34 protein-coding genes and 1 pseudogene are annotated in these 44,376 nt (G+C 69.0%); 12 read left to right on the plus strand and 23 right to left on the minus strand.

Annotated elements, in window-relative coordinates:
* Positions 1–103: 103 nt before the first annotated feature.
* Positions 104–1,129: a YlbL family protein gene (locus tag NV1_RS26805; RefSeq protein WP_218027215.1), complete on the minus strand. Its 1,026-nt coding sequence runs from the start codon at positions 1,127–1,129 to the stop codon at positions 104–106.
* Positions 1,130–1,179: 50 nt separating this feature from the next.
* Between NV1_RS26805 and NV1_RS26810 the strand changes: the two genes are divergently transcribed.
* A complete protein-coding gene (locus NV1_RS26810; protein ID WP_067897114.1) occupies positions 1,180–2,583 on the plus strand; it encodes a zinc-dependent metalloprotease in 1,404 nt (467 codons plus the stop codon).
* Between the two features lie 14 nt (positions 2,584–2,597).
* On the opposite strand, the gene NV1_RS26815 is transcribed toward NV1_RS26810, so the two are convergent.
* Positions 2,598–4,043, minus strand: coding sequence for a carboxylesterase/lipase family protein (locus NV1_RS26815; RefSeq protein ID WP_067897115.1), 1,446 nt, complete (start codon positions 4,041–4,043; stop codon positions 2,598–2,600).
* A gap of 628 nt (positions 4,044–4,671) precedes the next feature.
* On the opposite strand from NV1_RS26815, the gene NV1_RS45935 reads away from it, so the two are divergent.
* The gene (locus NV1_RS45935; protein WP_245713941.1) at positions 4,672–5,991 is read left to right on the plus strand and encodes a hypothetical protein; all 1,320 of its coding nucleotides are present in this window, start codon (positions 4,672–4,674) and stop codon (positions 5,989–5,991) included.
* Positions 5,992–6,514: 523 nt separating this feature from the next.
* Entirely contained in the window at positions 6,515–7,858 is a 1,344-nt protein-coding gene (locus NV1_RS26830; RefSeq protein ID WP_067897128.1) for an ABC1 kinase family protein, read from the plus strand.
* A gap of 87 nt (positions 7,859–7,945) precedes the next feature.
* Here NV1_RS26830 and NV1_RS26835 read toward each other — a convergent pair whose 3' ends face one another.
* The 3 genes from NV1_RS26835 to NV1_RS26845 form a co-directional block, all read right to left on the minus strand.
* Complete coding sequence (locus tag NV1_RS26835; RefSeq protein ID WP_084525809.1) at positions 7,946–8,212, minus strand: WhiB family transcriptional regulator; 267 nt, start codon at positions 8,210–8,212, stop codon at positions 7,946–7,948.
* A 194-nt stretch (positions 8,213–8,406) separates the two neighbouring features.
* Positions 8,407–8,727, minus strand: coding sequence for a hypothetical protein (locus NV1_RS26840; protein ID WP_067897132.1), 321 nt, complete (start codon positions 8,725–8,727; stop codon positions 8,407–8,409).
* 172 nt (positions 8,728–8,899) lie between these two features.
* A complete protein-coding gene (locus NV1_RS26845; protein WP_067897135.1) occupies positions 8,900–11,053 on the minus strand; it encodes an ATP-dependent DNA helicase UvrD2 in 2,154 nt (717 codons plus the stop codon).
* Between the two features lie 262 nt (positions 11,054–11,315).
* On the opposite strand from NV1_RS26845, the gene NV1_RS26850 reads away from it, so the two are divergent.
* Positions 11,316–12,299: a DUF4189 domain-containing protein gene (locus NV1_RS26850; protein WP_067897138.1), complete on the plus strand. Its 984-nt coding sequence runs from the start codon at positions 11,316–11,318 to the stop codon at positions 12,297–12,299.
* Between the two features lie 8 nt (positions 12,300–12,307).
* On the opposite strand, the gene NV1_RS26855 is transcribed toward NV1_RS26850, so the two are convergent.
* Together NV1_RS26855 and NV1_RS26860 are read right to left on the minus strand one after the other, a co-directional pair.
* Positions 12,308–12,760, minus strand: coding sequence for a MarR family winged helix-turn-helix transcriptional regulator (locus NV1_RS26855; protein ID WP_067897140.1), 453 nt, complete (start codon positions 12,758–12,760; stop codon positions 12,308–12,310).
* Positions 12,757–13,239, minus strand: coding sequence for an EVE domain-containing protein (locus tag NV1_RS26860; RefSeq protein WP_245713942.1), 483 nt, complete (start codon positions 13,237–13,239; stop codon positions 12,757–12,759). The genes NV1_RS26855 and NV1_RS26860 overlap by 4 nt, the downstream gene beginning before the upstream one ends.
* 79 nt (positions 13,240–13,318) lie before the next feature.
* On the opposite strand from NV1_RS26860, the gene NV1_RS26865 reads away from it, so the two are divergent.
* Positions 13,319–13,570 (plus strand): mycoredoxin, encoded by a 252-nt coding sequence (locus tag NV1_RS26865; RefSeq protein ID WP_067897144.1) that lies wholly within the window; start codon positions 13,319–13,321, stop codon positions 13,568–13,570.
* Between the two features lie 46 nt (positions 13,571–13,616).
* On the opposite strand, the gene nudC is transcribed toward NV1_RS26865, so the two are convergent.
* Positions 13,617–14,546: an NAD(+) diphosphatase gene (gene nudC / locus NV1_RS26870; protein ID WP_067897147.1), complete on the minus strand. Its 930-nt coding sequence runs from the start codon at positions 14,544–14,546 to the stop codon at positions 13,617–13,619.
* A 63-nt stretch (positions 14,547–14,609) separates the two neighbouring features.
* Positions 14,610–15,671: a potassium channel family protein gene (locus NV1_RS26875; protein ID WP_067897190.1), complete on the minus strand. Its 1,062-nt coding sequence runs from the start codon at positions 15,669–15,671 to the stop codon at positions 14,610–14,612.
* A gap of 97 nt (positions 15,672–15,768) precedes the next feature.
* On the opposite strand from NV1_RS26875, the gene NV1_RS26880 reads away from it, so the two are divergent.
* On the plus strand, positions 15,769–16,158 hold the full coding sequence (locus tag NV1_RS26880; RefSeq protein ID WP_067897149.1) for a DoxX family protein: 390 nt from the start codon (positions 15,769–15,771) through the stop codon (positions 16,156–16,158).
* 27 nt (positions 16,159–16,185) lie between these two features.
* On the opposite strand, the gene NV1_RS26885 is transcribed toward NV1_RS26880, so the two are convergent.
* Together NV1_RS26885 and NV1_RS26890 are read right to left on the minus strand one after the other, a co-directional pair.
* Entirely contained in the window at positions 16,186–19,971 is a 3,786-nt protein-coding gene (locus tag NV1_RS26885; protein ID WP_067897152.1) for an ATP-dependent helicase, read from the minus strand.
* On the minus strand, positions 19,968–23,675 hold the full coding sequence (locus tag NV1_RS26890) for an ATP-dependent helicase (protein WP_067897155.1): 3,708 nt from the start codon (positions 23,673–23,675) through the stop codon (positions 19,968–19,970). Before NV1_RS26890 ends, NV1_RS26885 begins: the two co-directional genes overlap by 4 nt.
* A 545-nt stretch (positions 23,676–24,220) precedes the next feature.
* Here NV1_RS26890 and NV1_RS26895 point away from each other — a divergent pair.
* From NV1_RS26895 to NV1_RS26915, 5 genes are all read left to right on the plus strand, one after another.
* Positions 24,221–24,520 (plus strand): MGMT family protein, encoded by a 300-nt coding sequence (locus NV1_RS26895; RefSeq protein ID WP_067897158.1) that lies wholly within the window; start codon positions 24,221–24,223, stop codon positions 24,518–24,520.
* Positions 24,521–24,593: 73 nt separating this feature from the next.
* Complete coding sequence (locus NV1_RS26900; RefSeq protein WP_067897160.1) at positions 24,594–25,328, plus strand: VOC family protein; 735 nt, start codon at positions 24,594–24,596, stop codon at positions 25,326–25,328.
* Between the two features lie 271 nt (positions 25,329–25,599).
* Positions 25,600–27,333: an NTP transferase domain-containing protein gene (locus NV1_RS26905; RefSeq protein ID WP_067897162.1), complete on the plus strand. Its 1,734-nt coding sequence runs from the start codon at positions 25,600–25,602 to the stop codon at positions 27,331–27,333.
* 123 nt (positions 27,334–27,456) lie between these two features.
* Positions 27,457–28,338: a TIGR03854 family LLM class F420-dependent oxidoreductase gene (locus tag NV1_RS26910; RefSeq protein WP_067897164.1), complete on the plus strand. Its 882-nt coding sequence runs from the start codon at positions 27,457–27,459 to the stop codon at positions 28,336–28,338.
* An 81-nt stretch (positions 28,339–28,419) separates the two neighbouring features.
* Complete coding sequence (locus tag NV1_RS26915) at positions 28,420–28,923, plus strand: anthrone oxygenase family protein (RefSeq protein ID WP_067897165.1); 504 nt, start codon at positions 28,420–28,422, stop codon at positions 28,921–28,923.
* Between the two features lies 1 nt (position 28,924).
* Here NV1_RS26915 and casG read toward each other — a convergent pair whose 3' ends face one another.
* The 9 genes and pseudogenes from casG to NV1_RS26960 all read right to left on the minus strand — a co-directional run bounded on the left by casG (position 28,925) and on the right by NV1_RS26960 (position 40,394).
* The gene (gene casG / locus NV1_RS26920; protein ID WP_067897168.1) at positions 28,925–30,574 is read right to left on the minus strand and encodes a steroid-24-oyl-CoA synthetase; all 1,650 of its coding nucleotides are present in this window, start codon (positions 30,572–30,574) and stop codon (positions 28,925–28,927) included.
* Between the two features lie 35 nt (positions 30,575–30,609).
* A pseudogene (locus tag NV1_RS26925) lies at positions 30,610–31,654 on the minus strand (NAD(P)-dependent alcohol dehydrogenase).
* A gap of 219 nt (positions 31,655–31,873) precedes the next feature.
* The gene (locus NV1_RS26930) at positions 31,874–32,209 is read right to left on the minus strand and encodes a TfoX/Sxy family protein (protein WP_067897171.1); all 336 of its coding nucleotides are present in this window, start codon (positions 32,207–32,209) and stop codon (positions 31,874–31,876) included.
* A 43-nt stretch (positions 32,210–32,252) separates the two neighbouring features.
* Complete coding sequence (locus tag NV1_RS26935; RefSeq protein WP_067897173.1) at positions 32,253–33,158, minus strand: 2-hydroxyacid dehydrogenase; 906 nt, start codon at positions 33,156–33,158, stop codon at positions 32,253–32,255.
* Positions 33,159–33,178: 20 nt separating this feature from the next.
* Positions 33,179–34,156: an alpha/beta hydrolase gene (locus tag NV1_RS26940; protein ID WP_067897193.1), complete on the minus strand. Its 978-nt coding sequence runs from the start codon at positions 34,154–34,156 to the stop codon at positions 33,179–33,181.
* Positions 34,157–34,195: 39 nt separating this feature from the next.
* Entirely contained in the window at positions 34,196–34,969 is a 774-nt protein-coding gene (locus tag NV1_RS26945) for a DUF6875 domain-containing protein (RefSeq protein WP_245713943.1), read from the minus strand.
* On the minus strand, positions 34,966–38,856 hold the full coding sequence (locus NV1_RS26950; protein ID WP_067897175.1) for a non-ribosomal peptide synthetase: 3,891 nt from the start codon (positions 38,854–38,856) through the stop codon (positions 34,966–34,968). The genes NV1_RS26945 and NV1_RS26950 overlap by 4 nt, the downstream gene beginning before the upstream one ends.
* 160 nt (positions 38,857–39,016) lie before the next feature.
* A complete protein-coding gene (locus NV1_RS26955) occupies positions 39,017–39,463 on the minus strand; it encodes a VOC family protein (protein ID WP_067897198.1) in 447 nt (148 codons plus the stop codon).
* Positions 39,464–39,560: 97 nt separating this feature from the next.
* The gene (locus NV1_RS26960; RefSeq protein ID WP_067897178.1) at positions 39,561–40,394 is read right to left on the minus strand and encodes a helix-turn-helix transcriptional regulator; all 834 of its coding nucleotides are present in this window, start codon (positions 40,392–40,394) and stop codon (positions 39,561–39,563) included.
* Between the two features lie 119 nt (positions 40,395–40,513).
* Here NV1_RS26960 and NV1_RS26965 point away from each other — a divergent pair, with 119 nt between their 5' ends.
* Positions 40,514–41,578, plus strand: coding sequence for an aldo/keto reductase (locus tag NV1_RS26965; RefSeq protein WP_067897181.1), 1,065 nt, complete (start codon positions 40,514–40,516; stop codon positions 41,576–41,578).
* A 226-nt stretch (positions 41,579–41,804) separates the two neighbouring features.
* Here NV1_RS26965 and NV1_RS26970 read toward each other — a convergent pair whose 3' ends face one another.
* Genes NV1_RS26970 through nirD form a run of 3 tightly spaced genes read right to left on the minus strand, consistent with a single transcriptional unit; the run spans position 41,805 to position 44,127 of the window.
* Positions 41,805–42,536 (minus strand): sirohydrochlorin chelatase, encoded by a 732-nt coding sequence (locus tag NV1_RS26970; RefSeq protein ID WP_067897201.1) that lies wholly within the window; start codon positions 42,534–42,536, stop codon positions 41,805–41,807.
* Positions 42,533–43,747, minus strand: a complete 1,215-nt coding sequence (locus tag NV1_RS26975) for a uroporphyrinogen-III synthase (RefSeq protein WP_067897184.1) — start codon at positions 43,745–43,747, stop codon at positions 42,533–42,535. The genes NV1_RS26970 and NV1_RS26975 overlap by 4 nt, the downstream gene beginning before the upstream one ends.
* On the minus strand, positions 43,744–44,127 hold the full coding sequence (nirD, locus tag NV1_RS26980) for a nitrite reductase small subunit NirD (RefSeq protein WP_067897187.1): 384 nt from the start codon (positions 44,125–44,127) through the stop codon (positions 43,744–43,746). Before nirD ends, NV1_RS26975 begins: the two co-directional genes overlap by 4 nt.
* Positions 44,128–44,376 lie beyond the last annotated feature (249 nt).

Genomic DNA, 44,376 nt, shown 5'->3' on the forward strand with positions numbered 1-44,376 from the left:
GCCGGAGCGGAGCGGAGGCCATAGACACAGCCGAGTCTCGAGGGCTGAACGACGAGCCTCACAGCGCCGAAAACCCCGCCGCAGCGAAGCGGAGGCCGAAAACTCAGCCGCAGCTGGGAGTGGGTTTCCCGGCGTTGAGGTCGTCGAGGGCGTGCACGGCCGTGGTGAGGGTGTCGACCTTGATCAGTTGCAGCCCCTTCGGGGTGCGCTGCCGGGCTTCGTTGCAGTTGTCGGCGGGGACCAGGAAGGTCTGCGCGCCCGCGTCGTGGGCGGCGATCATCTTGTACTGGATGCCGCCGATCGGGCCGACCTTGCCGTCCGGGTCGATGGTGCCGGTGCCCGCGACGAACTTGCCGCCGTTGAGTTTTCCGGTGCTGAGCTTGTCCACCAGGCCGAGGCTGAACATCAGCCCGGCCGACGGGCCGCCGATATCGGCCAGATTGAAGTCGACCTGAATCGGCCCCTGGGCGACCTCGGTGGGCGTCACGCCGAGATAGCCCTTGGCCGAATCGTCCGGACGCGCGGCGAGTTTCACCTCGACGGTCTGCTCGACACCGCCGCGCCGCACCGCGATCGGCACCACCGCGCCGGGCTTGGCGCCCTGGATCGCGCTGACCACATCCGCGGAGGTGGCGACCGGCTTACCGCTGATGCTGACGATCTGATCACCCTTGTTCAGCAGACCCTTGGCCGGGCCGTTGTCGGCGATACTGCCGACCTGCACCTCGGTCGGATACTTCAGGAAGCGCAGTGCGGCCAGTTCCGCGTTGTCCTCGGAATTCTTGAAGTCCTGCTGATTGGACTTGTCGACTTCATCACGCGGCACGCCCGGGGGATAGACCTCCGCACGGGGCACCAGACCGTAGTTTCCGTCGGCCCACAGCCCGAACGCCTCGAAGATATTCAGCCCGTCGCGAACGGACACGGTGGTCATGTTGAGATTGCCCGACGTCGGATTCACCGTCGCACCCCGCACGTCGACGACCTGTTTCCCGTCGACGACGCCCAGTGTATTGAACGTGGGACCAGGGCCGAGTGCGACGAAGGGCACCGTCACGGCACTGCCGACGATACCGAGCACCAGGACGGGTATCAGGGCGGCCAACAGGGTGAGGATCCGACGATTCACCCGGCCCACAGTAGCGGCTCCCGTTCCAGCATCCGCGTAGCCTTGGGGGCATGAGCGACGTGCCCTTCGGATTCTCGAACCGCGATGACGACGACGACCGCAAACGCGGCGACGAGCATGGCGGCGCCGGGGCGAACAACCCGTTCGAATTCGCCATGGGCGGTTCGGGCGCGGCCTTCGATCCGTCGCAGCTCGGGCAGATGCTGACCTCGCTCGGTCAGATGTTCTCCAGTATGGGACAGCCCGGCTCGCCGCAGGACGGCCCGGTGAACTACGACATCGCCAAACGCCTGGCCCGCCAGCAGCTCGGCGCGAGTGTGCCGCCGGTCTCCGCGGGCTCGCAGAGCGCCGTGAACGATGCCGCGCACCTGGCCGAACTGTGGCTCGACGCGGCGACCACGCTGCCGGCCGGTGCGACCCGGACCGTGGCCTGGACGGCCAACGACTGGATCGAGGAGACGCTGCCGACCTGGAAGCGGCTGTGCGATCCGGTGGCCGAGCAGGTTTCGGGCATGTGGACCACGACGATGCCGGAGGAGGCACGCGAGTTCGCCGGCCCGATGCTCGGCATGCTGGGGCAGATGGGCGGGCTGGCGTTCGGCTCGCAGCTCGGTCAGGCCCTCGGCCAGCTCGCCGGTGAGGTGCTGACCTCCACCGATATCGGCCTGCCGCTGGGCCCGAACGGCACCGCGGCGCTGCTGCCCGCCGCGATCACCGAGTTCAGTAAGGGGCTCGAGCGTCCCGAGAGCGAGATTCTGGTCTATCTGGCCGCTCGCGAGGCCGCTCACCAGCGGTTGTTCGCGCATGTGCCGTGGCTGCGCCAGCAGGTGCTCGGCGCGGTCGAGGACTACGCACGCGGTATCCGGATGGACTTCTCGGCCATCGAGGAGGCCGCGCAGGGCATCGATCCGATGATGCTGGCCGATCCGTCCAAACTCGAAGAGCTGCTCTCGCAGGGCACATTCGAGCCGCAGACCACGCCGGAGCAGAAGGCCGCGCTCGAGCGGCTGGAGACGATGCTCGCGCTGATCGAGGGTTGGGTTCAGGTCGTCGTCGCCGAGGCGGTCGGTGATCGGCTGCCCGGTGCGGGCGCGCTGGCCGAAACCCTGCGCCGCCGCCGCGCGACCGGCGGCCCGGCCGAACAGACCTTCGCCACCTTGGTCGGCCTGGAGCTGCGCCCGCGCAAGTTGCGCGAGGCGGCCGAACTGTGGCGCCGGTTGACCACCGACGCCGGGATGCAGGCCCGCGACGCGGTCTGGGCCCATCCGGACCTGCTGCCCAGCTCGACCGACCTGGACAATCCGGCAGGTTTCATCGACGGCGTGATCGGCGGTGGCACAGGCGAATTCGATGATCCGCTCGCCCAGCTCGCCGAGACCGAGGCGCGCGAACGTCAGGAGCGCGAGGGTAGGTCGGACCAGCCCGAGACAGGTGCGGACGGCACCGAGAAGTAGTCGGCTCGACGACCTCAGCGGATCCACGCCGGTCGTTGCGCGGCGAACGGGTCCGCTGCCACGTACGACGCGTCGTTCCAGATCTTCACCTGTCGGGTGGCAGGGGTGTAGCGCGGCCACTTCGGTCCCGGATCGCCGTCGCGCACGAATGCCACCCAGGCCGAATGCATTTCGGTGGCCAGGGCCTGCGGCGGATTGTCGCCCTCGACGGCCGTGACGCCCTTCGCGTGCAACAGGTCGAAGGCGAACGGAATGTCCAGGCAGTGCGCGGCCATTCCGTGATGGCCGCCGGAAGCCGCTGACATACGGTCGAATTCGTACAGCCAGGTCGCCCGTCCGCGGCGGGCGTGGTCCTCGGCGAGCCGGTAGGACGGGCCCCGGATGGCCAGATCGCTGACGATCTGGCCGACCAGTTGCGCGGCGGTGGAGCCGGGATAGGCTGCGCGATAAGCCTTCTCGGCGATCGCGTCGATGTTCATCCGCGCCAGTGCGGCAGGGGCGGTCGCATCGGTCACCTTCGCCGAGCCCATGGTGAACTCGTCCCGGGTGAATCCGATCAGCAGCGGAATATCGGCACTGCGTCCCGAAACCAACAGTTGCGCGGTGGATTCCGGGATGAGCGCGCCGTCCGCGATTGGAGCGAGTTGCAGCACAGCCGGATCGGCATTGCCCGGCCCCGGTTTGGGCACCATGTTCTGGAGCTTGTGCAGGTGTTCGGGGGATAGGTCCCGCAGTGCCGCAACGGTTGCGGGCACCCCGGTGTGTTCCGTGAACACCGCGGCGCCCGCCGCGGCGGCGGTCCGATCGTTCGGCTGGGCGACCACGCCGGACTGGCAGATTCCGGACCGGAACAGCGAGCGCGCGGACGGCGCGGCCATCAGCGCCCACACCGCGCCGCCGCCCGCGGATTGCCCGGCCACGGTCACCTTGGCCGGATCACCGCCGAAGGCCGCGATATTGTCCCGCACCCAGGTCAGCCCGGCGATCCAGTCGAGAACCGCGCGGTTGTCGGGTGCGCCCTCCACGTGCAGGAAGCCCTCGAGGCCCAGTCGATAGCCGAGCGAGACCAGCACCACGCCGTCGCGGTTGAACGCGGCGCCGTCGTACCACGGACTGGCCGGCGAGCCGCCGACGAAGCCGCCGCCGTGAATCCATACCAGCACAGGCAGTTTCGCGTCCGGCGACGGATCGGGCGTGAAGACGTTCAGGTTCAGATAGTCCGTGCCCGCGATACTCGGCTCCGGAATCGTGGTCACCGCCGCGACGGGGTGCAGCTGTGCCGTGGGCCCATACGCGGTGCAGTCGCGGACCTCGGTCCACCGCGCGGGCGGCGTCGGCGCGGCGAACCGCAGCTCCCCCACCGGCGGCTGGGCGTACGGAATCCCCAGGTAGGCGAATCCGGCCGGCCGGCGGGCCCCGCGCACCGGCCCGAGTGCGGTGCGAACGGTATCGTGCGGCATCGACCCAGAATGCCCGGTCGAACAAGCCCCCGCCAGCGTCAGGGCTCCGGCCCCGAAGATCAGTGATCGGCGAGTGAGTCGGTCCGCAGGCACGGCGATCGAGCCTAGCGCGAACATTGCCCGAAATTTCCCACCGGAACCGGCTCGGCGATCAATCGCACCCAGCGACTCGGCTGTGACGTGTTTCACTCACTCGACTGTGCGGGATCGAGGCAACCGTAAGTCCAGAGCACGGAGCCATGCCGACGCGCGGCCGTCGGCCCCGCAGCGCGACTGCGTGATGTGAGTGCGACTGCCGGTATGGAGTGCGACGGACGCGACGTGCGTCTGCTCGGCGCGCAGTGCGAATGAGCTCCGGCGCGTGGCGCTTTCCGGATCGGTGACCGGATAGGCGCGGGGAGCGAAACGAATCGGTCGAAAGCGTCATTTTCGGGGTTCGCAACGGGCTGGTGAAAAACTTTGGGTTCCTGGGGATATCGCATGGGATCGAGGCGGAGTAGGACAGTGGTGAGCGGGGTGGGGACAAGGGGTCGTCCTGGGTGAATGTCCTGTGGATCAGTGCTCGATTCTGTGGATAACCAGGAGTTTCGGCGATCGTGGCCGGGGCCGTGCCACGACACTGGTGCGCATGAACGTCTTTCGCCCACGTGGGCCGATGTTGCATCCGCGGGTGCCGGTGCTGCGCCGTCCGTCGGGGACGGTGCAGTTGGGGTGGGACCCGGAGCATGCCGTGATGCTCGAGCCGCCGGACGTCGCCGCCGATACCGTCGCGGAGTTCTTGCGGCTGCTGGACGGGCTGCGCAGTCATCCGCACATCGTCTGGCAGGCCGACGGTTTGGGGATCGGCGTCGAGGAAACCCTGCGGATGCTGGCCGAACTCGATGCCGCCGGGCTGCTCGTCCACCCGCGATCGCGGCCCGCGCGGGTGCACCGGATCCATGTGCACGGCCGCGGGCCGCTGTCCGAGGCCGTCGCCACCGGCGTGCGCCGCCTGGGCCTGCGCCCCACCCGTTCGCGCGAATATCCCACGGCCACCGCGGCATCGAACTGGCCCGCCGACGTGGTGGTGCTGGCCGATACTCTCGTCCCCGATCCGATCCTGGTGAACGACCTTGTGCTGTACCGGATTCCGCATCTACAGGTGCGCATGCGCGACGGTCGCGGGATCGTCGGCCCGCTGGTGCTGCCCGGCGGCACCAGCTGTCTGCGTTGCGCGGACCTGACTCGGCGCGATATCGACCCGGAATGGCCGCACCTGGCAGCCCAACTGCTGGGCCGGATCGGCCACGGTTCGGCCGCCGCCATCACCGCGACCACCGCACTGGTGCTACGCGATCTGGAGACGGTGGTCGAGTGCGCGGCCGAACGCCCACCCCGAACTCTCGACACCACACTGGAATTGGACCCCGACACCCACCACATCGCCCGACGTCACTGGCCGATCCACCCGGCCTGCGGCTGCCGCCTGCTACGCCCGCCGCGCACCTCCCATGCCCCAGCCACGAATCCGCCTCTCCCCCACGGCCCCAACTCCGGTCGCAGCACCGACTCCGGCGCTGGTCCGGCCTTCGGCCACTGTCCCACCGGCACCGGCCGTAACCCCAGCTCCAGCGCTACCCCGAACTCTCGCCGCCGACCCCGTTCCAGCACTGGCCCGGACTCCGGCCGAAGTCCCCGCTCCAGCGCCGGCCCACGTACTGACCGCAGCACCGGCGGCGCTGGTTCTGGTCCTGGCTCCGGTCCCAACCCCGGCTGTGGATCCGGCTCGGGTCCGCTTCCCGCCCAGGGCACCAGCTCTGGCGCCGCCCGCTTCAACTCCGACTGCGAGGGCGACGCAGACGACCGCACTCCCACCGACCGGACACTCGACAATCGCCATACCACGGCGCGTTCGCCGCGCACTGCCGCCTGTTCGCGGGTCCGCAACGACCGATTCGGCGCACCATGAGCCCACCGTATTCAGCGCACGGCACGCCACCGCCGGCTCAGCCGGTCGTCGACCGACCTCGTCCAGCGGCGCGCGATCGAGCGCAGCCGGCACACCACCGACCATGTCGATCAGCAAGTCCGAATCGTCTGCTGCCATCCGACCCGGCCGGTCCATCCGTGATCCGGTGCAGCGTTGCCCAGCGACCCGATCGGCGCGACATGAGCGCATCGGATCGAGCGCACGGCCCCGCACTACGATCTCGGCCGGCGGCGACCGGCCGCATGATCCCGCGATGTGTGATCGAGCACAGCCGGTACCGCGACCATGCCGTCGACGAGATATCGACCGTCGCGTCGACGCGACTACGGCACCGGGCTCGATCCTGCCCGTCGGCGGCGGATTCGCCGCCGACGGGGCGCCGATACGCCGAATGTGGTGCGGCCGCCGCACCGGTTGCCGAAGTACTGTGACACATGCCACGCACAGGTCTTTTACTCAATTCTCATGGCACGGCGCGTGGTGAGTCGGGAATGATGGGATTGTGTCTGAGATTGTGAGCCGCCGCTCGTCCCGTAATGCCAAGCTGGCCAAGATTCCGCTGGGTATCGCGGGCCGGGCGGCCGTGGGGTTCGGTCGCAAGCTCGCCGGGGGCGACAAACAGGAGATCAACGCGGAGCTGAATCAGAAGGCCGCCGAGCAGCTTTTCTCCGTCCTGGGTGAACTCAAGGGCGGGGCAATGAAATTCGGGCAGGCGCTGTCGGTGATGGAGGCCGCGGTCCCGGAGGAGTTCGGCGAACACTACCGCGACGCGCTCACCCGGCTGCAGGCCGCCGCGCCCCCGATGCCCGCCAATGCCGTGCACCGCATGCTCGACCAGCAGCTCGGCACCGCGTGGCGGCAGCGTTTCAAGGAATTCGACGACACTCCATCCGCTTCGGCGAGTATCGGCCAGGTCCACAAGGCGGTGTGGTCCGACGGCCGGGTCGTCGCGGTCAAGGTGCAGTATCCCGGCGCCGACGAGGCCCTGCGCGCGGATCTGAAAACGCTCAACCGGATGGCCGGAATGATGGGTTCGGTCATCCCCGGCGCGGATGTCAAACCGATCCTCGCCGAGATCACCGAACGCACCGAGGAAGAACTCGACTACCGGCACGAGGCCGCGAACCAACGCCAGTTCGCCAAGGCCTTCGACGGCCACCCGCGGTTCGTGGTGCCCAAGGTGGTGGCGAGCGCGCCGAAGGTGATCGTCACCGAATGGCTCGATGCCACGCCGGTTTCCGCGATCATCAAGCGCGGCGCCCAGGATCCGGAGGGCACCGTCGCGGAGCGCAACGCCGTGGGCGCGCTGATGGGCGAATTCCACTTCTCCTCCCCCGCGATCGTCGGCCTGCTGCACGCCGATCCGCATCCGGGCAATTTCATGATGCTGCCGGACGGCCGGCTGTCCGTGATCGACTACGGCGCGTGCGCACCGCTACCCAACGGCTTCCCGCCGCTGCTGGGGCAGATGGTGGCCATGGCGGTAGACGAGCGCTTCGACGAGCTGACCGCGCTGATGTACGACAACGGCTGGGTCATTCCGAGCCGCACGGTGACTCATCGGGAAATCGCCGACTATCTGCGGCCGTTCACCGATCCGATCCAGGCCGAGTCCTTCCACTTCACTCGCAAGTGGATGCAGCGCGTCGCGGGCAAGGCCACCGACATCAACCGGCCGGAGATGAAAACCGGTATGGCCCTGCAACTTCCGGCCGAACATTTGATGGTGTTCCGAGTGCTGGCCGGATCCATCGGCATCTGCGCACAACTCGACGCCGAGATCCCGTTCATGAAGCTGATGCAGGACTGGGTGCCCGGTTACGTCGAACACCGTTCCGCCAGTTGATAATTCACTCAACAGACAGATAAGGGCGAGCCCCGCATCTCCGGTCGAGATGCGGGGCTCGGTGCCGTCCCCCGGGCGTCGTCCGGCTCACGCCAGAGCGACCTTGCGCGGGCGGCCACGGGGCCGCTTGCGGGCGATCACGACACCCTGGTCGAAGATCTCGCCGCCCCAGACCCCCCAGGGCTCACCGCGATCCAGGGCAGCGCTCAGGCAGCCCTTGCGGATCGGGCAGGAAGCGCACAGCGCCTTCGCCTCCTCCAGTTGCGCCGGGCTCTCGGCGAACCAGAGGTCGGGGTTGCCGACTCGGCAGGGCAGGCTCAGCGTGACTCCCCGGGTGCGGGAAGCCGGGGCCACGGGTGTACGGCATGTCACGCGAAATGCGGTCGCGGTGGACACGTCTTGCTCCTTCAGCTCGTGCAGCGGTCATATGTGGTGGAAGCAACTGCGTTGTCTTCCGCGAAACCGGGGCCGATGGCTGAGGGCCGGTAAAACAATGGCCACGGTTTCGCTCGGTGCGATCCGTGGCCAGGAGGCTGGGGAGAGTTTCCCTACCTGAGTCGACTTCGGTGTCGACTCCTGATCACGGTCGCTGGATGGGCCTGGCGGAGGTGGAATGCCTGCAGCAGATAGGCCGCCACGGGTGCGGCATCGACTGCGTGGGCACCGGCATCGGTGAATGCCGGGCGCCAGCTCCGCTCGAGCTTGTCCGTTTCGATTTCACGCTGCGGCGCTTGCAATTCGGCACCGAAAACGCTTGCAACGGAATGCCCGGTCCCCTGCATGGCGAGGACCCCCCGGGAGACGGACGCACCGGGAATCATCGACACGGCAATGCCGATCGGGGCGAAGTCGTTCGCGATTCCGTTCATTTCGTCTGCCTCCCTCCATAATTCGTTGTCCGTCGATGTACTGTGCGCGCGGGAAGTATCCTCCCGTTGCGTAGAACCCACCCTACGGGCGCGTTACATACCCGCACAACCCATTTTTCACCTGCAGTTTCAGGGGCTTGCCGCCGTGCGCGGGACGTGGTTTCGTTGGCGGTTACCGCGCTGCCATCCGTGCGCGCACGATCGCCAGCAACTCCGTGCCGAACTGCTCCCGACGCTGCTGTCCCATACCGGGTACCGCGGCCAGAGCATCGTCGGTCGTCGGCCACTGTTCCGCGATCGCGGTCAGGATGTTGACGCTGAGCACCGCGAACGGTTTGATCTCCAGCTCGTGGGCCTTGTCCCGGCGCCAATCCTGCAGCGCGGCCAGCAGCACCGGATCCACCTCCCCCGGACAGCCCGCACATCGTCCGAGCAGCGTGTCGCGGGAGGCGAGCAGGGAGCGGCCGCATACTCGGCAGACCGGCAGCCGCTTGGTGCGCTCGGTGCGAGGATCCGCGCGGCGAGCCACCAGGGAGGCCGGGGAGTCCTCGGGGACCAGGCCGTTCAGGAAGCGGCTGCGCCGCCGCGAGCCGCGCCCGCCCTCGCTGCGGGCCAGTGCCCAGGTCAACCGCAGATGTTCGCGGGCTCGGGTGACGCCCACGTAGAGCAACCGGCGCTCCTCCTCGAGCGCCGCCTCGTCGGCGACCGCGCCGCCCTCACCCAGCACGTGCGAGATCGGCAACGTGCCGTCGGCCAGGCCGACCAGGAAAACCGCATCCCATTCCAACCCCTTGGCCGCATGCAGCGAGGCCAGGGTGACGCCCTGCACGGTCGGTGGATGGCGAGCCTCGGCGCGAGCGGCGAGTTCGCGCAGCAGGCCCGGCAGGGCCAGGTCCGGATCGGCCGCGGTGAGCTCCTCGGTGAGTCGGACCAGCGCGTTCAGCGAGGCCCAGCGTTCGCGGGCCTGCGCACCGCTGGGCTCGACGGCGGTCAGGCCGAGACGGGACAGGGCCGCGCGCACGAGAGTGACCAGTTCCGGCCCGCGCGCGTCGGGCAGATCCTCACGAGATGCGTTCTGGCGCAACGCTTGTACGGCTTGGCGGACCTCCGTGCGCTGGAAGAAACCCGCACCCCCGCGCACCTGATACGGAATGCCTGCCTCGGTCAGCGCCTGCTCGTAGGCCTCGGACTGCGCGTTGATCCGGTACAGCACGGCGATCTCCGCGGCCGGGACGCCCTTGCCCAGCAGCCGGGCGATGGCCTTGGCGACGCCGAGCGCCTCCGCGGGCTCGTGCTCGTATTCGCCGAAGGTCGGTTCCGGGCCGTCGGGCCGCCGGCCGATCAGCTGTAGCCGGGTGCCCGCGATCCGGCCGCGGGCCGCACCGATCACCCGGTTCGCCAGCGCCACCACCTGCGGGGTCGACCGGTAATCGCGTTCGAGGCGGACCACCGTCGCGTCCGGGAAGCGGCGGGAGAAATCCAGCAGATACGCAGGACTGGCGCCGGTGAAGGAATAGATGGTCTGATTCGCGTCGCCGACGACGGTCAGATCGTCGCGACCGCCCAGCCAGGCGTCCAGCACACGCTGCTGCAGCGGCGTGACGTCCTGATACTCGTCGACGACGAAACACCGGTAGCGTCCGCGGAACTCCTCGGCCACGGCCGCGTAGTCCTCGAGTGCGGCCGCGGTGTGCAGCAGCAGATCGTCGAAGTCCAGCAGCATGCCCTCGGGTGTGGTCTTGAGCGATTCGTAGCCGGTGTAGACCTCGGCGACCCGCTGCGGGTCGTACGGCGTCTCGCGCCGGTGCCGTGCCGCCGCGTCGGCATAGTCCTCGGGAGCGATCAAAGATGCCTTGGCCCACTCGATTTCGCCGAGTAGATCGCGCACGCTCTCGGTCGCGGTGGACAGTCCCACCCGGTTCGCCGCCTGCGCGACGATCGGGAACTTGCCCTCCACCAGCCGCCACGGCACCTCGCCGACGACCTGCGGCCAGAAGTACCGCAGCTGACGCAGGGCCGCGGCGTGAAAGGTGCGAGCCTGCACGGTATTCGACGCACCGCCCAGGCCCAGCGACCGCAATCGCCCGCGCAGTTCACCGGCCGCGCGCGCGGTGAACGTGACGGCGAGCACCTGATCGGCCCGCACATGACCGGCCGAGACCAGATGGGCGATGCGATGGGTGATGGTGCGGGTCTTCCCGGTGCCCGCACCCGCCAGCACACAGACCGGCCCCCGGGGCGCCCGGACGGCAGCGGCCTGCTCGGGGTCGAGTCCGTCGAGCGGGCTTCCGGGCGGGGCGGGCGAAGCGGGCACGCGCTCCATCATGACAGCGCGGTCCGACAGATTCTCCGGGCGCCGACGGTCCGGGCACCGAAGTCGCCACTGACCTCATCGTGCGGCGGAAAATGTGATGACATGCCGATTTCGCTGGTGTCACACTGAATCCATCGAGCGGACGACCATCGGCTCGGCGTGCGCTACAGTGACGAGCCGATGCGGCTCGAGAGTTCAGACGGGGGTTTCCGACGGTGACTCCGAATGCAGCACGGCACCTTTCGTCCATGAATGACACCAAGGCGGTCGACCGGTGAGTTACCCTCCGCAATCACCTCAGCCGGACGGCGAGGCGGCCAAGCCGACCATCCATTATTCGGGACCGCCGGATCAGGCGCCGGGCGGGTCGTACCCGCCTCCCGGGCAGTCCGCACCGGACAACCCGACCCAGCAACTCGGCCAGTCCGCACCGGGCATCCCGTATCCCGCCGACCAGGCCACGCAGATGTTCGCCGGTCAGCAACAGCCGCCCTACACCGCGCCGCCGCAGCCCTACACCCCGGAACAGCCGTACGCCGCGCCCGCTCAGCCCTATGCGGGTGATCAGGGGTATCCGCAGGCTCAGTATCCGGGTGGACAGGGATATCCGCCGGGCCAGTACCCGAGCGGGCAAGGGTATCCGCAGTACACCCCCGAACAGCAGTACCCGCCGACCCAGGGCTATCCGCCGGGGCAGATCCCGCCCGGGCAGATTCCGCCCTACGGGACCGGCGGTGGGCCCGGATCGGGCGGCGGCGGGGGCACGAATATTCCGCTGGTGATCGCGGCGGTGGTGATCGCGTTGATCGTCGTCGGGGTCGGCGGGTATTTCCTGCTGCGCCCGCATCACAGCGAGAACAACGTCGCGACCGGGACCTCCACCACCGAGGAGTCGTCGACGACGACCGAGACGACCACCACCGCGCCCGAGACCACGACGACCGTCCCCGCACCGGCCGACGAGTGGATCGCCGCGACCTACAACGCCGACACCCATCAGGTCTCGTGGGCCAAGAGCTCGATCGGCTCCGACGATGCCAGCTCGCGCGCCAACTCCCAGTGCGGAACCAACTGCCAACCGGCGACCTGGGCGAAGAACGGCTGTGTCGCGATCGCCGTCGGCGAGCGCGACGGCTGGGCCGGGTCCTGGGGCGCCACGGCATCGGAGGCCGAATCCAAGGCCATCTCCTCGGCACAGACGAACTTCAAGGTCAGCGGGCCGTTCCACACCTGGTCCAAGTGCGCGAGCGATAGCTGACCGAGCGGCTAGCGATCGCGTAAGCGCCGCAGGTCGCGGGCGAAACCGCCGGCGTCGGCTCCGAGCGGGCCGAAGAAGTCCCGGTCACATGCTTCCACGGCGGCAATGGCCCGGTTCACCAGCGTCACGCCCGCCTCGGCGGGGATCAGCGCCTTGGCGCGGCGATCGCTGGGATGATCACGGCGCTCGAGCAGTTTCTTGTGCTCGAGGGTGCGCAGGACCTGGGAGGTCATCATCGGATCGGTGGCCGCGTGATCGGCCAGGTCCCGCTGGGTGACCGGCTCGCCGGCGGCGGCATCGGCGAGCCAGGTGACCGCCGCCAGCAGTACGAACTGCACATGGGTGAGACCGAAGGGGGCCAGCGCCGCGCGCTGGGCGGCCTGCCAGCGATTGGTCACCTGCCACAGCAGCAGACCGGGGCTGTCGTCGGCGCGGGCGAATTCGGTGTGCAGCGCGTTCACGCGGCGGCCATCGCCCGCGAGATCAGCTCGAAGTCGTGCGCGCTGAGCTGGACGAGCCCACGCCGGAGCACCACACCCCAGTTGGGGACGCTGGTCAGCTCGAGTTCCCCGCGCAACATATCGATCGGCACCTCCCGGGCGCCGGTGTCGTAACTCACCGCGCGACGCCACGGCCGGAAGCAACCGCCCTGATCCTCGGCCTGCCAGACCGGGCGATCGTCGATCACGCCGAGCGCGGTGAACGCCTTGACCACCGCGCCCTCGCGCATCCCGGTGCGCGGCGAGTAGTAGACCAGGCCGTCACCGGGCCGCATCCGTTCGACCGGTGCGCGCTTACCGTGATTGGCCTGTGCCACACCGAATTCCACGGCGCGGCGGACGTGGTCGCGAGAGACCACCGCCAGCCAGTATCTGGTCGTTTCCACCGGATCGGGCATGAGCTGTCGCTGTGTCCGGTCTGTTCGGGTCGATCGCGTCATGAAAATAGTATGCGCGCTTACTACATTCCTCCGCAACCCCGCCGGGAACACCTCCGACCCGCACGATGTTGAATGAGCCGTGACTGGAACCGATCTGACCATGTACTCCACGACCTGGTGCGGCTACTGCCGCCGGCTCGAGAAGCAGCTCGACGAGGCGGGCATCACCTACACCAAGGTCGATATCGAGCAGGACCCCGCGGCGGCCGAATTCGTCGGCAGCGTCAACAACGGCAACCACGTGGTGCCGACCGTCAAGTACCGCGACGGATCCACCGCTACCAACCCCAGCCTGGTCCAGGTCAAGCAGGCCCTGGCGGCAATCGTCTGATCACTCCGCGCGACCGGCCGATGCACCGGCCGGTCGAATTCTCGAATCAGACTGCGGCAGCCCAGGATTCGACGATGGTACGGGCGATGGAGATCGAACCGGGCAGCAGCAGGCGGTGCCGGCCCGCATCGTCGGCGGTCGTCCCGGTGACCGATCCCCAGGCCCCCGCGGCCAGGGCAGCACGCACCTCGTCGCGGGTGAACCAGTGCGCCTCGGTGATCTCGCCGTCGGAGAAGACCAGCGGCTGCTCCGGATCGCCGATCGCGGCGAAACCGAGCATCAGCGAACGCGGCAGCGGCCACGGCTGGCTGCCCAGATAACGGATATCGCGGACGTCGAGGCCGACCTCCTCGTGCAACTCGCGCTGCACACACCGTTCCAGCGATTCCCCCGCCTCCACGAATCCGGCCAGGATCGAGAACATCCGCTCCGGCCAGGTGTGCTGCCGAGCCAGCAGCACCCGGTCGCCGCCGTCGTGCACGAGACAGATCACGGCCGGATCGATCCGCGGGAACTCCTCGTGCCCGGCCTCGTTGAAGCGCGACCAGCCGCCCTTGGCGGGTGTGGTCGCGGTGCCGTCGACGGCGCTGAACCCGGCGCGATCGTGCCAGTTCAACAGCGCCAGGGCACTGGTCAGCACACCGAGGGTGGCGTCGTCGAGTATCACCGGCCCCATACCGACAGCACGCAGATCCATCAGCTGCCCGTCGATGTCGTTATCGCGCACCGCCCAGATGTGATCGCCGTCGACGCCCAGGAAGACCGCCTCCGGGACCGGCTCGGCCGCCAGGGCGGTCGCCGCTTCCAGCACCACCGCGGCCCCGTCGATGCGAACCTGTCCGCGCCGGTTCATGCGCAGCAGACGTGCGGTGGCCCAACCCTGTTTCAACGCCTGCTCGTCCGAACGCAACTCCTCGGCGCGGTCGAGCCCGGAACGGGACAGCAGCGGAACTTCATTCAATTCGAAACCAGCCACCTGTCGAGACTATCCGCCGCAGGCGACGAGCTCGGAGGCGGCAGCGAACAGCCTGGCCGACCGCTACTTGTGCGCGCGGTGGATGTACAGCAGTTTGTCGCCGGTCTCGAGTGCGTCCACCTCGGGCTCGTCCGCGCGGATGAGACGGCCTTCGCGCACCACACCCAGCACGGTGTCCCGCAGATGACGCGGTGAACCGCCGACCTCGTCCGTCTCGACCTCTCGTTCGGCGACCGTGAACCCCACCTCTGGGGTCAGCAGGTCCTCGATCATGTCGACCACGCTCGGGGTGATGGTGGCGACCCCGAGCAGACGACCCGCCGTCTCCGAGGAGACCACGACCGAATCCGCACCGGACTGCCGCAGCAGGTGCGCGTTCTCCGACTCGCGGATCGAGGCGATGATCTTGCCCGTCTTGTTGAGTTCGCGGGCGGTGAGCGTGACCAGGACCGAGGTATCGTCACGATTGGCGGCGACCACCACCGCGGACGCGTGCTGAACTCCGGCCAGCCGCAACACATCCGAGCGCGTGGCCGACCCGGCCACCGTCACCAGCCCCGCATTCGAGGCGGCCTCGAGCGCCACCGGATCGATATCGACGACCACGATCTGCCCGGCGGGTACGCCGTCTCCGAGGATCGCGTCCACCGCGGTGCGGCCCTTGGTCCCGTATCCGACGACCACGGTGTGATTGCGCACCCTGTGCCTCCATCGCTGAATCTTGAACGCCTGCCGGGATCGATCGGTCAGAACCTGCAGGGTGGTGCCGACCAGCACGATCAGAAAGAGGATGCGCAGCGGCGTGATGACGATCGTATTGATCAGCCGCGCGTGCGCGGTATAGGGCGTGATGTCGCCGTAGCCCGTGGTCGACAGCGACACCGTCGAGTAGTACGCCGCGTCCAGCAGGGACAGCCGGGTGCCGCGATTGTCGTGATAACCGTCACGACCGAGATAGACCACCGCGGTCGCGATCACCAGCAGTCCGAATGCCAGAAACACCCGGCGCACCAGCGCCGACCAGGGGCTGGACTGCAATTCCGGGATACGCAGAATACCTACGAGCTTGTAATCGGGCCGGTCGTTCAGCCGCGGCACCCCAGGCGAGGGCTGCTCACCGAACATCGAATTCACCGTCCCCTCGCGTGCGCCACACGCACCGCAGCGTACCGCCCGAGGAGCCGCTCGACGGGATCGGCGCACAGATGGAACAGTGGTTCACATGAACGAGCAACCCCCGGCGCGGCCCGGCCGCCTGTATTTGCTGACGGCTCTGCTGTTCGGTGTGGGCACACTGCATTTCGTCATACCCGGACCGTTCGACTCGATCGTGCCCGGCGCCCTGCCCGGCAGGGCCCGCACCTACACCTATCTGTCCGGTGTCGCCGAGCTCCTGGTCGGCCTGGCCCTGACCCTGCCGCGCACCCGCCGCCTGGGCGGGCTGCTCGCCGCGGCGCTGTTCGTCGCGGTGTTCCCGGCCAACGTCAAGTTCACCGCGGACTCGCTGGGCAATCCGAAGACGCCGACGCTGGTCAAGATCGTCTCGGTGCTCCGCCTGCCCATGCAGATACCGATGGTGACCACGGCCCTGAAGATCAGCCGTACCGCCTGAACCCGCAGGCACACCCGGGCGGGCGGTTCACCCGATCGGATCGTCCTCGTCGGCGGTTCCGGCGAGCGGGGTCGCGGTGATGAGGGCGGCGAGTTCGTCCGGGCCCGGCAGGTCCGGCGGAGCGATGGTTCGGCCCGTGCGGACGTAATGGAATGCGGCGCTGGTCCTTTCGAGCATCTCCGATTCGAGGGCGCCGGTGCGGGCGGCCATCAGGCGGGCCCAGGCCAGGCGGTAGACCGCCAGCTGCATCGCCACCGACTGCTCCTGAGCGCGAGCCGGCTCCGCGCCGGTCTTCCAGTCCACCACCAGCCAGCGACCGCCGGGTTCCGGGAAAACCGCGTCCATCCGGCCCCGGATGAGTGTTCCCGCAACGGAAGTCTCGAAGGCCACCTCGACCTCGACCGGATTGCGGTTGGCCCACGACGAGGACAGGAACGCCTCCTGTAGCCGAGTGAGTTCGGCATCGGCTTCGTCCGGATCCTCCGCACCGGACAGCACGTCCAGGTCCAGCAGCTGACCCGCCCCGAACCACCGCTGCAACCAGGCGTGGAACGCGGTGCCGCGGCGCGCGAACGGGCTGGGCGGATACGGCAGCGGACGACGCAGCCGCGCGGCCAGTTTCGCCGGATCGGCGCGCAACTCGACCAGCGATGTGGCGGGCAGCTGTGCGGGCAGTTCCACCTCGCTGATCGGATCGGCGGCGGCGAAATGCTCGGCGAGCAGGGCATCAACGTCGGCGGACCAGCCTTCGGGATCGTCGTCGGGATCATCCATGCTGGCGAAATCCGCATCGCCGGTGTCGAATTCAGGCGATTCCGGCTCCTCCGGAAGGTCGTCCGGATCAGCGAAGAGGGCCAATTGCCACGCTGGACCTCCGGATTCGGGGACACTGTCATCATCGGCCGCAACCGCTGCCGATCCGGCACCGAGTCCACCCGCACCGTCATCGACAGCGGCCGAATTCCGGATACGAACCGGCCCCTTCCCGTAATCCGCCTGTCCGCCGGGCGATCCGACAACGCCGCCCCTCCCGCCGGTAGCGGAGTTACGCGAGCCCGCACCCGCCGGCGCGGCGATATCCGCGACAGTCTCCGCGGTGAACTCACTTTCGGGTGGCAGGTCCGCGAGCGCGGCGCGCACGAGCGTCGCTCCCGACTCCAGGGCGCTGCGGCGCTTACCGAGGGGGTCGCGGGGCCAGGTCGCGCTGGGCGGGTCGTCGGTGAACGGGTTGGCCGCGTCGGGGGGCGGCGCCTGGTCCCAGCGGTCGATGCGGACGGCGGTGGCCAGATCGGTACCGGGAACCTCGGTGGCGTGTTTCAGCTCGAGCAGGAAATCCGAGGGCCCCTTCGGAGTGGAACCGGTCTCGGCCCAGTGGTGTGCCGAAACGAACAGGGCGCGTTCGGTTCTGGTGAGCGCGACGTAGAACAGCCGGCGTTCCTCGTCGGTCCGGCGACGAGCCAGCGCGTCCTTGTGCTCCTTGATGGCCCGTTCCAGTTCTGCCCGGTCGTAGAGGCCGGACAGGTCCAGGACCGGCACGCCGTCGCGGGCGTCCTCGCGCTGCCGGTCACCGCGCAGCGAGGTGGGCAGTTCGGCGAGCGCGCCGAGCCAGGTTCCGGCCGCGGCGCCCGAGGGGAAGACGGAACGCACGACGTGCGGAACGGCCACCACCTCCCATTCCAGTCCCTTGGCGGCGTGCACGGTCAGCACCTGCACACGATCGCGGGCGACCTCGACTTCGCCGGGCTCCAAACCGTTCTCGACCTCCTCGGCCGCGGCGAGAAAGGTCAGCAGGCCGGTCAGGCTCGCCCGGTGATCGCCGGCATACCCCGCGACGACCTCGGCGAAGGCATCCAGATGTTCGCGCCCCGCACCGCCACCCGCCGCCGCGCGACGCGCCTGGGTCTCCACACCGACCCCGATGGTGCGCTCCACGTCGGCGACCAGTTCGGGCAGCGATTGGCCACCGCGCTCGCGCAGGGCGGCCAATTCCTGCCCCAGTGCCTCGATCCGCCGGTATCCGGAATCCGAATAGTGCTCCGGCGCACCGGGATCGGCGATCGCATCGGCCAGCCCGGCGCGTTCGGCGGGTTCGGGTGCGACGGTGTGCAACGCCTCGGCGAGGGCCGCGGCATCGGTGATCGCGGCGGCCTGTTCCGGCGGGCGGGTGATGGACAGGTCCCGGGCGCGACGTGCCAGCGCGGCCAGATCGGTGACTCCGATCCGCCAGCGGGCCCCGGTCAGAATGCGCATGGCCGCGCTCCCGGCCGCGGGGTCGGCGATCAGGCGCAACGTCGCGACCACATCGGCGACCTCGGGCGTGGCCAGCAATCCGCCCAGGCCGACGATCTCCACCGGTAATCCCCGCTCGCGCAACGCTTCCGCCAGTCCGGGCGCGTCGGCGTTGCGCCGCACCAGCACCGCCGAGGTCGGCGGCGCGGCGCCGACGTCGGCATGGGCCTCCCACTGCGCGGCGATCCGCTCGGCGATCCATTCCCGTTCGTCCGCAACGGTTTCGGTGAGCGCGAGGGCCACCGCACCGGGAACCGCGCCGGGTCTGGGCCGCAGCGCGTCGACGCTCACCCCGCCCTCGGTGTGCCGCAGCGGTTCGGCAACCAGATTCGCCAGGTCCAGCGCCTCGGGCGGATTGCGCCAGCTGGTCAGCAGCGGCAGGATCGGCGCGGGAACACCCGGAGCACTGGGGAAATCGGTCGCGAACCGCGGCAGATTCGCCGCCGACGCGCCACGCCAGCCGTAGATGGACTGCATCGGATCGCCCACCGCGGTCACGGCCAGCCGTCGCGTTACTTCGGATTCAGCCGAAATATTCTCAGCACCAACCACATTCATTTCGGACCCGGTCGGGGCACCGGCCGCATCGGGATCTCCGAACAGCGCGGCGAGCAGAATGCGCTGCGCGTGACCGGTGTCCTGGTACTCGTCGAGCAGGACGACACCGAGCCGGCCGCGCTCGGCCGCGCCGACCTCCGGATGTTCGGCTGCCAGGCGGGCCGCCAGTGACATTTGGGAACCGAAATCCAGTGCGCCCCTGCGACGTAACTCCTCGGCCAGGCGTCGCACCAGTGGCAGCAGGGCCACGCGTTCGGTCTGCACGGCGATGATGTTCTGCAGTTCCTGACTCGGCCCGCCGCGCTGACGCGGCCCCTTCGGCAGGGTGTAGACCAGCTTCTCCAGTTCGGTGTGCGCCTGCACGAGTTGCTCGGGTTCCACCAGATGTTCGGCCAGTTGTCCGGCGAGCGCGAGCACGGCCTCGGTGACCGAGACGGGGGTGCGCTGGGTTTCCAGATCGCCATCCCAGGTGGTGACCACCCGATGAGCAAGCTGCCACAGCTGCGTCTCGGTCAGCAATGTCGCGGACGGCTCCACCGGAAGCAGCAGTCCGTACTCGCCGAGCAGGCGTCCCGCATACGAGTGATAGGTGCTGATCTCCGGTTCCGACCCGGTCAGCAGGCCGCGCAGCCGCCCGGTCGGATCGATCTCGCGCAGCAGCGGTGATCCGGCCAGCCGCGCGAGCCGGGTGCGGATGCGCGTGGTCAACTGCTGCGCGGCCTTGCGGGTGAAGGTAAGGCCGAGAACAGCATCGGGGACCACCAGACCGTTGGCGACCATCCACACCACGCGAGCGGCCATGGTCTCGGTCTTACCGGCGCCCGCGCCCGCGACCACCAACGTCGGGCCGGGCGGCGCGGCGATCACCGCGGCCTGCTCGTCGGTCGGCGGCGGCAGCCCGAGCGCGTCGGCCAGCTGCCACGGCGTGATGCCGCGACGACCGGTCGGATCGCCGGGCCCGCTCACTCCTCGGTCACCTGGCGCCCCGAATCCTGAACCGGGCAGCTGCCCGCGACCGTACAGTGGCGGCAGCCGTCATTGCGGACGGCCAGATAGCCCGGACCGCGGGTGGCCGCGGCAGCATCGTGAATGGTGTTGCGCCACTGCTGAATCGACTCGTCGTCCAGTGCGGTCTGCAGTCGCTGTGCGGCCCCCTCCTTGGCACTGGGTTTGGCGACGTAGACCAGGCGCGCGCCGCCGGGCTGCGGATCCGCGCCGGTGTCGTCCAGTGCGCCCGCCGCGGCCGCCACCTGATAGGTCGCCAGCTGGGCATGGTCCTGGGCGGCCTGTTTGGAGATGGGCGTCTTCCCGGTCTTGACGTCGACGATCACGAAGCGCCCCAACGTATCCCGCTCCACCCGATCCACCCGGCCGCGGATGCGCACCGGATATTCGTCGGCGGTGCGAGCGGGCAGCACACAGTCCACGGGCACCTCCACCCCCAGCTGGGTCAGTTCGGCGCGGGTGTTGCGCAACCACTCCAGGAAGGTGTCCAGCATGCTCTCGGTACGGCGCAGATCCAGGCGGGAATGCCAGCTGTGCGGGCCGTCCTCGTCCGAACCGGGATCCACCGCCTTCCACGCGCGCACCAGTGCCGCCTTGACCTCGGCCTCGGTGACCTGCCCGGCCAGCGCCTGCACCAGGGTGTGCACCAGACTCCCCTTCACCGCATAGGGATTCTCCCCGTCGTTGCCGCCGTGCCGTTCCAGCGCCCAGCGCAGCGGGCAGGTCTTCAGCAGTTCCACCGTGGACGGGGACAATGCGACCGGGCCCTCGTCCTGACCCCACAGCGGCAGTTGGGAGCTGAGTTCGGCGGTGCCGTACCAGTCGTCGGGGTGCGCGCCGCGAACCCGTGCGCGGGCCAGCCGGGCGAGCTGACGCGCCGCACGGTCGCGACGTAGCGAGGTTTCTTCGGGATCGCATGCCACCGTGCGCAATTCGGCGATCAACGCCTGCATGACCAGGGCCCGTCCAGGATCCACCGGTGGCGGGATGCGGCCCGGCTCACCGGATGCGGCGTCGGCGTCGAGTTCGGCCAGGAAGCGCGACGGCACCAGATCGCGGTCGCCCGAGACGGATTCGACTGCCGTCACCAGCAGCGAGCGCCGCGCCCGGCTGCACGCGAGCAGCAGCAGCCGCCGCTCCTCGGCCAGAATGGGCGCGGACCGGCTGAGCTGCTCCCCCGGAAAGCCCACTCCGGCAAGCAGGTCCACCAGATCCTCGACGCCCAGCAGGGTTCCGCGTGGACGCAGATTCGGCCAGATCCCCTCCTGCACACCGGCGACGGCGACCACATCCCATTCCCGGCCCGCCGCGGTGTGCGCGCTGACGATCGCGACCGCGCCGCCGGGATCGGTGAGCGGCGCCGAATCCTGTGGAATCTCCTGCTGCTCCAGATATTCGACGAACCCCTCGACGGTCGCGCGGGGCAGTCGATCCACATAGCCCGCGGCGGCGTCGAACAATCCCACCGCGGCATCCAGATCGCGATCGGCCTGCAGCGCACCCGCACCGCCGCGCTCGGACTGCGCGACCCAGCGTCGCTCCAGACGCGAGGCCGTCCACAGCGCCCACAGCACATCCTCGAGCCCCGCGCCCCGCCGCAACGCCTTGTCCGCCCGCCGCACCGCGGCCAGCACCCGCCGCAGCGGCGCGGATTCCACCTCGGTCAGCCGTTCCGGTATCGACGCGTCGCCGGTCCCGACGATCAGATCACGCAGCACCTGCGCCGAGGACCGATCCAGCTCCGCGAACCGATCGGAATCCATGGTGGCGTCGTCTGACCGGCCGGATGCCTTTGCCGCGGAGGCGGATTCGGCGTCACCACCCGACTCGGCCGCCGTGCGCGCATGTTGTCCGGCCGCGTCGCCGGCTGTTGCTACGGCGGCAGAATTCGATTCACCCGGGATTTCGGAATCCGCCGGCTCGAGCGGCGGCCGATCGGCGGCCCACGGATCGGACGGGTCCTCGCGACGGGCGCGCTCGAGGATGGTGCGGCGCACACCGCGGCGCAGGCGGCGCAGGCTGATCTGATCGGCTCCGCCCAGGGGGCCGGTGAGCAGATCGAGGGCGTCGTCCTCGGTGAACAGGTCGGGGCGGTCCCGGGTCGCGGCGAGCAGGGCCCGCAAGGCCAGCAGCATCCAGCCGGCACCGCGTCGACGTGCCAGTGGCACATCCGGTTTCGGTTGCAGCACAGGGACTCCCGCGGCCAGCAGAGCACGCCGCAGCGGAGCGAGCGACAACGGCACCGACCGCACCACGACCGCCATCCGCGACCAGGGCACCCCGCCGGTCAGATGTGCGCGCCGCAGATGGTCGGCGATCAGCGCAGCCTCCTTCGCCGGAGTCGTCAGCACCCGCACCGCGAAATTCGCCTCCGCGTACTCAGCGGCCGTGAGGCCGGGCTGCGCGGTGCCGACCCCGGAACCCGTGGCGCCGGCGTGCCCGGCCTCCGAATCCTCGAAACCAGCCGCCTTCCCGGCACCGGCCCGCTGCCCGAATTCCGCGGTACCGAACGGCGTCTCGGAATCCGGTGCTCGTGCGGGCGCATCGGGGCGGCGGGCGGCCCGGCCCGGCATGCGGCTGCGGATGCGGGCTACCGCCTCATCGATAACCGGGGCGGCCCTGTGGTTGTCCTGCAACAGGATTCGACGCTCGTGCCGGGTCTCCAGATCGGTGAGGAACTGCGGATCCGCACCGCGGAACGTGTAGACGGCCTGGTCGGGATCTCCCGCGACGACGGTGGTCGCGCCGCCGCCTCCGATGACGCGAATCAATTGCGCCGCAAGCGGATCCAAATGCTGCGCGTCGTCCACGAGCAGGTGGTGGATGCGGCTGCGTTCGGCGTCGAGCAGGCGTGGTTCCATCGCGAGCGCGTCCAGGGCCGCGCCGACCAGCTCCGCGGCGTCGAGAGCGGGCGCACTCGCCTCCGGGGCCTCGATGCCGACCGACCAGCGCAGCAGCATGGCCTGCTCATATCGTTCGGCGAAACGTCCGGCGGCCTCCCATTCGGGCCGATCGTGCATGCGGCCCAGGTCGATCAGGTCCTCGGGGCCCAGGCCGCGTTCGGTGGCGCGCAACATCAGATCGCGCAGCTGCTCGGCGAAACCGAGGGTTCCCAGCGCCGGATGCAGACGCTGTGGCCACAGATCCATCGCACCGCCGTACGGGCCGCCGGGCCCGGCCTGGATGTCCTCCAGTTCGCCGCGCAGCATCTCGCGCAGGACGACGTCCTGTTCGGCGCCGGTCAGCAGCCGGGGCGGCGGATTGCCGTTCGCCTCGGCCTGCATGCGCACGATCGCGAAGGCGTAGGAGTGCACCGTGCGCACCAGCGGCTCGCGCGTCGCACCCGGCACACCGCCGACGATATCGTCGGCGCCGGCCGAAACCTGCCGGGTGACGGCGTTGCGCACCCGCAGCGCGGCCTGTTTCGAATGGGTCAGCAGCAGGATCGATTCCGGATCCGCACCCGCGGCGATCCGGTCGGCGGCGATATCGATCAGCAGCGAGGTCTTACCCGTGCCCGGCCCGCCCAGCACCTGCCAGGGCCGCCAGCCCGGATCCGCGCTCGTACCGCGCGCGAACAGCATCCGGACATCGGCGCCCCATTCCCGCGGGCGGGGGGCCGTCTCGCCACGGCGCACCAATCGCACCGGGCTATCCGATCGCATCACGACCGCTATTTCAACAGACGAGGCCGACAGGAATTATTTCGCCACAGCAAATCGCCAGGTCCAGGGCATGCGTATCCGTCCTGTGATCGACCTCCCGAGTTCCCGCGGACCCGTCCGCGACCCGAATTCGCCCAACCACCGCGCCCGCCGCTCGAGCCCCGGAAGAGCAGCGCGTATCCCGTCTCGCATACATTGCGCGCAGCCCACATTCCGGTATTCGAGAAGCCGACGACCGATCGCATCCCATGTTCGGCAATGCCGTCGAACCGTGATTCGCGCCGACCCCGGGAGCAATCATCCGGCGCGCCTCGGTCCCCGGTGAACCGAATCCGCGCCGAGGACGGCGCGAGATCGGGGCATCTCACCGCCCAAGTCGCCGCGGCGACCTTCGCGAGCGCGCTGGTCGAGCGTCGCACTTGTCGGTGCTACCGGACACAATGGGGCTGTGCTCATGCCGCAGATTCATCGCATCGGTATCGGCCGGCCGATACCCGTCCCGGTCGAGTCGGTGCTCGCGGTACCCGGGCCGGGGTGTTGTTGACGTGCCGACCACAGACGCACAGATCGAGCGGGTACGTGAGCTGGTCGCGACGATTCCGCCTGGTCGGGTGAGTACCTACGGCGATATCGCGGCCGCGGCCGGATTGTCCACGCCGCGCACGGTCGGGTGGATCATGCGCACCGACTCCGCCGACCTGCCCTGGCACCGGGTGCTGCGGGCCGACGGGTCACCCGCACCGCATCTGGCGCATCGGCAACTGGCCCGGCTCGCCCTGGAAGGCTGCCCGATCCGCGGAGACCGGGTGGATTTGACGTCCGCGCGACATCGATTCGAGGACTGAACGCCGCGCCCGAACACCGCGCGAACCGGACGAATCCACCCGTGAGACGAGGTGCGGAGGTTACCGTGGATTCATGTCCACCCGTTTGGCGTGCGTGGTGTTCGACGCGGCGCGACCGCGTCGGGTGGCCCGGTTCTGGGCCGAGTTGCTCGGGTGGGAGATAACCCTCGACCGGCCCGACCAAGTCGACGTGGCCGCATCCGATCCGGACGCTCCCGATATCGCGCTGAGCTTCCTGCCCGCGCGGACGCTCGGGGCCGGGAAGAACCGCATCCATCTCGACCTGGCCAGCCGGTCGCTGGATCATCAAGGCGTACAGGTGGACCGGGCCTTGTCCCTGGGCGCGCGGCGGGTCGATATCGGGCAGGGCGCGGTGCCCTGGGCGGTCCTGGCCGACCCCGAGGACAACGAATTCTGTGTGCTGGAACCGCGCGAGGAGTACGTCGACACCGGCGCGATCGCCGCCATCGTCGTCGACACCAGGGATCCGTCGCGGCTGGCCGCATTCTGGTCGACCGCCTCCGGTTGGCCGATCACCCACGAGCACAACCGCTACACGGGTATCCGCTCGGCCACCGCACAGGGCCCCTGGCTGGAGTTCCTGCGCGCACAAGATGATCCGAAGGATCCGGGCCACCTGCACCTCGACCTGGTCCCCTTCCCCGCCGACGACCCGGCCCGCGAGATCGAGCGATTGTGCGCCGCCGGTGCGCGCACCTCCCGCCCCGCCGACTCCCCCACCGCGCCGATCACCCTGGCCGATCCGGAAACCTACGAGTTCCGCCTCCTGCGTCCGCACCGGGACTGAACAACCACCACCAGCACGCACACCCTTCGGAACGCACACACCGCCAACCCCACACCCCACGGCACTCCCTGGCCGACCCGGAAACCCACGAGATCCGCCTCCTGCGTCCCCACCGGGACTGAACAACCACCACCAGCACGCACCCCCTTCCGAACACACGCACCGGCCGCCCGCGGCCCCTCTTCTCGACGGGTGAGGCCTCGCTGTGACGTAGCCGTGTCGGCCGGACGAACTACGATCGGCGCATGAACTACCGCGCGGGTGAACGATCGTGACCACTGTGGACGCGATCGTGCTGGCCGGGGGCCGGGCCAGTCGGTTGGGCGGGGTGGACAAGCCGGCGATCGTCGTCGGCGGGCAGTCCATGCTGGAGGCCGCCATCGGTGCGGTGGCCGCATGTGTGCGCACGGTGGTGGTAGGGCCGCATCGCCCCGATCTGGGGCCGGGTATCCGGCAGGTGCAGGAGGTACCGGCCGGATCAGGTCCGGTTGCCGCCATATCGACAGGGCTGAAAGCGTTGGCGGACTGCGACTTTCCCGCCGATCTGGTGGTGGTGCTGGCCGCGGATATGCCGTTCCTGACCGCCGCGGCCATCGATGCGCTGATATCCCGCGCCGTCGAATCCGGGGCCGATGCGGTATTCGCCGCGGACGAGTCCGGACGTCCGCAATATCTGATCGGGATGTGGCGGCGCATCGCGCTGCAAGCCGCAATCGAGCGGCTCGACGCACCGGTCAATCAGCCGATGAAGGCATTGATTCCCGAACACGCCGTGCTGGTACCGCTGCCGGACGTCGCCGACTGCGACACCCCGGACGATATCGCCCGAGCCCGCGCGCTGGCCGCACCACTCTCACTCGATCAGGCACGAAGTATCGTGCGCCACAAGCTGTCCCAGCTTCCGACTCGACGCGTAACGCTGCGCAGGGCCGCGGGCGCGGTGCTGGCCGAACCGCTGACCGCGGCCGAGGCGCTGCCGCGATTCGATGTCTCGGCGATGGACGGCTACGCCGTGTGCGGACCCGGGCCGTGGCGGGTGCGGCGCGATATCGGATTCGCCGGAGGGGAACGTCCCGCGGGACTGCGCGCCGGGGAGGCTGTCCGTATCGCCACCGGCGCACATATCCCCGAGGGCACCGAGGCAGTGGTGCGCGACGAATTCGCCCGGTCCGATACCGACGGATTACATCGCTTGCCGGACACGCCGATTCGCGACGACATCCGCCGACGCGGCGAGGATTGGCAGCCCGGCGACATACTCGCTCCCGCGGGCACGCCGGTATCGGCGGCACTGCTGTCGGTCGCCGCGGCGGCCGAGGTGCCCGAGGGGCTGGTACACGGACCCGTGCACGCGCGAATCGTCATGACGGGCGACGAGATTCGCAGCGAGGGTCCGCTGCACACCGGGCAGACCCGCGACTCGATCGGCCCCGTCCTGCCGGAACTGTTGTCCTGGTGCGGAATTCAGCCGCTGGACCGAGTGCACCTGCGCGATACCGCGAACGGTTTCGACGAGGTCCTGGCTCAGGCCGTCGACTGCGAACTACTGGTGATCGTCGGCGCCACCGGCGGCGGCGCGGCCGATCAGTTGCGCGCCGCTCTGGATCGCACCGGAGCCCAGCTGCCCGTGCACCGATTGCGACTACGGCCGGGCGGATCCACGGTCGTGGCCGAAACACCCAGCGGGACAGCGGTTCTGGGGCTCCCTGGCAATCCGTTCGCGGCAGTCGCGACGCTGCTCGCGCTGGCCCCCGCGATCATCGAGGGTCTCACCGGACGCCCGGCCCGTCGCGCGATCACCGGACCGCTGCGCAACGCCGCCGATATCTCCGGCCCCGTCCCGCGCATCGTGCCCGCCCGCGCCGCGCCCGAGGGCGGCTGGATCGGCGATCCGGGCATCCGCACCGCCCACCTGGCGGGCCTGCTCGATCGCGACGGCCTGGTGATCGTCCCTGTCCACGCCGAGAACGGCACTCCGGTCGAATTCCTCCCCCTACCGATATGAGAGTGATCATTTCGACATAGCCCTGCTACCTCGAGAACCATCACCCGGATCCGAGCACTGCGGTGGGGAATGGGCGGGGGCCGGTTTCGGGTTGGCATCGAGTGAACTCGTCAGGAGGCGCGAATGAAGGTCCGGTTCGGGGTGGCCGCGGGTGTGGGGAGCGATCCAGTGCGGTTCGCGGGGTTCGTGGACCGGTTGGAGGAGGCCGGGGTGGACTCGCTGTGGCTGCCGGAACTCGTGTACTCGAAAGCCGTGGATCCGACGGTGGGGATGGCCTTCGCCCTCTCCCGGACGAGTCGGCTGAAGGTTGGGACCTCGGTGGCCATTCTGCCGGGGCGACATCCGGTTCTGGTGGCCAAACAGCTCGCCACGCTGGCAGCGCTCGCCCCCAAACGGGTGTTGCCGGTGTTCGGGCTGCGTCCGGCGCAACCTGCCGAACACGAGCTGTTTCCGGTGCCGCAGGGCAAGCGGGCGGCGGTATTCGACGAATCGCTGCGACTGCTGCGCGAGGTGCTGGACAAGGAGCGGGTGGACTTCGCGGGCGAGTTCTTCACACTCGACGGCGCGGGGCTCGAGACGCGCCCGGACCGGCCGCTGGACATCTGGCTCGGCGGTTCGGCCCCCGCGGGTTTGCGCCGTGTTGGCCGCCTGGCCGACGGCTGGCTCGGCAGCTTCCTGACCCCGGCCGAGGCCGGACGCGCCCGAGAGACCATCCGAACCGCCGCCGCACAGGCCGGGCGCGAGATCGAGGACGACCACTACGGCATCACCCTGTTTCTCGCCGAGGACGGCATCGCCCCCGAACGGGCCGCGCTGATCCGCAGCCGCCGCCCGGATATCGACCCGAGCGAGCTCATCGCGAACGGCTGGCCTGGTCTACACCGCCTGATCGACGGGTATCTGACGGCGGGGCTGAGCAAATTCGTCATCAGCACGACCGGCGATCGTCCCTACGAGGAGTTCATCGATCGATTCGTGGCCGAGTTGCTGCCGCGGCAGAACTGACCGTCCCCGCGTGGACGCTCGCATATGTTTGTGCGTGTCCGGACCATGTGCATGCGCGCCGCAGGCCGCTGTACTGGATACATGACGACGACAGCACCTGCCACCTCATCGACCTTCGGCGCGATTTCCCTTGCGGCAGCGACGATTACGACCGGCCTGCTGGCCGGAGTGTTCTACGCCTACGCGTGCTCGGTGATGCTCGCGCTGCACCAGCTCGACGACCGGACCTTCGTGGATGTGATGAACCGGATCAACACCGTCATCGTCAATCCGGTGTTCATGCTGAGCTTCCTCGGCTCGGTGGCCTGCACGGCCCTGGCGGCGATCCTGCATCTGCGCGGCGACCAGCGCACCGTGCTGTGGTGGATTCTGGGCGCGGTGGTGTTGAACGTGCTGAGCTTCCTGATCACCTCCGGCGGCAACATACCGCTGAACAACCGTCTGGCCGACGTACACACCGGCGACTTCGCCACGCTGCGAGCGCAATTCGAGACTCCGTGGGTGCGCTTGAACATCCTGCGCGCCCTCGCCAACACCGGCGCGCTGGGCGCACTGGCCTGGGCGATGCAGCTGCGGCGGGGCTGAGTCAGAGATGGATCTCGCGGCGGACGACCTTTCCGGTCGCGTTGCGCGGCAACAGTTCCGCCGTGATCACCCAGCGGGACGGCACCTTGAAGTAGGCCAGGCGCTCGGCGGCGAAGGCACGCAGCTGCTCGTGCGTCACCGCATCGGTCTCGGCGACGACCACCACCGCGGCCACCTCCTGTCCGAGGTCCTCGTGCGGAACGCCGAGCACCGCCGACTCCACCACTGCCGGATGTTCGTCCAGGACGTTCTCGATCTCGATGGGGTACACGTTCTCACCGCCGCGCAGGATGAGATCGCTGCGGCGACCCGACAGATGCAGGCGCCCCTCGGCGAGGGTGCCGAAATCTCCTGTACGCAACCATCGTTCAGCATCGATAGCCGCGGCGGTGGCGGTCTCGTCGTGCCAATAGCCGAGCATCACATACGGGCTGCGCACGCAGATCTCGCCTTCCTCGCCGTCGGGAACGGCCCTGCCCGCGGGATCGCGAATCTCCACCTCGACGCCGAGGATCGGCCGCCCCACCGTCTCCGGATACGCGGCCAGCTCGGCCGGCGTGGCAACCGTTGCGGCCGTTCCACTTTCGGTGAGTCCGTAACTGGTCGTCAAAGCGACCTCCGCGACCGGGAGGCGTTCGCGCAGCCGCTGATGGAACGCCGGCGAGGAGGGTGCGGCGTTGAGCGAGAACGCCGCGAGCGAGGACAGATCGAAACCGCTCAGATCGTGTTCGAGGATGCGCGCGGCCATGGTCGGCACCGCACCCCAGTTGCTGACCCGTTCACGTTCGATCAACCGCAGCACCCGATCCACCTCGAACGAGCCCTGATGCATCACCACGGCAGCGCCGGTCATCAGTCGCGGGACGACCAGATTGTGCAGGCTGGCGATATGGAACAGCGGCGAGGTGAGCAGGAAGCGTTTATCGCTGGGCTCGGTGAACTCCCGTCCGCGCATCGCGGCCACCATGGCATCGGTGAATCGGTGATAATCACTCACCGCCAGCAGGTTTCGATGCGAATGCACAACTCCCTTGGGCCGTCCGCTGGTACCGCTGGTGTAGAGCACGACCGCCGGATCGTCCTCGGCGACCGGTGTGCGGGGATTGTCCCCCATATGCTCCGCGATCAGGTCGGGCACGTCGCGCTCCATGCTCAGCACCGGCCCGTCGAACCCCGAATCACTCAGCAGGGCGACTCTTTTCGCATCCGCCACGACGACCTTCGGCGCGGTGTGCTCGAGTCCGTACGCGATCTCGCGCGGCGCCCACCAGGCGTTGTAGCCGACCGCGATCGCACCCAGGCACTGCGCCGCCCAGAACGTCACGACCCATTCGGGGGTATTCGCGGCCAGGATCGCGACCCGATCGCCCTTGCCCACGCCGTACCGCCGCGCCAGCGCACCGGCCAGAGCGCCCGCGGCAGCGGCGTGTTCGGCGAAGGACAGCCGCCGGTCCGCGGTCACCAGATAGTCGCGAGCACCCCACGCCGCCGAGGCGTCGAGCAGTTCGGACAGTGCGCCGCGGCGATTCCGCAGCACCGTCAGGGGCGCTCCGAGCACCTCTTCGACGGTCGTCTCGAACGCACCGCCCGGCCCGGTGAGGGCGGCGGTGATCTGCGCGGCGGCGGCGCGGGGGTCGGCGGATGCGGTCATGGGCTCCCTGTCTTTCACGGAATCGGCACGGCCTGTCACGGAATCAGCACTGCACGGCCGCGGATCTCGCCGCGATCGAGACGTTCGAACGCGGTGCGGCCCTCCTCCAGCGCGAAGCGCTCCACCTCGACCCGTACCCTGCCCTGTTGCGCCAGCGCGACCGAGGCATACAGGTCACTCCTGGTGCCCGCGTAGGATTTTCGCACCGTCGCACCCCAGGGCAGACCCGGGCCTCCGGCGGGCCCGGCATCGATGCCGGGCACTCCGCCGCCCAGACCCACCATCCGGTACGCGCCGTCCGGGGCCACCACCTGCACGGCCAGCGCCGCCGTCGCATCGGTTGCCGACGAAGTCGAACACCGCCTCGGCGCCGCGTCCCGCGGTGCGTTCGAGAATCTGCGCGGCGGCGTCTTCGCCGGCCAGAATGCCGAGCGCGGCACCGCAATCCGCGGCCAGATCCAGTTTCTCCGGGGCGATGTCGACGGCGATGACGCGGGCCGCGGTGATCGCCGTGAGAATCTGCACGGCCACATGCCCGAGCCCGCCGATACCGATGGCCACGGCGGTGGCCCCCGGCTGCAATTGATCCATCGCACCGCGGATCGCGTGATAGGGGGTCAGGGCGGCGTCGGCCAGCGGTGCGGCTTCGGCGAAATCCAGCTCGTCACCGATGGGGACGAACGAATTCGCCGGTATCGCAACATATTCCGCCATTCCACCGGCCGGGCCCAGACCCGGGCAGGGCGGCATCGCGGTGCGGCCCGCGGCCAGGCAGACATTCTCCCTACCCCGCGCACACTCCCGGCACACCCCGCACGACCAGCACAGGTAGACGATTCCCCGGTCGCCGACGGCTGGCCCGTCGACCTCGGAACCGACCGCCTCGATGGTGCCCGCGATCTCGTGCCCCATGGTCAGCGGATCCTCGCGCAGCGCGAACGGCAGGCTGAGCACATACGAATCCGAATGGCAGATACCGGCCGCGCCGACTCGCAGCAGCACCTCGCCCGGACCGATCTCGGGAACCGGGATCTCCCGCAGTTCCAGCGTGCCCGGTCCGGTCAGTTGCAGCGCACGCATCATCCGGCTCCGTTCACCGCCAAGGGCAGTTCATCGTGTCCAACTCGTCCTCCCGCTCGGCCACGCGTGAGTGAGGCACACGCTAACACTCACCGGCGTCGCCACCGCCCGACCCGCGGTCGCGTTCCCGCTGAGCGGGACGGTTCGGCGAACAGACCACTGGCACGGCGAGCGAATCGCACAGCACGTCACAGGACCCCGGCAGCGGGTATCCCAGCGCTATTTCGCCGGAAGGGTGCGCGCGTATTCGACGCCGCGATCGATCCATCGCTGCAGGTCGGCGTCGTCGTGGACGATATTCGTCTCCACCCGCAGCCAGTTCTTCATCTCCCGGCCGCCCATGATCATCGGCGCCACGCCCGCACCGTCGATGAGCGAAGCCGCCTGATCGGGATCGACCCGCACCATCAGCCCGCCCCGGCCACTGGCCACCACCGCCATATTGCCGCCGATCAAGAAGGCCAGACCGCCGAACATCTTCTTCTCGGCCGCCTCCGGCAGCGCGGGGCCGAGCAGATCCCGAATCCGGTCGGCCAACTCCTCGTCGTACGCCATACCGCATTGTGGCACCGGCCACCGACAGATTCCGGGAAAGCGCTCAGGGCAGTGCGGCCCACTCCCGCAGGCGGGTGACCAGCGCTGCTTGCATGAGCGCGCGGGACTGGTCGGTCAGGTAGACCAGGGGTGGGTCGACGAAGCCCGGACAGCCCTCGAAATCGGCGATCGTGCCGGGGAGGGCGTGATTGAGAATCGCGCGAACATCGCCGGTCTCGGTGCGGGCGCGCAGGGCGGGAAGGTCGATCAGTTCCAGGGGTGCGGTGCAGACGAGCACGGTGCCGGGAGCGAGTGCGGCGATCCGGGCAGCATCGATAACGCCGCGCGTTCGGTCGGTCAGCGCCAGGTTGACGGAGACGAAATCGGCCTCGCACAGTAGAGCGTCGAGATCTTGGTATCGAAATCCACTGTCGTCCTTGCGGTGTCGTGACCAGTACCGAACCTCCGCACCGAGCCCCGCGGCCATCTCGGCCACCCGGCGGCCGATGGTGCCGAGCCCGACCACCGCGACTCGGCTGCCGCGAAACTGCTTGGCGGGGAACGCGAGTGGGAAGAAATTCCCCTCCCGCCGGAACGCGCGGCCCGCTGCCAGACCACTGGCCTGCTCGAGCAGCACCGCGAGGACGAACTGCGCCACCGGCTCGGTCATGTAGTCCGGCAGGGTGGCCACGGCGATACCGCGCTCACGGGCGTAGTCCACATCCACGGCATCGAATGCGGTCGAGGCGACCTGTAGATACCGCAACCTCGGCGCGGCATCGATGGCGATGCGGCCGAAGGGGATCGCGAACGCGAGGACGGCCGCGTCGGCATCGGCGAGTTCCGGGCCCGGATCGGTCCCGCGGGCGACGGTGACGAGGGTGTCGGCCAGTTCGTCCAGGATCGCGCGATGCGGCGGGTCCAGCACCGCTTCCACGCCACCGACGACCACCAGCTTGCGGAAGGTCACCGCCGCACTCTACCGAACGCTCAAACCCCCAGCGCGGCGGCGAACACCGGCCAGGAATGGTGCAGGTCGTCCTGCCAGTACGGCCAGGAGTGGGTCCCGGCGTGGAATACCTCCGTGGCCGGAATACCCAGCGCCGCAAGACGACCGGTGAGCGCGCGGGTACAGCCGTTCACGACGTTCTCCATCGCGCCCCCGATCGAGAGGCGGTTGGCGAGGGTGAGCGGATTGCCGCCGATGGACGGGTCGGCCAAGGTGTCGTGCACACCCGCACTGCCGTTGCCGGAGGAGATGTACAGCGCCACTCCTCGCAACCGGGCGGCATTCACCACCGGATCATGCGCCGACCAGGCGGCATTCGTCGGTCCGCCCCACATGTTCGCGGCATTGGCGCCGAACGTCGCCAGCTGCGAGTACACCAACGCTCGCGAGGCCGGATCGCTCGTGCTCGGGCATCCGCTGTAGACGCCGGCGGCCTGGTACATCCCGGGAGCCTCGATCGCCAGATCCAATGCCGAGGTCCCCGACATCGACACTCCCGCAACGGCATTGCGACCGGTGGCGTGGAAACGCGCGTTCAGCAGCGGCGGCAGTTCGCGGATCAGGAAGGTGGACCATTCGTTGCGGCCCAGCGCGGGATCGTCCGAGGTCCAATCGGTGTAGTAACTGGCCCGGCCACCGATCGGCACGACCACGTTGACCGGCTTGTCGGCGAAGAACCGCGCGGCATCGGTGCGCACGTTCCAGGGGCCGCCGTCCTCACCCCCGTCGACGGCATTGAGCAGGTACAGCGTGGGCGCCGGCCGATCGGGGTGCGACACCCACAGGGTGATCGGCCGCTTCATCGCCGCGGAGTACACGACCACCTGGTACTGCTGGCCGCCCAGCGGCCGTACGTCGAGAATTCCGGGCACCCTGCCGGTATCGGCCGCCGCGACGATCGGAACGAACGTGGCGATCACGGCAAACAGGACGAAAAGGCAACGCAGAAGCCGGTGCATCATTGGAGTATGCCTCGAGCGAGCGTCTCTTCGGGCATATCACCGGGTGTCTTCATCGTGAGAGTGCACCCGCAGCCCGGTGATGTCCGCCACCGCCGCGCCCTCGACCAGCATCCGGTCGGCTATCGCCCAGCGCAGCCGCCTGGGCAGATCAGGTGCGAAATGGGTGAAGTAGGCGTACAGCCACTCCGCGCGCCCGGCGAGGAAGGGGAAGTCGGTGCTCATCATCGGCCGCAGCACCAGCATCGGCACCGGGGCGTCCAGCGGGCGGAAGTCGCGATTCCACAGTCCGGGAACATCGCATCCGGGATAGAACTGGCCCAGCATGAAACCCTGCCGGACCGCATCGGATTTCCAGGCCAGATGCGCCGCGTCGATGCGCTCGTAGTGCGTCAGTCCCGGAAAGAGGGTGACCAGCGTGAGCTGCCGGGCCCGGTCCGGGTGTTCGGCGCACAGGTGGTGATACTGCTCGAGCGCATCGCCCACGATGCACCGCAGATCCGCCGTGCCCAGCCGGTCGCCGCCCGTGGCCAGACCCGCCCAGAGCAGATCGTGCACCACGCCCGCACGCACGAACGGGCAGACCGGACCCTCACGGCCGAGAGCGGGATGCGGTCGCATCAGATATCCGTCCACCCATCGGGTGAACGCGGCCGCGCCGGGGTCGGACCGGTCCCAATCCGCCCGGTCCCGATACACCTGTCGCCACTGCATGCCGGTGCGACTCCCGGTCCGCACCGCCCGGCCGGGACCGGCCTCCGGCACCTCCGGACGGGAATGCCGATGCGCCGCAGGCTCTTCGGCCGCACTCATGCGGGCGCCCCGGCCAGCTGCGCGGCCAGCAGCGGGCCGATGATCGGCACCACATCGGAATTGGTGAGCTGGGCGTGCACGGCCGGTACGGGGTGCTCGATCAGCGCACCGGTCACATACGGCCGCCACAGGTCCGCACCGAGCGATGCGGTCACCCCGCGGGTAGCCGAGAAGTACAGCAGATCACCGTCGTATACGCCCGGACGGTAGCCGTGCGACAGGCGCACGCATGCGACATAACCGCGATGCAGCCGGGTCAGTTGTGCCGCGGTCAGACCCGCGCCGAAACTAGGCCCGGCGGAAGCCAATTCGGCCGCTGCCTCGGCGGCGGTGAGATCGGCGAGCGCATCACCGTCCTCGGGCTCGTCACCGAGCAGATGGGTGAGCAGATCACGCATCCGGGGCGTCGGCGGAGGTGGCGAGCCCGCCGGAAAGACGATGCTGTCCAACATGGCCAGAACCGCTACGGCACAACCGCGTTCACGCAATCGCACGGCGACGGCATGGGCGATCTGACCACCGAGCGACCAACCCAGCAGATGGTACGGACCCTGCGGCTGAATCCGGAGTATGTGCGCCACGTAGCGCTCGGCGAGATCATCGATCGTGACGGCCGCATCCGGTTCGCCCTCCGGGGTGAGCCCCTGGAGGCCGAAGACCGGACGATCGGTGACGTATCGCGCCAGTCCGGCATAACACCAGGCCAGCGGCACCGCGGAATGAATGCAGAACAACGGCGGCGCGGCGCCGCCACGGCGCAGTTCGAGGACCGCGTCGAGCCCGTCCTCGGTCTCCGGGCCGCCCCGATGACCGGCGATCCGCTCGGCCAGCTCGGCGACGGTCGGGCCGGTATACAACCACCGCACCGTCACCGGCGCACCCGTCGCCGCGGCCAGATCGGCCGAGAGCGTCACCCCCAGCAGCGAATTGCCGCCCAATTCGAAGAAATCGTCGTCCAGACCGACCTGCGGCACTTCCAGCGCGGTGGCGAAGCGCTCGGCAACCCTTTGTTGCAGAGCCGTTTCCGGTGCGTGATAGGGGCGGCTCACCGGATCCGGGACCACGAGTGCGGCCCGGTCCACCTTGCCGTGTGCGGTGACCGGAAGCCGGTCCAGGCTGACCAGTTGCGCGGGCACCATGGCCGGGGGCAATACCTCGCGCAGGTTCGCGATGATCGCCGCGGCGTCGGCGTCGGCTCCCCGGGCCACAACGACATAGCCGATCAGCCGAGGTCCCGAAGGTCCGTCGGCGACGGTCACCGCCGCCTGCGCCACCTGCGGCGAGGCGGTCAGCGCGGCCTCGACCTCGGCGGGTTCGATCCGCCGTCCGCGCACGCTGAGCTGCTCGTCGGCACGGCCGAGGAATTCCAGCGTCAGATCCACTTCCGCGCGTACGAGATCCCCTGTGCGATAGAGACGTTCACCCGAATGAAAGGGATCGGCGACGAATCGTTCGGCCGTCGCCCCCGGTCTGCCCAGATATCCCTGTGCGACACCGGGACCGCCGAGATACAGTTCGCCGCGGGTGCCCGGCGGCACCGGGCGCAGGGCGGGATCGAGCACCAGCGCCCGCACGCCCGGCAGCGCCCGCCCGATCGTCACCGGACCGCTGGCACGCAACGCCTCGGATTGGGTCGCCATCACCGTGGTCTCGGTCGGCCCGTACCCGTTGAACAGACGCAGCGGGGTCGCCCAGCGGCGCGCGAGTTCGGGCGGGCAGATCTCCCCGCCCACCACCGCCACGCACAGACGGGGCACCTGATGCGGCTCGAGCGTCGCCAATACCGCTGGTGTGGTGAGGAAATGGGTGATCGCCGCGCTGTTCAGCAGATCCGCCAGTTCCCGTCCGGCGATCACCGACGGCGGTTCGATCACCAGCCGGGCGCCCGCCGCGAAGGCCGCGAGCAGTTCGAGCAGATGCGCGTCGAAAGAGGGCGCGTGCGCGTGCAGAACACGCGAATCGCGGTTCACGCCATAGTGTTCGACCAGATGGTCGCTCAGCGCCCCCAGACCCTCGTGGCCGACGACGACGCCCTTCGGCGTTCCGCTGGTACCCGAGGTGTAGATCAGATAGGCCGGATGCCGCACGTGCAGCGGACGTCGCCGATCGGCATCCGAGACCGGATGGCCGTCGCGTCGCTCGACGCGCGCCACGGTCGCGGGATCGTCCAACACCAGCCAGTCCACCTCAGCGGGCAGCTCATCGCGCACGGCTTGCACCGTAATCCCCAGGCGTGCACCGGAATCCGCCGCTATCGCCGCGATCCGCCGAGCCGGGTCGGCCGGGTCGACCGGGACGAAGGCCGCACCGGTCCTGGTCACCGCGCAGACCGCGAGCACCGATTCCATCGACCGAGGCACGGCCGTCATCACGAAAACTCCGGGCCCCGCGCCGAATTCGATCATCTCGCGCGTCCAGCGGTCGCACAGCCGGTCCCATTCGCGGCCGGTCCAGGTGCGCGCACCCGCCTGCACCGCGATCCGGTCGGGCGCACCCCGGAAGCGCAGCAGATCCGCCAGCACGCGGTCCGCGCGAACCGGCGGAACCTCCGGCGGCACCCGCGGCTCGTCCAGCGTGCGGACGACGCGATCCGGCCCGGCGGCAAGGAATCGGTCGAAGTAGTCGAGGAATCGCTGATGATGCCAGGTCAGCGCCGCTTCGGAGTACAGCGCCGGATTGGCCTGCATGCCGATGGTGGCGCTGTGTTCATCGGCTCCGAGCTGATAGCCGTTGACGAGCAAATCCTCCACCGGCCCCAGCGACAACAGCCGCACCTGACCGGTCACTCCGCCCATTCGCAGCGGTTCGACGAAGCCGAGCACGTTGAGCACCGGGCCGAAACCGCCTCGGGCCACCTGTGATTCGCCGCGATCACGCTGCATGTCCTCGTACCGATAACGCTGATGGCGCAGGGCGCCGATCACCCGGGTCCGGACCTGACCGAGCATCTCGTGCACCGTCAGGTCGCCGATGCCGTTGAGCCGCAACGGAACCACATTCGACACCGAACCCGCCGATCGGCGCAGCGCCGCGGTCGGCCGGGCCGCGACCGGTAGCGACAGCATCACCTCGTCGACCCCGAGGGCTGCGGCCAGATAGCAGGACATGGCGGTGACGACCAATTCGGCGAAGCTGGCGCCGGTCCGCTCGCGCACGGCGGCAAGGTGTTCCGCGGTCGCGCCGGACAGCATCGCATCGACGCGGTGCGGGTGCGGCGCGGGGGTGGCCGAACGTCCCGCGAGCCCGGCCGCGTACAGCGGGCCGGACAGTTGCTCACGCCAGTACTCGCGGTCCGCGTCCGCCCGCACGGAGTTCTGGTACGCGCGTTCGTCTTCCAGTAGTTCCGGTATGGTCATGGGCCGCCGTCGGTCCGAGACCGATTGTGCGGCAGAAGTTTCCTTGTTCGCATACAGTTCGGCCGTGCGACGCAGGATCGCCGCGGCCCCGACGCCGTCGAGCACCATGTGATGGCTGCGCAGATACAGCAGGTGCCGCCCCGCATTCACCCGGTAAACATTCGCCACGGTGATCGGCCCCGCGACCAGATCGACCGGTGCGCCATGGTCTTGTTCCATCGCCGCGCGGGCCGCGCCGACCGGATCGGGATGATCGACGAGGTCGTGCACGGGCACGGCGCCGAATGCGTCGGGGTCCAGGATCTGCCGCGGCCCACCCGGCCCCGGAACGAATCGCACATGCGGGGACTGCAATTCCCACGCCGCGCGCGCTATCGCGGACCGCAGCACCTCCAGGTCGAGCGGTCCGGTCAGATCCAGGTACATGGCAACGGTATTGGGCACGTCCGGATACAGCTGCTGAGCCACCCACCAGCGCAATTGGGCGGCCGACAGCGGGAATTCACCGATGCCGATCCCGGCTGACCGCACTCGAACTCCTCGTATCCCGACCCATTGGACGATTCTGGGCAAACCTACGGCATTCGTCGCGATGTACGCGAGTAATCCGGGCGGGTCATTCGTTTCCAGGACAGCATCGGCCGCATCCGGATACCGGATGCGGCCGGGTGGAATATCGCTCCGCGCGTGCTCAGCCGCGCTCGCTCGCCTCCCGCAGGCCCCGCAGATCGATCTTGGACATACCGTTCAGCGCAGCGCCCACCGCGGCGGCGTGCGCACCGCCCAGCAGGACCGGCAATTCGGACGGTACGACCTGCCAGGACAGCCCGTGCCGATCGGTCAGCCACCCGCAGGGGCCGGGCTTGCCACCCGCGGTCAGGGCCGCCCACAGCCGATCGACCTCCTCCTGACCGTCCACGACGACCTGAATGGACACGGCGTCGGTGTGCGGATGCCCGGGACCCCCGTTCATCAGCGTGACCGCGTGACCGGCCAACTCGAGCGTCACGACGAAAACCGAACCGTCCTCGTGACGGGTGATTCCGGTAATACGCGAGCCCGGAACCGTCGCGGTGTAGAACTCGGCGGCCTGCTCGGCCTCGCTGTCGAACCAGATGAAGGTGCTGACGCTGGTCATGATGTGCTCCTCGGGACGATGTGAACCTGCTGTCATCCTTCGGTCGGAGCCGCCCGGCCCGATTCGACACATCCTCGCCGATCCCCCAGAGTTCTTTTCACACCCCGCACAACCGGTCCAGCGCCGACTGACTCTCCTGGTCGGCCGCCCGGTAGATCACCAGCCGCTGATCCGGATCCTGCAACGGCATCAGCACCTCGAATTGCACGGCCATCCGGCCGACCTCCGGATGCCGCAGCACCTTGACGCCGCGCCCGTTCACCCGCACATCGCGCTGATCCCACATGGTCGCGAATTCCGTATCGGCAGCGATGAATTCGGCGATCAGATCGGCCAGCACCTGATCCTCGGGATGGGCGGCCCAGGCCGCACGCAGATCCGCGATCCCTTCGCGCAGAATGGTTTCCCGGTCGACGTAGAACCCATCCCGCATCCGCGGATGCATCAGGCACATCCACATCGAATTGCGCTGACGCGGCGGCAACTTCTCGAAATCCACCAGCACGCGCGACATTTCGTGATTCCACGCCAGAATGTCGTAGCGGTGGTTGACCAGCATCGCCGGCAGCGGCGCGAGATCCGCCACCAACCGGATCAGCGCCGGGTCGGCGGTGGTCGCGGGCTTATCGATCACCGGTGCGCGCTGCTGCGCCAGATCGAACAGATAGGCGCGTTCATCGGGCGCCAATCGCAACGCACGGGCCAGCGCCTCGAGCACCTCGGCCGAGGGGCGCAGGCCGCGGCCCTGTTCCAACCGCACCACATAGTCGGTGCTGACCCCGGCCAGTTCAGCGACCTCCTCGCGACGCAGGCCCGGGGTGCGCCGGGACTGCCGGCGCTGTGGCAGGCCGAAATCGCGCGGGTCCAGACGTTCGCGCCGGGCACGCAGAAATGCGGCCAGTTCCTGGGTGGTGTCCACGGTGTGCGTCATCGCCACCGATTTTACGGCCGGGTAGGACCGGCGTTCCTAGGCAAAACCTTCCCTTAACCACGCCCGCCCCACGCAACAGACTGGTTCTCGACATCGGAACACGAGTACAGGAGAACAAGATGTCCCTCACCCTGGACACCTATCGGCTGCTGGGACGTTCCGGACTGCGGGTCTCCCCGCTGGCCCTGGGAACGATGACCTTCGGCGCGGACTGGGGCTGGGGCGCCGACACCGACGACGCCCGCAAGCTGTTCGACCGCTACGTCGAGTTGGGCGGCAACTTCATCGACACCGCCAGCGCCTACACCAACGGCAGCTCCGAACGTCTGCTCGGCGAATTCACCCGCGACAACCGCGACCGTCTGGTGCTGGCGACCAAGTACACGATGCTGCGCAATCCGACCGATCCCAATTCCGGCGGCAACCACCGCAAGAGCATGGTCACCTCGGTGGAATCCAGTCTGCGACGGCTGAATACGGACTACATCGACCTGCTGTACCTGCACGCCTGGGATTTCACGACGCCGGTCGAGGAAATCCTGCGCGGGATGGACGATCTGGTGCGCCAGGGCAAGGTGCTCTACGTCGCGATCTCCGACGCCCCCGCCTGGCAGGTCTCGCGCATGCAGGCCATCGCGGACCTGCGCGGCTGGTCACCGCTGATCGGGTTGCAGATCGAATACAGCCTCGCCGAGCGCACCTCCGAACGCGATCTGATCCCGATGGCGGCGGAGCTGGGCCTGGGTGTGATTCCGTGGTCGCCGCTGGCCAACGGCGTGCTCACCGGTAAGTACAGCGCCGCGGACCTGCAGGGCGAGGCGATCACCTCACCGGAGGGCTCCCGCAAGAGCGTCGCACTGGCCCAGGGTTCGCTGACCGAACGCAGCCTGCGCATCGCACAGGTCGTCCAGGAGGTCGCCGCGGATCTCGGCCGCACGCCCGCCCAGGTTGCCCTCGCCTGGACGCTGCGGAACCCGGCGGTCACCGCCCCGATCATCGGCGCACGCACACCCGATCAGCTCGAGGACAACTTCGGCGCCCTGGACGTCGAATTCGACCCCGGCCATCTGGCCCGCCTCGACCAGGTCAGCGCCATCGACCTCGGGTTCCCGCACAATATGCTCACCCGCGATATGACCCGCACCGTCATCCACGGTGACCTGAAGGTCCAGACCCGCGCCTGAGGATCCATCGGTTCCGTACCCCGCGCGCCTTCCGCTCCGGCAGACCGTGCGCGGAGTACCACCGCATTCACCGAGTGCGGCAGAGCACCGCGCACTCCATCGGCTCGGACCTGCCCACGTAGCCCTCACAGCCGAGGGCGGCGAGTGGAGATGACACCCGTCCGACGCGCACATCGGATTTCTTCGGCCTCGGACAACACCGTTCGGGGCACGCCGCACCCTGCGCTCACGCCGCGGTGCGCAGCAGATCCCGTACGGCGGTGTGGTATCGACTCGCCAGAAGCCGAACGACAGCGGGATGGATGCCGATGGGTTCGGCGACGCCGTCCGCACCCGCGGTGTGCAGGCGCTGGTGGAACAGGCCGTGGGCGAGCAGATAGGAGGCGATGAAGACGCGCCGGGAGCCTGATTCACGAAGTTCCGCAACGACTTCCGGGACTCTCGGCGATCCGGTGGCGACGTAGGCGATCCGGGCGGAGGTGTCCAATTGCGCGGACAGCAGAGTCGCGGCCCGTCGAACGTCGCGGCGGGCTCGGGAATCCGAGGAACCGGCGGCCGCGAAGACCACGGCATCGCCGGGACGCCAACCGGCCGAACGCAATCGCATGCGCATCACCCGAGCCAAGGCGACGTCGGGCCCCATGGCCGGGGTGACCGAAACCGACGGATGTCCGCTCTCGGTGACCTCGCGCGGAACATCCTGGTACACATGGTATCCCGAGGCCAGAAAGGCCGGAATCACCACGGCCGGAACGGATTCCAGATTCCGCAACACCTCCGAGGGCGCCGGTCCGAGCACGTCGACGAAGGCCGTGCGCACCCGGGGCGCCGAGATATCCTCGGGCGCACCGTTTCCCCGCAGTTCACGCGATACCGCCTCGGCCAGGTCGCCGATCATCCGCACGCCGCGAGCGCTTCTGGTGCCATGCGCGACCAGCACCAGAGCGGGCGCGCTCACCACACTCCCGCCAGCGGTGCCGGATGCGCCGGACGCCGCGGCACGGCGGACCCGGCGACGGGCGGACGCGGATTGTTGTCCACACACTCGGCCGGATCCATGGCCAGCCGATAACCCCGTTTCACCACGGTCTGAATGACTTTCGGCGCACCGAGTCCGGCGCGCAGTCGCGCGATCCCGGTCTCCACGGCATGAGTGTCCTCACCGCCGCCGGGCAGTGCGGCCAGCAGATCCCCCCGGGACACCACGCGGCCGGGCTGGCGAGCCAGCGCCCGCATCAGGGCCATCGGCGCGGGCGCGAGCTGACGTACTGTTCCATCGACCACGACACAACCACCGCGCACGCTGATTTCGTGTCCGGCGGCGTGAATCCGGTTGGCACGCCTGGGAAGTTCCTCCGCGACGTGCCGGGCCAGCGCACCCAGACGCGCTCGCGCGGGCATCGTGGTGCTCACACCGAGCTCCTCGAGCGGTGCGGCGGTGATCGATCCGACGCAGGCGGCCAATACCCGGGTCCGCAGCGCGTGCAGCACAGCCTCGAGCAGTCCGGTCTCCTTGGCTCGCATGAGCATCGAAGCAGCCGCGGGCGCGCTGGTGAAGGTGATGCAATCCAGTCCGGCGGTGATGATCGACTCGATCAGCCGGTCCATCGGTCCCTGATCGTCCGGCGGGACCCAGCGATATACCGGCACGGGAACGACATCGGCCCCCGCGCAACGCAATACCTCACAGAAGTCGGGCACCGGCTCCCATTCCGTGGTCGCGCCGTGCAACTGCACCGCCACGCGCACGCCTTCCACACCCTCGGTGAGCAGATGATCGAGTACCTCGGCCGAGGATTCGGAGGCCGGAGACCACTCCTCGCGAAGTTCGGCGGCGCGGATGGCGCCCTTGGCCTTCGGCCCGCGGGCCAGCAGCCGGGTCGAGGCCAGCGTCGAACGCAACTCCTCGGCCAGACCCCAGCCCTCGGCGGCCTCCATCCAGCCGCGGAAGCCGATTCCGGTGGTGGCGACCGTGATCTGTGGCGGATCGACCGCCAATTGCCTTGTGACCCGCTCCAATTCGGTGTCATCCGCCAGCGGGATGATTCGAATGGCCGGGGCGGCAACGATAGTCGCGCCACGCCGGGTCAGGATCGTGGAGAGCTCATCGGCGCGCCGGGCGGCGGTGACGCCGACGGTGAATCCCTCCAGCGGGAGCTGTTCGTTCATGGGCAGTCCACCGGCTCGTTGGACACCGACACCAGCCCGTCGTCGACGCGGACCGCGTAGACCGGCAGAGCAGCGGCAGCGTCGTCCAGGCAGTGGCCGTCCAGCAGCGAGAAAGCCTGCTTGAGCAGCGGCGAGGCCACCACAGGCACGCCGGCGCGGTCACCGACGATGCCGCGCGACATCACCGCCGCGCGCCCGAACGGGTCGACGTTGCCGACGGCGTGGATGGTGCCGCCGGGTAGCAGGAACAGTGCGGCCTGCCGGCCGCCCCCGAGCAGCACAGCAACACCACGGCCGGGAATCAGCCGGTCGAGCCGGCAGGCCCGGGTCCAGCCGGTCGTCACGACGGGGGCATGTGCGGGTGTATCGATAACGGTCATCGGTAACTCTCCTCCGAACGCCTTACCTATTGGTACCGGCGCACTGTTTCCGCGCGATTACGCGCCTATTTCCCATCCGTGGCAGCACTGCGAGTTCCGCCTCAGTGTGTGACCGGAATCTCCGGAATACCCAGCAGCACCGGAACTTTGCGTTCGCCGGTGTCGTCGAACGAGATGGTCGGATCGGCCTCGTCAGGGGCGTTGACGAAGGAGACGAACCGCGAGAGCTTGTCCGGATCCTCCAGGACA

Source organism: Nocardia vaccinii NBRC 15922, assembly GCF_001613305.1.
GTDB lineage: Bacteria > Actinomycetota > Actinomycetes > Mycobacteriales > Mycobacteriaceae > Nocardia > Nocardia vaccinii.

Bases quoted from the DNA above. Each gene is read 5' to 3' on its own strand.
- NV1_RS26810 (WP_067897114.1), top strand. From the start codon at position 1,180: ATGAGCGACGTGCCCTTCGGATTCTCGAACCGCGATGACGACGACGAC.
- NV1_RS26815 (WP_067897115.1), bottom strand. From the start codon at position 4,043: ATGCCGCACGATACCGTTCGCACCGCACTCGGGCCGGTGCGCGGGGCC.
- NV1_RS45935 (WP_245713941.1), top strand. From the start codon at position 4,672: ATGAACGTCTTTCGCCCACGTGGGCCGATGTTGCATCCGCGGGTGCCG.
- NV1_RS26840 (WP_067897132.1), bottom strand. From the start codon at position 8,727: ATGAACGGAATCGCGAACGACTTCGCCCCGATCGGCATTGCCGTGTCG.
- NV1_RS26845 (WP_067897135.1), bottom strand. From the start codon at position 11,053: ATGATGGAGCGCGTGCCCGCTTCGCCCGCCCCGCCCGGAAGCCCGCTC.
- NV1_RS26860 (WP_245713942.1), bottom strand. From the start codon at position 13,239: ATGACGCGATCGACCCGAACAGACCGGACACAGCGACAGCTCATGCCC.
- NV1_RS26875 (WP_067897190.1), bottom strand. From the start codon at position 15,671: ATGTTCGGTGAGCAGCCCTCGCCTGGGGTGCCGCGGCTGAACGACCGG.
- NV1_RS26880 (WP_067897149.1), top strand. From the start codon at position 15,769: ATGAACGAGCAACCCCCGGCGCGGCCCGGCCGCCTGTATTTGCTGACG.
- NV1_RS26890 (WP_067897155.1), bottom strand. From the start codon at position 23,675: ATGCGATCGGATAGCCCGGTGCGATTGGTGCGCCGTGGCGAGACGGCC.
- NV1_RS26900 (WP_067897160.1), top strand. From the start codon at position 24,594: ATGTCCACCCGTTTGGCGTGCGTGGTGTTCGACGCGGCGCGACCGCGT.
- NV1_RS26910 (WP_067897164.1), top strand. From the start codon at position 27,457: ATGAAGGTCCGGTTCGGGGTGGCCGCGGGTGTGGGGAGCGATCCAGTG.
- NV1_RS26915 (WP_067897165.1), top strand. From the start codon at position 28,420: ATGACGACGACAGCACCTGCCACCTCATCGACCTTCGGCGCGATTTCC.
- casG (WP_067897168.1), bottom strand. From the start codon at position 30,574: ATGACCGCATCCGCCGACCCCCGCGCCGCCGCCGCGCAGATCACCGCC.
- NV1_RS26930 (WP_067897171.1), bottom strand. From the start codon at position 32,209: ATGGCGTACGACGAGGAGTTGGCCGACCGGATTCGGGATCTGCTCGGC.
- NV1_RS26940 (WP_067897193.1), bottom strand. From the start codon at position 34,156: ATGCACCGGCTTCTGCGTTGCCTTTTCGTCCTGTTTGCCGTGATCGCC.
- NV1_RS26945 (WP_245713943.1), bottom strand. From the start codon at position 34,969: ATGAGTGCGGCCGAAGAGCCTGCGGCGCATCGGCATTCCCGTCCGGAG.
- NV1_RS26955 (WP_067897198.1), bottom strand. From the start codon at position 39,463: ATGACCAGCGTCAGCACCTTCATCTGGTTCGACAGCGAGGCCGAGCAG.
- NV1_RS26960 (WP_067897178.1), bottom strand. From the start codon at position 40,394: ATGACGCACACCGTGGACACCACCCAGGAACTGGCCGCATTTCTGCGT.
- NV1_RS26965 (WP_067897181.1), top strand. From the start codon at position 40,514: ATGTCCCTCACCCTGGACACCTATCGGCTGCTGGGACGTTCCGGACTG.
- NV1_RS26975 (WP_067897184.1), bottom strand. From the start codon at position 43,747: ATGAACGAACAGCTCCCGCTGGAGGGATTCACCGTCGGCGTCACCGCC.
- nirD (WP_067897187.1), bottom strand. From the start codon at position 44,127: ATGACCGTTATCGATACACCCGCACATGCCCCCGTCGTGACGACCGGC.